Source organism: Streptomyces sp. NPDC013317 (assembly GCF_055563155.1).
The window spans coordinates 40,684-95,597 of sequence record NZ_JBVHDX010000019.1; the positions used below are offsets into that span (position 1 = coordinate 40,684).

Below are 54,914 nucleotides of genomic sequence, written 5' to 3' on the forward strand. Positions count from 1 at the left end.
CCAAAAACCCCCCGCAAAACGCTCCCCCATACCAAAACATTTTTAAAAAAAAACTATTCCACCCGTAATTACCGTGGGCGGGGCCCGTGGGGGGGCGGGGCCCCCCGCCCCCGGGGGGGCGCGGCGGACCCATTTCCACCAAAAACGGGAGTGATTACGTGGCCAAGACTTCTGGCCTGAACACCACGGGCATCGTGTCCCGTGTCACGGTCGCGGCGATAACCGCGGCTCTGGTCGCGACGACCACGTCGGCCTTCGCGGCCGACGCCCCGAAGGGCGCCGACCGCGCCCAGGCCGCGCCGTCCGCCTCCGCGTTCAACACGGAGGCCGCGGCCGACGCTCCGGTCAACGCCCTGTACGGCGTGACCAGCGGTGGCGACCTGTACGGCTACGTGCCCAACGGCTCGGGCGGCCTCGACAGCCGGATCTACACCGGCTTCGGCTGGAACTACGCCAAGCACATGACGCAGGCCGACCACGACGGCGACGGCAGCTCCGACGCCGTCTGGGCCGTCACCAACGGCAACCTGGAGCACCTGCCGTGGGGTGGGGACCCGGTCAAGATCGGCAGCGGCTGGGGCATCTACAACAAGGTCACCTCCGCGGGCAACCTCGGTGGCGCGGCCGCCGACGACCTGCTCGCGCGGGACACCTCCGGCAAGCTGTACCTGTACCTGGGTTACGGCAACGGCAAGCTGACCACCCGCAAGCTGGTCGGCAGCGGCTGGGGCCAGTACAACCAGATCACCGGCAAGGGCGACCTCACCGGTGACGGCAAGGCCGACATCGTCGCGCGCGACGGCTCGGGCAACCTGTACCTGTACAAGGGCACGGGCAGCTCCACGGCCCCCTTCGCCGGTCGCGTCAAGATCGGCAGCGGCTGGAACATGTTCAACTACCTCGTCTCGGTCGGCGACATCGACTTCGACGGCATCACGGACCTCATCGCCCGTGACAGCGCCGGCGCGCTGTACCTGTACAAGGGCACCGGCAACGCCTCGGGCGTGTTCAAGCCGCGCGTGAAGATCGGCACCAGCGGCTGGAACACCTACCGCCTGATGTTCTGATCGACGTCCTCGACGTCCCGCAGAACGGCGAACAGTCGAACGGGCCCCGCTCCTCTTCCGGGGAGCGGGGCCCTTCGCTTCTGACGACCCTTTCACCACCGACACTGGAGACTGACGTGGCCAACTCTGGCCTGAACACCACGGGCATCCTGTCCCGTGTCACGGTCGCGGCGATCACCGCGGCCCTGGTGGCGACGTCCACGTCGGCCGTGGCGGCCGACGCCCCGAAGGGTGCCGACAAGGCGGCCGCGGCGGCCACCAAGCCGGCGCAGGCGCCGAAGGCGGGCATCGCCTCCACGACCGAGGTGGCGGAGCTCCGCGACCTGGGTGCCGTCTCGGGCTCCACCCTGTACTGGTACATGCCGAACGGCTCGGGCGGCTACGACGCCCGCTTCGAGCAGACCGACCAGTGGCAGAACGTCAAGCACGCGCAGTCGGTCGACAACGACGGCGACTCCTACGCCGACGACATCTGGGTCTGGGACACCGCCGGCTACCTCGGCTACGCGGACAGCGAGGGCACCACCGAGATCACCGTCGGTGGCGGCTGGAACATCTACAACAAGGTCCTGTCCCCGGGCAACCTCGGTGGCGCCGCGTCGCCGGACCTGATCGCCCGCGACACGGCCGGCAACCTGTACATCTACCTCGGCTACGGCACCGGCAAGCTGACCGGCCGCACCCTGGTCGGCGGCGGCTGGGGGCAGTACACCCAGATCACCGGCGTCGGCGACCTGAGCGGTGACGGCAGGTCCGACATCGTCGCGCGCGACGGCTCGGGCACGCTGTGGCTGTACAAGGGCACCGGCGACCAGAAGGCTCCGTTCTCGGCCCGTACCAAGATCGGTACCGGCTGGAACATGTTCAACAACCTGACGGCCGTCGGCGACCTGGACTTCGACGGCGTCAGCGACCTTGTCGCCCGCGACACGACCGGCAAGCTGTACCGCTACTCGGGCACCGGCAACGCCGCCGCCCCGTTCAAGTCCCGCGTGCTGATCGGCAACGGCGGCTGGAACACGTACCGCCTGATGTTCTGACCGGCGCCCTCGGCGTCCGACGGACACCGGACGAACGGGCCCCGCTCCTCCTTCGAGGAGCGGGGCCCGCTTCGTTCTGTCACCCGATGCGTCAGCCGCGGATCAGGTTGCGCAGCACGTACTGCATGATGCCGCCGTTGCGGTAGTAGTCGGCCTCGCCGGGGGTGTCGATGCGGACGACCGCGTCGAACTCGACACCGGTGTCGGTGGTGACCTTGACCGTGCGCGGCGTGACGCCGTTGTTGAGCTCCTCGACGCCGGTGAAGGAGAAGGTCTCCTCGCCGGTCAGGCCGAGGGTCTCGGCCGACTGGCCCTCCGGGAACTGGAGCGGCAGGACGCCCATGCCGATGAGGTTCGAGCGGTGGATGCGCTCGTACGACTCGGCGATGACGGCCTTGACGCCGAGCAGCGCGGTGCCCTTGGCGGCCCAGTCGCGGGACGAGCCGGAGCCGTACTCCTTGCCCGCCAGGATCGCGAGCGGGGTGCCCTGCTCGATGTAGTTGCGGGAGGCGTCGTAGATGAAGGAGACGGGGGCGCCGTCCTTCGTGAAGTCGCGGGTGTAGCCGCCCTCGGTGCCCGGCGCGATCTGGTTGCGCAGGCGGATGTTGGCGAACGTGCCGCGGATCATGACCTCGTGGTTGCCACGGCGCGAGCCGTAGGAGTTGAAGTCACGACGCTCCACACCGTGCTCGGTGAGGTACTTGCCGGCCGGGGTGTCGGCCTTGATGGCGCCGGCCGGGGAGATGTGGTCGGTGGTGACCGAGTCGCCCAGCTTGGCCAGGACGCGCGCGCCGACGATGTCGGTGACCGGGGTGGTCTCCATCGTCATGCCCTCGAAGTACGGGGGCTTGCGGACGTAGGTGGACTCGGTGTCCCACTCGAAGGTGTTGCCGGTCGGGATCGGCAGCGCCTGCCACTGGGCGTCGCCCGCGAAGACGTCCTGGTAGGACTTGTTGAACATGTCCTCGCCGATCGCGTTGGCGACGACGTCGTTGACCTCGGCCTCCGACGGCCAGATGTCCGCGAGGTAGACCGGCTTGCCCTCGGTGTCGGTGCCGAGCGCGTCCTTGGTGATGTCCACCTTCATGGAGCCCGCGAGGGCGTACGCGACGACCAGCGGCGGGGAGGCCAGGTAGTTCATCTTGACGTCGGGGTTGATACGGCCCTCGAAGTTCCGGTTGCCGGAGAGGACCGAGGTGACCGCGAGGTCGTGCTCGTTGACGGCCTTGGAGACCTCCTCCGGCAGCGGGCCGGAGTTGCCGATGCAGGTGGTGCAGCCGTAGCCGACGAGGTTGAAGCCGACCTTGTCGAGGTACGGGGTGAGGCCCGCCTTGTCGAAGTAGTCGGTGACGACCTTCGAGCCCGGGGCGAGGGTGGTCTTGACCCACGGCTTGCGGGTCAGGCCCTTCTCCACGGCCTTCTTCGCGACGAGCGCGGCGGCGACCATGACGTACGGGTTCGAGGTGTTGGTGCAGGAGGTGATCGCGGCGACGGTGACGGCGCCGTGGTCCAGCTCGTAGGTGGTGCCGTCGGGGGCGGTCACCTGGACCGGGTTCGACGGGACGCCGTTGCTGACGGCCGGGGCGTCGGAGGCCGGGAAGGACTCCTGGCCCGCCTCGTCGACCATGTCGACGTAGTTGCGGACGTCCTGCTTGAACTGCTCCGCCGCGTTGGCGAGGATGATGCGGTCCTGCGGGCGCTTCGGTCCGGCGATGGAGGGGACGACCGTGGAGAGGTCGAGCTCCAGCTTCTCGGAGAAGTCGGGCTCGGCGGACGGGTCCAGCCAGAGGCCCTGCTCCTTGGCGTACGCCTCGACGAGCGCGACCTGCTGCTCGGAGCGGCCGGTGAGCTTGAGGTAGTTCAGGGTCTCGCCGTCGATCGGGAAGATCGCGGCGGTGGAGCCGAACTCGGGCGACATGTTGCCGATGGTGGCGCGGTTGGCGAGCGAGGTGGCGGCCACGCCCTCACCGTAGAACTCGACGAACTTGCCGACGACGCCGTGCTTGCGCAGCATCTCGGTGATCGTGAGGACGAGGTCGGTGGCGGTGGTGCCGGCCGGGAGCTCGCCGGTCAGCTTGAAGCCGACGACGCGCGGGATCAGCATGGAGACCGGCTGGCCGAGCATGGCGGCCTCGGCCTCGATGCCGCCGACGCCCCAGCCCAGCACACCGAGGCCGTTGACCATGGTGGTGTGCGAGTCGGTGCCGACGAGGGTGTCGGGGTACGCCTGGCCGTTACGGACCATGACCGTACGGGCCAGGTGCTCGATGTTCACCTGGTGGACGATGCCGGTGCCCGGGGGGACGACCTTGAAGTCGTCGAAGGCGGTCTGGCCCCAGCGCAGGAACTGGTAGCGCTCCTTGTTGCGGCCGTACTCCAGCTCGACGTTCTGGCCGAAGGCGTCCTTCGTGCCGAACTTGTCGGCGATGACCGAGTGGTCGATGACCAGCTCGGCCGGGGAGAGCGGGTTGACCTTCGCCGGGTCGCCGCCGAGCTCCTTGACGGCCTCGCGCATGGTGGCGAGGTCGACGACACAGGGAACGCCGGTGAAGTCCTGCATGATCACGCGAGCCGGCGTGAACTGGATCTCCTGGCTCGGCTGGGCCTGCGAGTCCCAGCCTCCGAGGGCCCGGATGTGGTCGGCGGTGATGTTCGCGCCGTCCTCGGTGCGGAGGAGGTTCTCCAGAAGGACCTTCAGGCTGTAGGGAAGGCGCGCGGAGCCCTCGACCTTGTCCAGCTTGAAGATCTCGTACGACTCGTCGCCCACGCGCAGCGTGCTGCGGGCGTCGAAGCTGTTCGCCGACACGACAGTCTCCTTCATCAAAGTGCGCGTATTACCGCCATGCTGCCGCCACGACTCCTCGCCGATCCGCTAAGGTAAGACTTAGTTAGGTAACCCTTACCGGGCGGGCGGCCGCGGTGCGCCGTAAGCAGTTATCTCGATGTCGAGATAACTCTAGTGCATCCCCGCCGCTCGGTCATGCCCGGCATGCCTGACCGCCCTCATCCAGTCGAGGCGTGTACTCACCGAACCCGGCCGTTCGGCCTTCCGTCTCAGTGAACCCAGTCGTGCGGGTGATCGCACGGGGGGTGCAGGGTGGCCGTACCGGCAGGGGTGGATCTTGCAGGGCCGTACGTCGAGCTGTCGCACGTGGACGCCGTACGACAGCGGCAGCGGCGTCCACTGCTGGTCGAGCGGGTCGGGGTGTCGGAGCCGGTGCTGCCGGCGAATGTCCGGTGACTGAAAGGCGGAAGCCCCCGATCCGCGCGATCGGGGACTTCGCCAAGGGCCGCCCGAGGATCCTGTTGCGGCCCCGAAGTGCCGGTGCCGGTTACGCGGCGGAGGCGAGTTCGGCGCGGCCGAACAACAGCGCGTGGCCGGTGGGGAGCTGGCGGAGGATGCGGGTGATGAGGTCAGGGCCGGCGTGGGCGGCGACGGCCGCGAAGACGGAGCCGGTGTCCCAGCGAGTGGTGGCCAGGGAGGCGCCGGAGCGGGCGGCGAGGTCCTTGACGAAGGCCCAGCCGGTCAGCGGCTGGGTGTCGGGGATCTGTGCGGTCAGGACACGTGCGGCTTCCAGGGGCAGGCAGCGTGCCAGGTCGACGCGTTCGTCACCGGTCAGCTGGCGTCCCAGCCCCGCGAGAACCAGGCGGACGGCTTCCTCGGCTCTCTCGCGGGTGGGATAGGCGCCTTCGTAGCGGACCTTCTCCAGCATCTGCTCATACGCCGTCGAGTACGGCTGCTGGTGCTCAGCCGGTACGCGCACGTCGGTGATCACTGCAGTGCATGCCTTTCGTAGAGCGGTGCGGGTGTGTGGCACCGAGGTAGGGGTCAGGTGGGCTGGGGGCGGCCGAAGAGGAGGTCGTAGCCCGCGGGGAGCTGGAGCAGGATCTGCCCCAGCAGGTCCTCGCCGGTGGTGTCGGCGACCGTGGACAGCACGGCGCTGACGTCCCAGGTCGCGGTCTGCTCGGTGGCACCCTCGATCCAGGCCGCGGTTGCCCGCACGAACCGCTCCGGGGGCAGCGGTTCGGCGCTCTGCAGCGGGTTGAGCAGGATCAGGGCGAATTCCTCCGGGAGACGTGCCGCGAGCTGGGCGCGAACCACGCCGACCAGATGCGCGCCGAGCAGGGCGAGCACCACACGGGCCGCGCGCTCGGCTTCCTCCACAGTGCCGTACTCGCCGCGCTCCCTCACGTGGTCGAGGAAGGCTTCGCGTCGCAGGGTCATCTCCGCCGCCACCCCTTCTTGTTCTTCGGCCTGCCCATGGGGTGCGGAGGACGGGGTGAGGGGGAGATCAGGTGCCCGTCCTCCGCACCTGTCCGGCGTCAGCCGGAGATCTCCTTGTGGCCGGCCCCGACGCCGATGGATATCTTGCGGGGCTTGGCACGCTCGGCGATCGGGATGCGCAGGGTCAGCACGCCCGCGTCGTAGTCGGCCCTGATGTGCTCGGTGTCGAGGGTGTCGGCGAGCACGATCTGGCGGGAGAAGACGCCCAGCGGCCGCTCGGACAGCTCCATCTGCACGTCATCGACCCTCGCCACCGGCCGGCGCTCCGCCTTGACCGTCAGCATGTTCCGCTCGACGTCGATGTCGATCGCGTCCGCGCTGACGCCGGGAAGGTCGAAGGCCACCACGTACTCGTCACCCTCGCGGTAGGCGTCCATCGGCATCGCCGACGGCTTGGACCAGGTGCCCGGGCCCATCAGCTGCTGCGCCAGCCGGTCCAGCTCACGGAAGGGGTCAGTGCGCATCAACATCGTGAAAACACCTCCAGCAGGTTCAGGCAGTTACTGCCAATGCGCCTCACTGACACCGTTGTAACATGTCATCCAATGGATGACAAACACGATGTCGTCTACACGATGACAACCCGAGGGAGGTGCCCGTGACCGCACCCGACCAGCCGGTCTCCACCGACACCGACGCCCACAGCCCGGCGTCGTTCCTCGCCGCCGCGGCGGCCCTGAAAGCCATAGACGACGCCCTGCGCGACGCCCAGCACGAGACCCCCGACACCCTCGGCGCCGGGCCGGCCCCTGAGCAGGCCCTCGCCTCGCTGATGCTGCTGCGGCAGGTACGTGAGCGGCTCGCCGGATGGGAGACCGGCCTGATCGAAACGGCCCGGGACGCAGGCGCCAGCTGGGCCGACCTCGCCTCTCCCCTGGGTGTCGCCAGCCGCCAGGCCGCCGAGCGCCGCTACCTGCGCGGCCGCCCCGGCCCGGCCGGGACCACCGGCGAACAGCGCGTGACGGCCACCCGTCAGGCCCGGGCCGCCGACCGCAACACCGCCACCTGGGCCCGCAACAATGCGGCCGACCTGCGCCGCCTCGCCGGCCAGATCACCGCCCTGACCGACCTTCCCCACGCGGCCCGCCGCCCGCTCGACGAGCTCCACGCGGCCCTCGCCCACAACGACCCCGCCGACCTCGTCGTCCCCCTGACCGCGACCCGCCCCCACCTGGCCGCCGCCCACCCCGACCTCGCCGCCCGGCTCGACACCCTCACTCCCCCCTGACCCCGGGGAGGCCCGGGCGCCGCGGAACGAGCGGCGGGCGTCACCCGGGATCCCGCGCGGCGGACGGCCGGATGCACCCGGACCCCCGCGCGGCGGACGGCCGGATGCACCCGGGATCCCGTGCCACGTGCGCGGTCAGACGTGCCACACCCCCGTCACCGCTGCCGTACGGACGTAGTCGGCGAGGTCGCGCGGCTCGCGGCCGAGAGCGCGCTGGACACCGTCGGCGAGCCTGGCGAAGCGCTCCTCCCTGATCCAGCCGTAGAGCATGTTCAGCAGGGCGATGTGCTCCCGCGACACGCCACGGCCCGCGGCGTGGGCCGCGAACTCCTCCGGCGAGACGGCGCGGTGGGTGATGTCCCGGCCGGTGGCACGGGCGATCTCGTCGGCCACGGCGTCCATCGCGAGCAGGCGCGGCCCGGACAGGGAGTACGTCTGCCCGGCGTGACCGGCTTCGGTGAGGGCTGCCACGGCAACGTCGGCGATGTCCTCGGCGTCGACCCACGGCTCGGCGCCCGCGCCTGTCGACGTGACCATCTCGCCGTCGAGGATCTGCCCCCGGAAGAGCGGGTCCTCGCTGAAGTTCTGCGCGAACCAGGCCGGCTTCAGGATCGTCCACGCCGTGCCCGACTCCCGCACCGCGCCCTCGCAGGGCAGCTTCTCCTCGCCTTCCGGGGCGACCCAGTCGCTGTGGGAGAGCAGGACGAGGCGCTCGGCCCCGGTGTCGGCGGCGAGCTCGGCGAAGGCGCGCATCCAGATCGCGGCGTCCTCGCGCTGCGAGTCGACCAGATAGACCGCGCCGACGCCCGCGAGGGCGGGCGCCCAGGTGCTCTCGTCGTTCCAGTCGAAGCGGGTCGGCCCCTTCCTGGAGGCCGCGCGGACGTCGAGGCCGCGCCGGCGGAGACGGGAGAGGACGCGGCGCCCGGTCTTGCCTGTGCCGCCGAGGACGAGGATCGGCCTGGTGGTCATGTGAGAAGTCGTCATGAGAGACATCGAACGCCGAGCGCGTGAGGCAGGGAATGGCATGAGCACTCAGGTCGATGTCTCAGCGTCTCAGAATGTCGAGGCATCGCCGTGGGCCGGCGTCTAGCCTTGCGCCATGGACGCGTTGGGAAGCCTGCTGTACGAGGTGAGATCCGACGGCGCGCTGTTCAGCCGGAACATCCTGGCGCCGCCGTGGTCGATCCGCTTTGCCGACCGTACCCAGCTCACCCTTGTCACGATGGTGCGCGGCGAGGGCTGGCTGCTCCCGGGCGGCGGCGAGCCGGCCGTGCCGCTCGGCCGGGGTGACGTGGCGGTCGTGGTCGGCCCGGAGCCGTTCTCCGTCACCGACGATCCCGACGCCGGGACGCCGCCGCTGTACGTGCTGGAAGGACCCGACCGGTGCACGTCGGCCGACGGCCGGGAGGTCTGCGAGGACGTCGTGCTGGGGCTGCGCACCTGCGGAAACGCGCTGGACGGCCCGACGGTGCTGCTCACCGGCAGCTACCACGTGGGCGGGCGCGTCTCGGAGCGGCTGCTGAGCGCCCTCCCCCGGGTGGTCACGGTCCGCCCGGAGGGAGGGCCGGGCCCGATCCTGGACCTCACCGTGGCGGAGATCGGCCGGGACGACCCGGGGCAGCAGGCGGTGCTGGACAGACTCCTGGACCTGTTGCTGCTGTCCACGCTGCGCGAGTGGTTCGCCCGCCCGGAGGCCGATCCGCCCGGCTGGTACCGCGCGCTCGGCGACCCGGTCGCGGGCCGGGCGCTGCGGTTGATGCACGACCGTCCGGCGCGGGCGTGGACCGTGGCGGCACTCGCCGAGGAGACGGGGGTGTCGAGGGCGACGCTCGCGCGCCGCTTCGCCGAGTTGGTCGGCGAGCCGCCCATGGCGTATCTGACCGGCTGGCGGCTGGCGCTGGCGGCCGACCTGCTGGCGCGGACCGACGCCACCGTGGAGTCGATCGCCCGACAGGTCGGCTACCGCAGCGCCTTCGGACTGAGCGTCGCGTTCCACCGCGTGTACGGAACCCGCCCGAGCCACCACCGCGCGGCGTCCGCGGCCACCGCCGCCTGAGACCGCTCCCCCTCCCCCGCACGGCCGCGGTGAAGTTGCCGCGGCCGTACGGCGGATCGAGGATCGGACCATGTTCAGCGGCGCCCATGTGATCCTCTACAGCTCCGACGCGGACGCCGACCGGGCGTTCCTGAAGGACGTGCTCGGGTTCGACCATGTGGACGCGGGTCGCGGCTGGCTCATCTTCAAGCTGCCGCCGGCGGAGGTCGCCGTCCACCCCACGCAGGGCGCGCCGAAGCACGAGTTCTATCTGATGTGCGACGACATCACCCGGACGCTCGCCACGCTGCGGGACCGCGGGGTCGAGACGTCGGAGCCCAGCGACCAGGGGTGGGGGCTGCTGGCCACCGTGCGCATGCCGAGCGGGTCCGAACTGTCCCTGTATGAACCACGACACCCGACTGCTCACGGTTCGTCACCCTGACGGCCCACCCCGGCGCAAGCTCCATCTCATATCTGAGATAACGTGACGCGCATGGCAGACGACTACCTCGTACGCATCGGCAAGCTCATCCGTGACGCCCGTCAGCACCGGGGCTGGACACAGACGCAGCTCGCCGAAGCCCTGGCCACCAGCCAGAGCGCCGTGAACCGGATCGAACGTGGCAACCAGAACATCAGCCTTGAGATGATCGCACGCATCGGCGAAGCGCTCGACAGCGAGATCGTGTCCCTGGGTTACGCCGGCCCCATGCATCTGCGGGTCGTCGGCCGCCGTCGGCTCTCCGGGTCCATCGACGTCAAGACGAGCAAGAACGCGTGTGTCGCGCTGCTCTGCGCCTCGCTCCTCAACAAGGGCCGCACGGTCCTGCGCCGCGTCGCGCGCATCGAGGAGGTCTTCCGACTCCTGGAGGTCCTCAACTCCATCGGGGTTCGCACCCGTTGGATCAACGACGGGGTCGACCTGGAGATCGTGCCGCCGGCCGAGCTGGACATGGACTCGATCGACGCCGAGGCGGCGATCCGCACGCGCTCGATCATCATGTTCCTCGGCCCGCTGCTGCACCGCCTCGACCGCTTCAAGCTGCCGTACGCGGGCGGCTGCGACCTCGGTACGCGGACGATCGAGCCGCACATGATCGCGCTGCGCCGCTTCGGCCTGGACATCACGGCCACCGAGGGCCTCTACCACGCGCAGGTCGAGTCGTCCGTCGTCCCGGACCGCCCGATCGTGCTGACCGAGCGCGGCGACACCGTGACGGAGAACGCGCTGCTGGCCGCGGCCCGCCACGACGGCGTGACCGTCATCCGCAACGCGTCGTCCAACTACATGGTCCAGGACCTCTGCTTCTTCCTGGAGGCGCTGGGCGTACGGGTGGAGGGCATCGGCACGACGACGCTCACCGTCCACGGCGTCCCGCAGATCGACGTGGACGTGGACTACTCCCCCTCGGAGGACCCGGTCGAGGCGATGAGCCTGCTGGCCGCGGCCGTCGTCACCGAGTCGGAGCTGACGATCCGCCGGGTCCCGATCGAGTTCATGGAGATCGAGCTCGCGGTCCTGGAGGAGATGGGCCTCGACCACGACCGCTCCCCGGAGTACGCGGCGGACAACGGCCGCACGCGCCTGGTCGACCTGACGGTCCGCCCCTCCAAGCTGGAGGCGCCGATCGACAAGATCCACCCGATGCCGTTCCCGGGCCTGAACATCGACAACGTCCCGTTCTTCGCGGCGATCGCGGCGACGGCACAGGGCAAGACGCTGATCCACGACTGGGTCTACGACAACCGCGCCATCTATCTCACGGACCTCAACCGCCTGGGCGGCCGCCTCCAGCTCCTGGACCCCCACCGCGTCCTGGTCGAGGGCCCGACCCGCTGGCGCGCGGCCGAGATGATGTGCCCCCCGGCCCTGCGCCCGGCGGTCGTGGTCCTCCTGGCGATGATGGCGGCGGAGGGCACGTCCGTCCTGCGGAACGTGTACGTCATCAACCGGGGCTACGAGGAACTGGCGGAACGCCTGAACTCGGTGGGCGCGCAGATCGAGATCTTCCGGGACATCTGAGCGTTAACGGAAACGGCCCACCACCCCCTCCCGCCTCTTTCACGCGCGCCGGGAGGGGTGTGGGGGCCGGCAGGCCTACCGCGGTCGCCGAACCGGAGGGGCCGGACAGCTACGGCCCGGAACCGTCGGCCGGGAACAGCGTCTCTGCGGTACATCTGGGATTCGGCGATCGCGGATCGCTCCAGTGGCCCGCTGGACACTCGTCAGGGTGGAACTCGGCGTAGAAGATCCGATGCGACCAGCGCCATCGGTCCCCGATGCGCTCCATGTAGCCGTAGGTCGGCTCCGTGTCGCCCGGCCGTACCTCGACGACCTCGGCCGAGCCGTCGAGCACGGTCACCTTCTCCAGGTGGCCGGATGCCGCTTCGTCGAGCGTCGAGGACTCCGAGCCGGCGAAGAACTCCGCCGCAGTCTCGACACACGTGTCTGGGACCGTGTCTTCCAGCTTCCTGCGGTACTCCATCGTCATGAGGCCGCAGAGGGTCTCCCCGTCTCCCTTCCGTACCGCCTCGGACGTTGCAGCCCACGTGTCGCGCACACCGGCCTCGCCCGGCCGGCCCCCGACACCGAGGACGGAGGCTCCGTCTCCCTGCGCGGCCCAGTAGACACCGCCGCCCGTTCCGACCAGGAGCAGGGCGGCGAGTGCGATCCACCAGCGCCCGCCCTTCTTGGTCGTGTTGTTGATGTCCCGGCCTACGACGGTGCCCGAGTTGTCGCGACCGATCGACGGGCCGGTCACCAGGTCCGTGATGTCCCGGCCGGCCAGCAGCGCGCCGTCGCCCGCGGTGAACATGGTGGAGGGAGGATGCGGCGGAGGGGGCGGCACCGGCGGCTTCCGTTCTACGCCGCGATTGAATTCCGTTTCTCCTGTCATGAGTTGATGGCCTCCTCTCCTGCTGTCACATCTCGAAGGTCACCACCGGAGAGAACGGACCCGTCTCCTCCCGCCATGTGCACGTCCTCACCGGCGTCGATCCGCGACGAGCCTCCACGAGGCACACGCGCGTGTGAACGCTCGATACTTCCCTGGGCGAGGAGAGAACCGTGCCCGGAGCGCATGGTGATCACCGGGGCCGGACTGCTCGGAGTCCTCAGGACGATCACCAGCGGCACCACAGCTGCGACGATGCCCGCAATCGCTCCGCAGACACTCGCGACCTGATCGACTCGGTCAAGCTCTCCGAAGAACGCCCAGGAGGCGAGCCCCAGTGCAACCACTGTTCCCAGACAAACCAGGACCCAACAAAGAACGCGTTTCCACATCTCTTCTCCCCGTGCACGCGACCAACCGTTCACGATTCGAGTCCCTGCCTACCGGCAGGGCGCGGTGGCGGACCCTCCAGTGGGCCCGACCGGTCAACCTTGAGCTTTGACGGCTGTCGGGATGTTCGCCATGTGTCACGGGCAGCCATAATCAACGAATCATCGAATGGAACGTCCTGAAGGGTGACGCGAGTTGGCAGCCAGGACGGGACGTCGGGAGCGGCCGCTCGACCCGCAGGCCGGCCCGCTCGAACGCTTCGCGCTGGGTTTGCGTGAACTACGAGAATCGGCCGGCCTGACCTACATGGAGATGGCCGACGTGGCGCACTTCGCGGCCAGCACCCTTTCTCAAGCCGCTGCCGGGCATCGGCTCCCGACCCGTGCGGTCCTCCTGGCGTACGTCCGTGCCTGTGGCGCAGACCCGGCCCCCTGGGTGGAGCGCTGGGAGCATGTGCGGCATGACGTGTTCGGTCCGGAGGAGGGTGAGCGGGGAGCCGCCACCATCACCCCACATGGCTCAGGCCCGGAGGACGTCACCAGTTTCGTGGGGCGAGAGGCCGAACTTGCCGCAGGCAGCAGACTGATCGAGCACTGTCGTCTGGTCACGCTGGCCGGAATCGGCGGTGTGGGGAAGACACGGCTGGCCAAGCGCCTCGTCCGCCAGGTGGCCGGTCGCTTCAAGGACGGTCACTACTGCGTGGAGCTGGCCGACGTCAACGGCGACGATGCCGTCGCGGCAGAAGTCGCCGCAGCGGTCGGAGTGCTGACCGCTGCCGAGCAGGACCCTCTGGACGAACTCGCCACAGCTTTGCAGGGCAGGCGCGTGCTCCTCCTGCTCGACAACTGCGAGCACGTCCTGGACGCGAGTGCTCGAACCGTCCGCGCCCTGCTCACACGGCTGCCCGAGCTCCACGTCATCACCACCAGCCGGCAACCGCTCGATCTCGGCGAGGAGCATGTGTTGCAGGTGGAGCCGTTGGGCCTGCCCGCTCCGGGGAGCGGGCACCCCGCCGTAGCCGGGGCGAGGGACGGGCTTCCCGTGGTGTCACCGGCTGTGACCCTCTTCGTCGACCGGGCCGTCGCCGCTTCTCCCGGATTCGGGGTGACCGAGGCGAATCGGGACACGGTCGCCCGCGTATGCCGGAAACTGGACGGCCTGCCCCTCGCCCTGGAAATCGCGGCACGGCGGCTGCGCACATTGACGCTCGACGAACTCCTGGAGCGGCTCGATCACCGGTTGCGGCTCCTCGGCCCCGGTGGCCGCGACCGCACGGCTCATCCTCGTCACCATGCCTTACGCGCGCTCTTCGACTGGAGCTACGAACTGTGCACCGATGCCGAGCGAACCGCCTGGCAGCAGCTGTCGCTCTGCTCCGCCGGAGTACTGCTCACCGATGCCGAGCACCTCTGCGAGCGCAGCACAGCAGACGGGGCACAGTGCGCTGTGTCTCCTGACGAGGTCTTCGAGTCCCTGGCGGGGCTCGTGGACAAGTCACTGCTCACAAGGGTGGAGACGGATGGTCGCAGCCGCCTGTACATGCTGGAGACCGTCCGCGCCTACGGGCAGGAGCGCCTCGCGGAGAACGACCGGGCACAGCGCGCGTTGCGCCGCCACCGCGCCTGGTACCTCGATCTCGCCGCGCAGGCGGGGGCCGCCTACGGCACAGCCGAACAGGCCGACTGGCTGCGGCGCCTGCGCTCCGAGCACGCGAATCTGCGGCAGATCGTGACGACGGCCCCGGCGCCCGGTGAGCCGGCGGAGACCGTGCTCCGCGCGTCTGTCGGCTTCTGGCTCCACTGCCTGGCCTCGGGCCATGTGGGAGAGGGCGCCCACTGGATGGGAAAGATCATCGAGCGGCACCCGCTCCCGCCTCGTTCCGAAACCACCCTCACCTGGTGTCGGGCGGTCTGGGTCGCGGGCTTCCTCCTGCTCCTCCACGCGGACCACAGAGGCACCGACGAGATGATCGGGCGGGGGGAACAGGCTCTCGCCGACATGCCCGCAGCAGACGTCACGGCGTACGAGGTGCCACGGGCCGAGCTCAGCGCAGCCTTCCTGCAGCTGCGCGGCCTCGCGGCACTGTTGAACGAGGACACCGAGAACGCCGCACGCTACGCGCTGTCCGCACTGGAGACGGGGCACTGGTCCGCGATGCTGCTGACGCGGGCGCAGTGCATCGCCCAACTCGGCTTCTCCGCCACCATCCAAGGAGACCACGCCCGCTCCGTCTCACTGCTCGAACAGGCCTTGGCCATGTCCGAGGCCCAAGGAGACACCTGGCACCGCTGCTATCTGCTGTGGGCGCTCGCCGTCGAGCGCGGGGAGACGGGGCGCGCCAAGGAGGCTCTCGTACTCCTCCGGCGTGCGCTGCGGCACGTCTGGGAGATCGATGAGCAGATGGGTGAGGCGGTGCTGAGCGAGACACTGGCCTGGGTGCTCGCCTCGTGCGGTGGCGCCCGCTCGGCGGCCCGTGTGCTGGGAGCCGCCGATCGCGTCTGGCGCCCGTCCGGCGTTCCTCAGCTCTTCGGTTTCGCCGCCATGGCCGCACACCGTCAGCGCGGCCTCGAACAGGCCCGCCAGGCACTCGGCGAGACGGAGTACGGACGCGCGTACCGAGAGGGCCGGAAGCTCGGCCTGCGCAGGACGCTGGAGAGCGTGCTGACGGACATGGATCGGCCCACCGAGCCTGACTGACGCCCCACGGAAGACCTAGGCCGGGGTGGCCGGGGGGTTGCGGAGTTTTTTGCGGAGCGTGCGGGTTTCCGGGTGTTTCGGGCCCAGGGCCGCGTCCAGGATGGCGAAGCTGTCGTCGTACCACTGGCGGGCGCCCTCGGGGCCCTCGGCGAGGAGGGCGACGTCGCCGAGGCGTTCGCAGAGGAGGCTGAGGGCCCGCTGGCTCGAGAGGTCGCGGGGGTCGTCGCCGAGGAGGGTGCGGCGGATCGTCAGCGCCTCGTCGTAGTGGGTGCGGGCGGCTTCCAGTTCGCGGCGGTGCAGGGCCAGGTCGCCGAGTCGCTCGTGCTGGACGCCCAGGTCGCGGCGGGCCTGGGGGTCGTCGGGGGTCTCCGCCGCCAGCTCACGGCGTACGGCCAGGGCGCGGGCGTACCACTCGGCGGCCTCGGCCGGCTCGCCACGGTCCTTCGCCAGCAGTCCGAGCCGTTCCTGGATCACGCCGCGTTCGCGCCGGTCCCCGCGGTGGTGCGGCTCGGTCCCGGTCAGGCGTTCCGCGTACGACAGTGCCGACGCGTACCGCTCCGCGGCGGTCGCGGCGGCGCCCGCGGCCACGGCGACCTCGCCCAGCTTGAACTCGCCGCGTCTCAGGTCCCGCAGCAGCCGGGGGTCGTCCGGGTTCTCGTCGTGCAGCCGCGCGACGATCTCCAGGCTCTCCTGGTACGCCTGCGCGGCCTGGTCGAGGTGGTGGGCGTCCATCCAGAAGTCGCCGTACTTGGTGAACGACACGGCCAGGTCCCTGCGGCCGGCGGTGTCGGGGAACTGTTCGGCGAGGCGGATGGCGTCCGCCAGCATGCGCTCGTAATGGCGCCGGGCCTCGCGGTGCCTGCCCCGCCGTACGGCCTGATCACCGGCCTGTTCCGCGGAGGTACAGCTCTCGACGATCCCCTGCCGAATCCGGACCGCGTCCCATCTCGTCATCGAACCCCCACACGTGCACGGCCCTGCCGTTCACGGCGGGAAACCAGCTGACCGGATCACTATCCCCGGCCGGACACCTCAGGAGGCGCCGGGCGACGAAGCTTCCGCCAGAGTTCACCCAACGGTCGGCGAGCGCGTCACGTGCGGGTCCGGACGGGCGCCCGGCGGGCCGCCCGTCCGGACCGGCCCGGTCACTTCAGGGCGGCGAGGGCGGCCTCGTAGTCGGGCTCGGTGGCGATCTCGCCCACGAGCTCCGAGTGGAGCACCTCGTCGTTCTCGTCCAGCACGACGACGGCGCGGGCGGTCAGACCGGCCAGCGGGCCGTCCGTGATCTCGACGCCGTAATCGGTGTGGAACTCCCGGCCGCGCAGGGTCGAGAGCGTCTTCACGTTCTCCAGCCCCTCGGCACCGCAGAAACGGGCCTGCGCGAAGGGCAGGTCCGCGGAGATGCACAGCACGACGGTGTTCTCCAGGTCGGCCGCCTTCTCGTTGAACGTACGGACGGAGGCGGCGCAGACGCCGGTGTCGACGCTCGGGAAGATGTTCAGCACCTTGCGCTGGCCGGCGAACTGCTCCAGGGAGCTGTCCGTCAGCTCCTTGGCGACGAGCGAGAAGGCCGGAGCGACGGTGCCGGGGGCGGGCAGCACGCCGTTGACCTGCACCGGGTTGCCCTTGAACGCGATCTGGGCCATGGGGTTTCTCCCTGGGTAGTGGTACCGACAACGTGATCGATCGTACGTTGCGCGGCCACTCACCCAGGGCCCGTGGAGCCGTCGGCCGGTGTCAGCCGGCGCCGGGCGGCGGCATACCGCCCTTGAGGCGGTCGATGTCCGACTGGCGGACCTGGATCACGAAGAGGGCGATGAAGAACGCCACGATGGCGAAGGCGGCCGCCGTGATGAAGCCGGACGAGACGCCGGACGTCAGGACCTGGTCGGCGTACGGCGGGGGCAGTTGCCCCGTCCTGGCGAACTCGGCCTTCTCCAGGGGGCCCGCCTGGGAGAGGAAGACGGGTATCTGTTCCCGCGCCTCGTTGCGGCTGGCCGTGCCGAAGACGGTCACCAGGATGGAGAGGCCGAGCGAACCGCCCACCTGCTGTGTCGCGTTGAGCAGCCCGGAGGCCGCGCCCGCCTCCCGCGGCTCGACGTTGGACAGCGCCATGATGGTCAGCGAGACGAACATCAGGCCCATGCCCAGGCCGAAGACCAGGATCGGCCCCAGGATGCTGCCCAGATAGGTCGAGTCGACGTCGGTCAGGGTCAGCCAGGACAGGCCTGCCGCCGACAGCAGCGAGCCGATGACCATGAAGGGTTTCGGCCCGTACCTGGGCAGCAGCTGGGAGGCGATCCCCGCGCCGACCGCGATGATCGCGCTGACGGGCAGGAAGGCGAGCCCGGTCTTCAACGGACTGAAGTGCAGCACGTCCTGCACCCAGAGCGTCAGGAAGAAGAACATCCCGAAGATCGCCGCGGCCAGGCAGAGCATGATCGCGTACGTGCCCGCCCGGTTGCGGTCGGCGAACATGTGCAGCGGGGTGATCGGCTGCCGGGAGCGCCGCTCCACCATGATGAACAGGATCAGCAGGACGACCGCCGCGCCGAACGAGGCCAGCGTCCACGGGTCGCGCCAGCCTTCCTGGGACGCCCGGATGAACCCGTACACCAGCGCCACCATGCCGAGGGTGGAGGTGAACGCACCGGTGAAGTCGAAGTGTCCGGGGTGCCGCTCGGACTCCTTGATGTGGCGGGGCGTGAGGAACACGATGAGCAGCGCGATGGGCACGTTGACGAAGAAGATCCAGCGCCAGTCGAGCCATTCGACGAGAAGCCCGCCGGCGACGAGGCCGATCGCGCCGCCGCCCGCCGACACGGCCGCGAACACGCCGAAGGCCCGGTTGCGTTCCGGACCCTCGTCGAAGTTCGTGGTGATCAGGGAGAGCGACGTCGGGGAGGCGATGGCACCGCCGACGCCCTGGAGGGCACGGGCGGCGAGGAGTTGCCAGTCGTTCTGGGCCAGTCCGCAGAGCAGGGAGGCGAATCCGAAGAGCAGGATGCCGAACATGAAGACGCGGCGGCGGCCGAGGATGTCACCGGCACGCCCGCCGAGGAGCAGCAGTCCACCGAAGGTCAGCGTGTAGGCGTTGACCACCCAGGACAGGCTGGTCGTCGAGAAGTCCAGCGAACTCTGGATGTGTGGCAGCGCGATGTTGACGATCGTGATGTCGAGAACGACCATCAGCTGACAGGAAGCGATGACGAAGAGGGCGATGCCCTTGCCGTCGCCCTTGTGATTCTCCGCCGTGGTCCCCGCTGGGGTTGTCGGCTTGGGTGTACTCATGGCGCGTCGCGTCCTCGCTCTCTGAGGAGGCGTGGGCCGGTCAGTCCACCTTTCGACATTAAGCCCGGGTTCGGCGACTCTCCAGTTGATCAAGCGGGTCCCGTCACTCCAGGACGGCGAGTCCGTCCAGTTCGACGCGTGCCTGCTCGTCCCACAGCCGTACGACTCCGATGACGGCCATCGCCGGGTAGTCGCGCCCGGCCAACCGCCGCCAGATGCGGCCCAGTTCGTGCGCGTGGTGGCGGTAGTCGGCGATGTCGGTGGCGTAGACGGTGACGCGCGCCAGGTCGGCGGGGGAACCGCCCGCGTGCCGGAGGGCGGTGAGGAGGTTGGCGAGGGCGGTCTCGAACTGCTCGGGCAGCGACTCCCCCACCACCTTGCCGTCACGGTCGAGGCTGGTCTGCCCGGCGAGGAGGACGAGTCGCGAGCCGGTGGCGGTCACGGCGTGGGAGAAGCCGGTGGGCGGCGAGAGTTCGGCGGGGTTGTGCCGGTGCAGGCTCATGACGTGGCCTCCTGTGACGGCGCGGAAGGCGTCTCGACAAGCTTCTCGTACGGGAGGGGCGACGGCTGCCCCGAAGGCCGGTCCGGGGGCCACGACGACGTCTGAGCCGGGTGCCGTCGCGCCTCCGCCCTGTACAGCTCCTTCGCGATGATCGTGCGCTGGACCTCGGTGGCGCCTTCGTAGATGCGGGGGGCACGCACCTCCCGGTACAGGTGCTCCAGGAGGTGTCCCCGCTGCAGCGCGCGGGCGCCGTGGAGCTGGACGGCGGCGTCGACGACGTACTGCGCGGTCTCGGTGGCGAGCAGCTTCGCCATCGCCGCGCGGCGCGGCACGTCCTCCGCTCCCGCGTCGTACGCGGCCGCCGCCGCGTAGACGAGGAGGCGCGCGGCCTCGGTCCGGGTGGCCATTTCGGCGACCTGGTGGGCGACGGCCTGGAGGTCGCCGAGTACGCCTCCGAAAGCCGGGCGGGCGGCGGTGTGCGTGAGCGTGGCGTCGAGGGCGGCCTGGGCCATGCCGACGGCGAAGGCGCCGACGCTGGGACGGAAGCGGTTGAGGGTGGTCATGGCGACCCGGAAGCCGCGGTCGGGCTCGCCGAGGACGTCCGCGGGGCCGACGGGGACCCCGTCGAAGACGAGGGTGCCGATGGCGTGCGGGGCGAGCATGTCGAGGGGGCTGCCGGTCAGGCCCGGCCGGTCGGCGGGGACGAGGAAGGCCGTGACGCCGCGGGCCCCGGCGCCGGGGGTCGTACGGGCGAAGACGGTGGCGAAGTCGGCCTCGGGGGCGTTGGAGATCCAGCGCTTCTCGCCGTGCAGGCGCCAGCCGCCCGCGCCGTCCGGGCGGGCTTCCAGGGCGAGCGCGGCGGCGTCGGAGCCGGCGTCCGGCTCGCTGAGCGCGAAGGCCGCCACGGCCCGCCCCGCGACGATCTCGGGGAGCCAGCGGTCGCGCTGCCCTGGGGTGCCGAAGGCGGCGACGGGGTGGCCGCCCAGGCCCTGGAGGGCGAGGGCCGTCTCGGCCTCCGTACAGGCGTGCGCGAGGGACTCGCGGAGCAGGCAGAGGTCGAGGGCGCCCGCGTCGAAGAGCCCGGCCAGCAGGCCGAGCTCGCCGAGCGCGGCGACCAGGGGGCGGTTGACGCGGCCCGGCTCCCCCTTCTCGGCGAGTGGCCGCAGCCGGTCGGCCGCGAGGGCGCGGAGCTCCGCGCAGCGGGCGGTCTGCTGTGGATCGAGTGAGAATACGGACATTCGGACCCCTGTCCCGTTCGCCGACATCACTTCTATCGCGCACCGTTGACTGTCGTCACCATCACGATACGCTCGATGGGCGACCCCACGACGACAAGGGGACGAACTCATGGAGCTGACCCCCTCGGCCCACCACGACACCTTCGCGCGCGAACAGCTGCCGCCGCCGGACCAGTGGCCGCTGCTCCTCTTCGATCTGCCGGGACTCGACTACCCGGAGCGGCTGAACTGCGGTGCGGAGCTGATCGACCGCACGGTGGAGCGGTTCGGAACGGAACGCCCGGCGTTCCTGGACGGCGACGGTCATGTCTGGACATATGGACAGCTGAGCGAACGGGTGAACCGGATCGCCCACGTCCTCACCTCCGACCTCGGCGTCCTGCCCGGCAACCGGGTGCTCCTGCGCGGCCCGACGACCCCCTGGCTGGCCGCCTGCTGGCTCGCGGTGATGAAGGCGGGCGCCGTCGCCGTCACCGTTCTGGCCCAGCAGCGCGCCCAGGAACTGGCGGTCATGTGCGAGATGGCCCGCTGCACCCACGCGCTCTGCGACATCCGGACGGTCGACGACCTCGCGAAGGCCGAGGTGCCCGGGCTGCGGATCACGGCCTTCGGGGGAGACGCTCCGGACGACCTGCTGACCCTCGCCGCCGGCCGGCCGCAGACGTACGAGGCCGTGCCGACCGCCGCCGACGACGTGGCGCTGATCGCCTTCACCTCGGGCACCACCGGGCGGCCCAAGGGGTGCATGCACTTCCACCGTGACGTGCTCGCCGTCGCCGACACGTTCTCGCAGCACGTCCTGCGGCCGGAACCGGACGACGTCTTCGCGGGTTCCCCTCCGCTCGGCTTCACCTTCGGGCTCGGCGGGCTCGTCCTCTTCCCCCTGCGCACCGGAGCCAGTGCCCTGCTGCTCGAACAGGCGGGCCCCCGGCAGCTTCTGGAGGCGATCCCGGAGCACCGGGTGTCGGTGCTCTTCACCGCGCCGACGGCGTACCGGGTGATGCTGGAGGAGCTGGACCGGCCCGACGGCCCCGACGTGGAAGCGCTGCGCTCCCTGCGCCGGTGTGTGTCCGCGGGCGAGAACCTGCCGGCCGCGACCTGGAACGCCTGGTACGAGCGCACCGGCCTGAAGCTCATCAACGGCATCGGCGCGACGGAGCTGCTCCACATCTTCATCTCGGCCGCGGACGGCGACATCCGCCCCGGCACGACCGGGCGGCCGGTCCCCGGATGGCAGGCGCGGGTGGTGGACCGGGCCGGAGCCGAGGTGGCGGACGGTGTGGAGGGGCTGCTCGCGGTGCGCGGGCCGGTGGGCTGCCGGTATCTCGCCGATCCGCGCCAGCGTGAGTACGTCCACCAGGGATGGAACGTCACGGGCGATACGTACGTCCGTGAGGCCGACGGCTACTTCCGCTATGTCGCCCGTGCCGACGACATGATCATCTCGGCGGGCTTCAACATCGCCGGACCCCAGGTCGAGGAGGCGCTCCTCGCCCACCCGGACGTGGTGGAGGCCGCGGTGGTGGGGCACGAGGACGCGATGCGCGGCCAGATCGTGGTGGCGTACGCGGTGGTACGGGACGGAGTGGCGCGGAACGCGGAGACGGCCGGGGCGCTGCGGGCGTTCGTACGGGCCCGGCTGGTGCCGTACAAGAGCCCCCGGAAGATCGTCTTCCTGGACGCGCTGCCCAGGACGGCCACCGGGAAGCTGCAGCGGTTCCGGCTGCGCGCCGACTCCGACGGCACGGCCGCCCCCTAGGGGGTGGCTCGCTAGAGTGATCACGTGGTCGAGCAGCACACCCCCCGTTCCCTGATCGTCTCGCTGTACGGCGCGTACGGCCGCGGCCTCGCGCCGGGCGAGGACCCGTTGCCGGTGGCCGAGCTCATCCGCCTCCTCGCGGTGCTGGGCGTGGACGCGCCGTCGGTGCGCTCGTCGGTGTCCCGGCTGAAGCGGCGGGGCCTGCTGCTGCCCCGCCGGACGGCGGACGGGGCGGCGGGGTACACCCTGTCGGACGACGCCCGCCAGCTCCTGGAGGACGGCGACCGGCGGATCTACGCCCGTACCCGTCCCGCGCTGTCCGACGGGTGGGTGCTCGCCGTCTTCACCGTGCCCGAGGCCGAGCGCCACAAGCGGCACCTGCTGCGCTCGCGGCTCGCCCGGCTGGGCTTCGGCACGGCGTCCCCGGGCGTCTGGATCGCCCCGGCGCGGCTGTACGAGGAGACCCGCCACACCCTGGAGCGCCTGGAGCTCTCCGCGTACGTGGACCTCTTCCGCGGCGAGCACCTGGGGTACGCGCCGACGGCGGAGGCGGTGGCCCGTTGGTGGGACCTGCCGTCGATCGCCAAGCTCCACGAGGAGTTCCTCGCCGCCCACGAGCCGGTCCTGCGGACCTGGAGGGCCTCCCCCGGCTCGGCGGAGGACGCCTACCGCGACTATCTGTTCGCCCTGGACTCCTGGCGCCGCCTCCCCTACGAGGACCCGGTCCTGCCGGCCGAACTGCTGCCGCAGGACTGGCCGGGCGCCCGCTCGGCGGCGGTCTTCGCGGAGCTCCACGAACGCCTGCGGGACCGGGGCGCGCAATTCGCGCGCCCGCCGGCCGGCGAACCGGCGTGACGCGTCCCGGGGGTTGCGGCCTCAGTTCAGGGTGAGGCGCGGTCTGGGCGCGTCCGTGCGGCCCGTGGGGGGTGTGCGGCTGCCCGCCTTGTACGGGTCCGGCCAGGGTGCCGCCGGCCCCCGGTAGCCCTGCTCCGCCGCCGCGTGCAGGGTCCAGTGCGGGTCGTAGAGGTGGGGGCGGGCCAGCGCGCAGAGGTCGGCTCGGCCCGCCAGGAGGAGGGAGTTGACGTCGTCCCAGGAGGAGATCGCGCCCACCGCGATCACGGGGACGCCGAGGGCGTTGCGGATCCGGTCGGCGTACGGGACCTGGTAGGAGCGGCCGTACTCGGGGCGTTCGTCGGGGACGACCTGGCCGGTCGAGACGTCGAGGGCGTCCGCGCCGTGGGCGACGAAGGCGCGGGCGATCGCGATCGCGTCCTCCACCGTGGTCCCGCCCTCCACCCAGTCGGTCGCCGAGAGCCGCACGGTCATCGGCCGGTCGTCGGGCCACACCTCCCGTACGGCGTCGAAGACTTCGAGCGGGAAGCGGAGCCGGTTCTCCAGCGGGCCTCCGTAGGCGTCGTCCCGGTGGTTGGTCAGCGGGGAGAGGAAGCCCGAGAGCAGGTAGCCGTGGGCGCAGTGCAGTTCGAGGAGGTCGAATGCGCAGCGGGCGGCGCGCCGGGCAGCGGCGGCGAACTCCTCCCGTACGGCCGTCATGCCCGTCCGGTCCAGGACACGCGGGACCTGGTTGACGCCCGGCCGGTAGGGCAGCGGTGAGGCGGCAGTCAGCGGCCAGTTGCCGTCGGGGAGCGGCTGGTCGATGCCTTCCCACATACGGCGGGTGGAGCCCTTGCGGCCGGAGTGGCCGAGCTGGACGCCGATGGCCGTGCCGGACGCCTGGGCGTGCGTGAAGGAGGTGATCCGGCTCCAGGCCTCGGCCTGCTCGTCCGTCCAGAGGCCGGTGCAGCCGGGGGTGATCCGGCCCTCGGGGCTGACGCAGACCATCTCGGTCATGACGAGGCCGGCGCCGCCGAGCGCCCGCGCGCCGAGGTGGACGAGGTGGAGGTCGCCGGGGAGGCCGTCCTCGGCGACGTACAGGTCCATCGGCGAGACCACGACCCGGTTGCGCAGGGTGAGTCCGCGCAGCCGGAAGGGCGTGAACATCGGCGGGGTCTCGGGCGGGCAGCCGAAGTCCCGTTCCACGGCGTCGGTGAACCGCGGATCGCGCAGCCGGAGGTTGTCGTGGGTGACGCGGCGGCTACGGGTGAGGAGATTGAACGCGAACTGCCGTGGCGGCTGGTGCAGATAGCCGCCCAGCTCCTCGAACCAGCGCAGGCTGGCCGCCGCCGCGCGCTGGGTGGACTCGACGACGGGCCTGCGCTCGGTCTCGTACGCGGCCAGCGCCTCCGCCAGTGTGGGCTGCTCCTCGACGCAGGCGGCGAGCGCGAGGGCGTCCTCGACGGCGAGCTTGGTGCCGGAGCCGATGGAGAAGTGCGCGGTGTGGGCGGCGTCGCCGAGGAGGACGGTGGCGCCGTGCGACCAGCGCTCATTGACCACCGTACGGAAGGCGGTCCAGGTGGAGCGGTTGGAGCGCAGGGTGCGTCCGCCGAGCACCTCGGCGAAGATCTTGGCGCAGCGGGCGGTGGACTCGTCCTCGTCCATCTCGTCGAATCCGGCGGCCCGCCAGACCTCTTCGCGCATCTCGACGATGACGGTGGAGGCGTCGGCGGAGAAGGGGTAGCCGTGGAGCTGCATCACGCCGTGCTCGGTCTCGGCGATCTCGAAGCGGAAGGCGTCGAGGGCGAAGTCGGCGGCGAGCCAGATGTAGCGGCAGCGGTGGGTGGTGACGCGGGGGCGGAAGACGTCGGCGTGCGCCTCCCGGGTGGCGCTGTGGACGCCGTCGGCGGCGATGACGAGGTCGTGGGTGGCGGCCAGCTCGGCGGCGGGCGGTGCCTCGGTACGGAAGCGGAGCCGTACGCCGAGTTCCGCGCATCGCGCGTGCAGGATCTCCAGGAGCCGGCGGCGGCCGAGCGCGGCGAACCCGTGGCCGGAGGAGGTGAGGAGCCGGCCCCGGTGGCCGATGTGGATGTCGTCCCACCGGACGAACTCGTCCTGGAGGGCCCGGTACACGGCGGGGTCGGCGTGCTCGATGCCGCCGAGGGTCTCGTCGGAGAGGACGACGCCGAAGCCGAAGGTGTCGTCGGGGGCGTTGCGCTCCCAGACGGTGACCTCGCGCAAGGGATCGAGCCGCTTGAGCAAAGCGGCGGCGTAGAGCCCGCCGGGCCCGCCGCCGACGACGGCGACACGGAGGCTTTCCGCCGGAGCGGAGCTCCGCCCCGGAGGGACCGGGCCCGGCGCCCGGGACGCCCCCGACCGCTCCGACGGCTCGGACCCCTGGGGCGCCTCGGACCCCTCGGACGCCGGCGGGGCCGGCCTCTGGTCGGGCATGGTCAGTGCCCCGTCCACTTCGGAGGGCGCTTCTCGGTGAACGCGGCGTGGAACTCCGCGTAGTCCTCGCCGTTCATGAGCAGCGCCTGGGTGGCGGCGTCCAGCTCGACGGAGGCCGCGAGCGGCATGTCGAGCTCGGCGGTGAGCAGAGCCTTGGTCTGGGCGTGGGCGAGGGCCGGTCCGTCGGCGAGGCGGCGGGCGAGCTCGGCGGCACGGGCGGGGGCGCCGCCCTCGTCGGTGAGTTCGCTGAGCAGGCCGATGCGTTCGGCCTCCGTGGCGCGTACGGGTTCGCCGAGCATGAGGAGCCGGGTCGCGTGGCCGAGGCCGACGACCCGGGGCAGCAGATAGGCCGCGCCCATGTCGCCGCCGGAGAGCCCGACGCGGGTGAAAAGGAAGGCGAACCGGGCGCTGGGGTCGGCGATCCGGAAGTCGGCGGCGAGGGCCAGGACCGCGCCCGCGCCGGCCGCGACGCCGTGGACGGCGGCGATCACGGGGAAGGGGCACTCGCGGATCGCCCGGACCACCTGTCCGGTCATCCGGTTGAAGTCGAGCAGCTGGGCGGTGTCCATGGCGAGGGTCGCGCCGATGATCTCGTCGACGTCGCCACCGGAGCAGAAGCCGCGCCCCTCGCCCCCGAGGACGAGGGCGCGGACGGCACGCTCGCGGGAGAGCTCGGCGAGCAGGTCGCGCAGGTCGGCGTAGGCGCCGAACGTGAGCGCGTTGAGTTTCTCGGGTCGGTCGAGGGTGACGGTGGCGACGCCGTCGTCGACGGTCAGTCGCAGATGCCGCCAGCGCTCGGTACGGGGTGCGGAGCCGGTAAAGGGGCTCATACGGGACGCCCTCCCTTCCTCCTCCCTGGAGCGTATCACCGTGTTGTGACTGTCGTCACGAGTACGCGATAGGACGACGGGGGCCCGTTCCTTCCGCCGCCGAAGGTCCCGGCGGGCTGGTGACCCTGGCCCCGTCGATGAGGGAGGGGGTGCCCATGGAGTTCGCGCGGGGGCTTCGTAGGGTGGAGAGCAGGACGCCTCGGGACACGCACTCCCCGTGCCCCTCCCCCAGCCCTCCGCGAACGGACCTCCGCCATGCTCGAAGCCACCGCCTCCACCTCGTGGCGCATCGAGCTTCCCCACAGCACGGCCGCCGTGCCGATGGCCCGTGCGCTGGTCCGTACGGCGCTCACGGACGTCGACGCGCCGGCCGACGGCGACACCGCCGAACTGCTGACGGCCGAGCTCGTCGCCAACGCGGTGGAGCACACGGCGGGCGAGGGCCCCATCGCTCTGGTCGTCGAGGTGCTGCCGGGCGGCTGCCAGGTCGAGGTGCACGACGGGCGGCCCGCGGGCCCCGGGGAGCTGATGGGCCCGGAGCGAGGTGAGGCGCCGGACCCCTGGCAGGAGCACGGCCGCGGCCTGTTCCTCATCCGCGCGCTCAGCAGCGACTGCGGCCACCGCCCCACCGCGCAGGGCAAGGCGGTCTGGTTCACCCTCCCGGCCCTCCCGGCGCAGCGCCGACCGAGGCCGTAGCAGGCCGGGTCGGGTCGGGCCGGGGCGGGCCGGGTCGGGGCCAGCGGGACGTGCTGGGGCGGGGCGGCGCCGCCGTGCCCCAGCCGGGCGGCGCGACCCCGGCCCCCTAGGGCGTGTTGCGAAATTAGCGCCGTCCGCCCGAAGGGCGGGCCCCGCGGCGTCTGGTGCGTGCGATCGCAAGGCGGAGGGTCGTCCTCGTACCGGGTGTACTCGGACGATCCCGACAACGCAGCGAGCGTGCGTGCCAGGCGTCGCGGGGCAGGCGGGACTTTCGCAACACGCCCTAGGCCGGGACCCTGTCGGCCGGGGCGTCGTCCGTTGCCGGCGTACCGGCTGCGGGGGCCGGGGCGAGGCGGGAGTTGCGGCGGCCGTAGAGCGTGTAGACCAGCGCGCCGACGGCCAGGAAGACCGCGAACTGCACCCACGTCTGCCAGCCCGTGCCCCAGATCAGGTACAGGCAGAAGCCGACGCCGAGTACCGGGCTCACGGGGTAGAGCGGCACCCGGAAGGAGCGGGACAGCTCCGGGTTCCGGCGCCGCAGCGCGATCACCGCGATGTTGACCACGGCCATGACGGCGAGCGTGCCGATGGTCGTCAGACCGACGACCACGTCGAGCGAGGAGAACGCGGCCGGGACCGCGAAGACGGCGGCCACGATCCAGGTGTTGGCGACGGGGGTCGCGCTCTTCGGGGAGACCCGCTCGAAGACCCGGGGGACGAGCCCGTCACGGGACATGGACATCAGGACGCGGGTCTGGCCGTACATCACCGCGAGCACGACGGACGCGATCGCGACGACCGCGCCGAAGGCGATGATCCCGCCGCCGACCGCCGAGCCGGTGACCTGGTCGACGACGAGCGAGAGCGCGGCAGGCCGGCCGGCGACGTCGTCGGCGCCCAGCGCACCGATCGCCGAGAGCGCCACCGCACCGTAGAGCACCGTGACGACGCCGAGGCAGACGAGGATCGCGATCGGGATGTTGCGACGGGGGTTCTTGACCTCCTCGCCGGCGGTGGTGATCGCGTCGAAGCCGATGTACGAGAAGAACGCCAGCGACGCCCCCGCGGTGATCCCGGCGGCGCCGTGCGCCGCGAACGGCGCGAGGTTGCCGTCCTTGAAGGCGGTGAAGCCGACCGCGAGGAAGACGATCAGGATCCCGATCTTGAGGACGGCCATGGCGGCAGTCGCCCGGGCGCTCTCCCGGACGCCGCGCACGAGCAGGACGGCGGCCAGCGCGATGACGATCACCGCGGGCAGGTTGATCACGCCGCCGTCGCCGGGGCCGGCGGAGACCACGTCCGGCAGCCGCAGGCCGACGAGGCTGTCGAGCAGCTCGTTCAGGTACTGGCTCCAGCCGACCGCGACCGCGGAGACCGACACGCCGTACTCCAGGAGCAGGCACCAGCCGACGAGGAAGGCCACTCGCTCGCCGAGGCTCGCGTACGCGAAGGAGTAGGAGGAGCCGGAGACCGGTATCGCGCCGCCCAGCTCGGCGAAGGAGAAGGCGGTGAACACACAGGTGATCGCGGCAAGGACGAAGGAGACGACGACGGCCGGACCCGCCTCCGCGACGCTGTCGGAGAGGCCGACGAAGATGCCGGTGCCGACGATGGCGCCGATGCCGAAACACACGAGCTGGAAGAGGCCCATGGTGCGCTTGAGGCCGTGGCCTTCGAGGTCCGCGCCGGATTCGGCGATGAGCTGCTGGGGGGATTTGATCCGCGGCGCGGACGGGGACATGCGGGGGTTCTCATCTCTGGTCGAGCAGGGCGCACCGGGCGCGGACGTGCGAGTGGGGCCCGAGCGTGCGAGCTCGAACCCCACCATTCGATCCGATGGTAACCACGGGAGCGCATATACCCCCAATCGGGCGTATCGCTATTCGACGCCGGCCATGGTGGCGACGAGGACCGCCTTGATGGTGTGCATGCGGTTCTCGGCCTCGTCGAAGACGACGGAGTGCTCGGACTCGAAGACCTCGTCGGAGACCTCCAGCTCGGTCAGACCGTGCCGGGCGTGGATGTCCCGGCCCACGGCCGTGCCGAGGTCGTGGAAGGCCGGCAGGCAGTGCAGGAACTTCACATTCGCGATACCCGTCGCGCGCAGGACGTCCATGGTCACGGAGTACGGCGCGAGGTCGGCGATCCGCTCGTCCCAGACCTCCTTGGGCTCACCCATGGAGACCCAGACGTCGGTGGCGACGAAGTCCGCGCCCCGGACGCCTCCGGCGACGTCCTCGGTGAGGGTGATCGTCGCTCCGCTCTTCTCCGCGAGCTCGCGGGCCGCGGCGACGACCCCCGCGCCCGGCCAGTACGCCTCGGGTGCCACGATCCGCACGTCCATGCCGAGGAGGGCGCCGGTGACCAGGTAGGAGTTGCCCATGTTGAAGCGGGCGTCGCCGAGGTAGGCGAAGGTGACCGCGTCGAGGGGCTTGTCCGTGTGCTCGGTCATGGTGAGGACGTCGGCGAGCATCTGGGTGGGGTGCCAGTCGTCCGTCAGACCGTTGAACACGGGCACGCCCGCGTGGGTCGCGAAGTCCTCGACCTTCGAGTGGCTGTCGCCGCGGTACTCGATGGCGTCGAACATCCGGCCGAGGACGCGGGCCGTGTCCTTGACCGACTCCTTGTGGCCGATCTGCGAGCCGGCGGGGTCGAGGTAGGTGGTGGAGGCGCCCTGGTCGGCCGCGGCGACCTCGAAGGCGCAGCGCGTCCGGGTCGACGTCTTCTCGAAGATCAGGGCGATGTTCCTGCCCCGGAGCCGCTGGACCTCGGCGCCCGCCTTCTTGGCCGCCTTCAGTTCGGCGGCCAGGTCGATCAGACCGCGGAACTCGTCGGCGGTGAAGTCCAGCTCCTTGAGGAAGTGGCGGCCGATGAGATCGGTGGCCATGGGGCGCTCCTGGATACGGTCGGGGACGGCGAACATGTCAGCGACTGGAAGTCTATACGTATATCAGTATGGCTATACAGTGACGCCGCACACTCGTCGCCCCGCCCCGGCCCCTGCCCGCTCCCCTTCTCCTCCCTCAGACGGCGTCGCGTTCCACCGGGCAGCTCATGCAGCGCGGGCCGCCCCTCCCCCGCCCCAGCTCGCTGCCCGGGATCTCGATCACCTCGATGCCCTGCTTGCGCAGATGGGTGTTGGTGGTCGCGTTCCGCTCGTACGCCACGACCACCCCCGGCTCGACGGCGAGGACGTTGCAGCCGTCGTCCCACTGCTCCCGCTCCGCCGCGTGGACGTCCTGCGTGGCGGTGAGGACGCGGATGTCCTGGAGGCCGAGCGCGGCGGCGATCGCGCTGTGCATGTGCTCGGGCGGATGGTCGGTGACCCGCAGCGACTGGCCCTCGTCGCCCGGTTCGATCGTGTACGAGCGGAGCATGCCGAGCCCCGCGTACTGGGTGAAGGTGTCGTGGTCGACCATCGTCATCACCGTGTCGAGGTGCATGAACGCACGCCGCTTCGGCATGTCGAGGGCGATGATCGTCCGGGCCGAGCCGGCCGCGAACATCCCCCGGGCCAGCATCTCGACCGCCTGCGGGGTGGTCCGCTCGCTCATCCCGATCAGGACGGCCCCGTTGCCGATGACCAGGACGTCCCCGCCCTCGATGGTGGACGGGTAGTCGGCCTGGCCCTCGGACCAGAGGTGGAAGTCGCCCGCTTCGGAGCCGGTGAAGAGCGGATGGTGCTTGTAGATCGCCTCGAAGTGGACCGTCTCGCGCTGCCGGGCGGGCCAGCGCATCGCGTTGATGGAGACGCCGTCGTAGATCCAGGCCGAGGTGTCCCGGGTGAAGATGTGGTTCGGCAGCGGCCTGAGCACGAAGTCGTCCAGGTCCATGACGTGGAACCGGACCGAGGTGGGCTCGCGGTGGGCCGCCAGGAACTCACGCTTCGTCATGCCGCCGACCAGTGCCTCGGCAAGCGCGGTGGCGTCCAGGGAGTCGAAGGCGGCGCGGAGGTGGTCGGCGGCGAGGGGACCGTACTCCTTCTCGTCGAAGACCCGGTCGAGGACGAGCTTGCGGGCGGCGGGCAGTTCGAGGGACTCGGCGAGCAGGTCCCCGAAGAGATGGACCTCGACGTCCCGGTCGCGCAGCACGTCGGCGAACCCGTCGTGCTCCTGGCGTGCGCGGCGCACCCAGAGGACGTCGTCGAAGAGCAGAGCGTCCTTGTTGGAGGGTGTCAGCCGCTTCAGCTCCAGATCGGGCCGGTGCAGTATGACGCGGCGGAGCCGCCCGGTCTCGGAATCGACATGGAATCCCATGCGCCCATCCTGACGGAGCCGGGCGGCTCGCGCGTGGTTCTCCCCTCACGTCACGTCAGGTCACGTCACGGAGTACGCGACGGTGGCGGCGAGGAGGGTGACGATCACGGCGACCGGGGTCAGGGCGACGTACACAGCAACCCAGCCCCCCGCGCCCCCGTGGCGCCACGGTCAGAGGCGCGGGTCCACCGGCTCGGACTCCAGTGCGAGCACGGCGAACACGGCTTCGTGCACCCGCCAGAGCGGCTCGCCCTCGGCCAGTCGGTCCAGCGCTTCCAGGCCGAGCGCGTACTCACGGAGAGCGAGCGACCGCTTGTGCCCGAGGAAGCGGTTCCGCAGGCGCTCCAGGTTCTCCGGACGGGTGTACTCGGGGCCGTAGATGATCCGCAGGTACTCACGGCCACGGACCTTCACGCCCGGCTGGACGAGCCGGCCGGCCGCACCGCGTACGAGCGCGGAGAGCGGCTTGACGACCATGCCCTCGCCGCCCGCCTCCGTCATCTCCAGCCACCAGTCGACACCGGCCCGCACCGACGCCTCGTCGCCCGTGTCCACCACGAGCCGTCGCGTGCGCTGCAGCAGACCGGTCGGGTCGGCGTCGGTCATCCGGTCGAGCCACCCGAGCTGCTCGTCGTGCGGCACGGCCGCGAGCGAACGCCCCCGCGCGGCGAGGATCTGGAACGGTGCGAAGCGCACGCCCTCGAGACCCTGCGTCGGCCAGCAGTAGCGGCGGTACGCCTCGGTGAACGCCTCGGCGTCGGCGGCCCGTTCGCGCTGCTCGGCGAGGAGCGTGTCCACCCCGCTCACACCCCGCGCGGCCGCCTGCTCCAGTGCGCCGAGCGCGCCGGGGAAGACGGCGCGGGAGGCCGCGCCGACCGCCGCGTACTGCGAGCGCAGCAGTCCGGCCGACTTCAGCGACCACGGCATCAGTTCGCCGTCGAGCAGCAGCCAGTCCCCCGCGGCGGAGGCACCGTTCGCGGCGGCGAGTTCGTCCCAGAGCCCGGCGGCGGTGATCGCCGTACGGAGCCGCTCCAGGACCTGCTCGGTGACCTCGGGGTCGTCGAAGAAGGGCCGTCCCGTGCGGGTGTGCAGGGCGCCGGTCACTCCCGTGACCCCGAACCGCTCGCGCGCCGCCTCCTCGTCCCGGCAGACCAGGGCGACGGCCCGCGAGCCCATGTGCTTCTCCTCGCACACGACCCGCTCGACACCGTCCGCCCGGTACTGGGCGAAGGCCTCCGCCGGGTGCTCCAGGTAGCCGTCCTCCTTCGAGGTCGCGGTCGGCGCCATGGTCGGCGGCAGGTAGGCGAGCAGTCGCGGGTCGACCGCGAAACGGCTCATGACCTCCAGGGCCGCCGCCGCGTTCTCCTCACGCACGGAGACGTTGCCCATCTGCCGGGTCTCCACGATCCGGCGGCCGTGCACGTCGGCGAGGTCGAGCGGGCGCCCCTCGTGACCGCCGGGGGCCTCGGTGACGAGCGGCCGGGCCGGCTCGTACCAGACCTTCTCCGCCGGTACGTCGACGAGTTCGCGCTCCGGCCAGCGCAGCGCGGTCATCTTCCCGCCGAAGACGGCACCGGTGTCCAGGCAGATCGTGTTGTTGACCCACGAGGTGTTCGGGACGGGCGTGTGACCGTAGACGACGGTCGCCCGGCCGCGGTACTCCTCCGCCCACGGGTAGCGCACCGGGAGGCCGAACTCGTCGGTCTCCCCGGTCGTGTCCCCGTACAGGGCGTGCGAGCGCACCCGGCCGGAGGTCCGGCCGTGGTACTTCTCCGGCAGACCGGCGTGACACACGACGAGCCTGCCCTCGTCGAGGACGTAGTGGCTGACGAGCCCGTCGATGAACGCGCCGACCTCGGCCCGGAACTCCTCGCTCTCCCGACCCAGCTGCTCGATGGTCTCGGCGAGCCCGTGGGTCTCCTGGACCTTGCGGCCCTTGAGCCAGCGGCCGAGCTTGTTCTCGTGGTTTCCGGGCACGCAGAGCGCGTCGCCGGCCGCGACCATCCCCATCACGCGGCGCAGGACGCCGGGGCTGTCGGGACCGCGGTCGACGAGGTCGCCGACGAAGACGGCCGTGCGTCCCTCGGGGTGACGCCCGTCGACGTAGCCGAGTCTGCCGAGCAGGGTCTCCAGCTCGGAGCGGCAGCCGTGGATGTCACCGATGATGTCGAAGGGGCCGGTGAGGTGACGCAGATCGTTGAACCGCTTCTCCAGAACGACCTCGGCCGCCTCCACCTCCTCGACGCTGCGCAGGACGTGCACCTTGCGGAAGCCCTCGCGCTCCAGTCCGCGCAGCGAGCGGCGCAGCTCACGGCGGTGGCGCTGGACGACGTGGCGCGGCATGTCCGAACGGTCGGGACGCGCCGCGTTCCGTGCCTGGCAGACCTCCTCGGGGAGGTCGAGGACGATCGCGATCGGCAGGACGTCGTACTGCCGGGCCAGCTGCACCAGCTGGCGCCGTGCCTCCTGCTGCACGTTGGTGGCGTCGACGACGGTCAGCCGGCCCGCCTCCAGACGCTTGCCCGCGATGTAGTGCAGGACGTCGAAGGCGTCCCTGCTGGCGCTCTGGTCGTTCTCGTCGTCGGCGACCAGACCACGGCAGAAGTCGGAGGAGATGACCTCGGTGGGCTTGAAGTGGCGGCGCGCGAAGGTGGACTTGCCGGAGCCGCTCGCACCGATCAGGACCACGAGGGAGAGGTCGGTGACGGGCAGTCGGCGGCCGCGGGCCGTGGCGGTCCCGGTGGCGGTGGTCTCGATGGTCATGCCTGCTCCTCCTTCGGGGTCGCGGTCTGCTGGGTGAAGACGGCCATCTGCGTGGGCGGCCCGAACTATGACCAAAGACATACCTGTTCAGGCACACTTGAGCCATGGCAACACACCTGCAGGCCGCGGGCGACGCCGCGCCGCGCGTCATCCGCTGCTACATCTATGCCCGCATCTCTCAGGACAGGACCGGCGCCCACCTGGGCACTCAGCGCCAGATCGAGGACTGCCACGCCCTAGCCAAGCGCCTGTCCACTCCGACGGTGGTCTACGAGGTCGTCCGCGTCTTCGAGGACAACGACATGTCGGCGTACTCCGGGAAGCCACGCAAGGACTACATCGAGATGTTCGCCGGCCTCGAGGACGGCGACGCCACCGTGGTTCTCGCCTGGCACACCGACCGACTGCACCGCTCCCCCACCGAGTTGGAGGCCTACATTGCACTGTCGGAGCGCCGGGCTGTAGCGACGCACACTGTGCAGGCAGGGCTCATCGACCTGAGCTCACCGTCAGGCAGGATGACCGCGCGCATCCTCGGCGCTGTCGCCCGCCAGGAGTCCGAGCACAAGGGTGTCCGTATCTCCAGGAAGCGGCAGCAGAAGGCGAAGGCCGGCGAGTGGGGCGGAGGGATTCGCCCGTTCGGATGGGGCGCACCCACGGGCGAGACTCGCAAGAAGGTTGAGAAGGAGACGGGCGAAGAGATCGCCGTTCCAGTCCTCGACATGAACAGGACGGTCCCCGAAGAAGCCGCGGCCCTGAAGTACGGCACGGAGCTGATCCTCAAGGGCGGCTCCGTCCTGAGCTGGACCCGCTGGATGGAGAGCGAAGGGATTCGGTCAACGCTGGGGAACGTCATGCGGCCGACCGATGCGCGGCTGCTTCTGATGCGCCCCAGGAACGCCGGGATCGCCGTGTACAAGGGGCAAGAGATCGGCCGCGGCGGATGGGACGCCATTGTCACCGAGGCCGAGTTCCGTGGTGTCGTCGCCATCCTGAGCGATCCGAACCGGCAGTCGGCCCGCGGCGCGAAGCCGAAGTGGCTGGGCTCCCTGATCTACAACTGCGGCGTGCCCGGGTGTGAGAGCAAGATGAAGTGCGGCCGGGCGGGCAACAGCTCCAAGCCGAGCTATCGCTGCGTCACCGGCCACGGGGGCAGTCGCCAAGCGCACAAAGTTGATGAGCATGTTGGCGACCTGATCGTGGAACGGCTGTCCTTGCCCGACGCGGTTGACCTCTTGCTGCCCGGCCCTGATGACACCGACGTGAGCGGGCTGCAGGTGGCAAGCGAGCAGATTCGCCGCCGGATCACGGACATGGCGGCCATGCTGGGCGCCGGCCAGATGGACATGCCTCAGTTCATCGAGGCATCAGACGTCGCGCGCAAGCAGCTGGAGGGTGTCACCCGGCAACTGGCGCGTGCCGGACGAACAGACCCTCTGGTAGGCCTGGTGGGTGCCCCGGACGTGCGCAAGGCATGGCTGGACCTTGGTCTGGACCGGCAGCGCGCGGTGCTGCGGTCTCTCATGGACGTCACGATCCTGCCGGTCGGGCGCGGCCGGCGGCCCGACGGAGAGTACTTCGACTACGACGCGATCGAAACGAGGTGGAAGCGGGCGAACACGAATGCGCGTTGAGGCGGTACCTACTGACATAGCAACCGGATGACACTTAGCTAGCCGGGCTGAGAATTTTCTTCGACGTCTCCCTGGCCCGCTTGGCTACGCCCCGCCTCTTTGCGCACGCCCATCTCCTTGCGCCAGGCGGCGAATGACTGCTTCACCAGTTGGGAGACCTGATCCTCGGTGAGCCCAACATCGAGAGCATCCATCACAGCAGCGCCAACGCGGGCAACGGTCTGCTGGAGATCGCTCTCCAACCCCAGAAAGGGGCGCGGAACGGGCAGTTGATTCTGTGATCGGAACTCTTCTTCCTCGCCCTCTGTGAAATTGACCTCGCCCTCGTCGACGAGTCGCCAGATCTCACCGAGCGGCATCTCACCCATTGCCCAAGTCCAGACGTCGTAGGGCTCCAAGGCCAACTCGGGAGCAAGGCGTAGGACCGGGATCGGGGAACGCTCATTCCCCTCGGCGTCCTTCCAGGGATTCCATTCCCAAGCCTCGTTTCGAACCGGCTCACCCTCCTCTACAGGAGGTGCCCCGAGAAGCAGACGGATGGGAGTCACCTTCAGCGCCACCGCCAGAGCAACAAGGTCGTCGACGTCCACACGACGTGCACCCTGCTCGATCTTGGTGATGCCTGACGGCAGGATCGGCCGGCCGATTTTGGCGAGCCGCGCCGACAGCTCGCGAACGGGCGTTCTCCCGCGGAGCCGCGCCACCTCCTTCGCCACCCGCTGACCCACGCTGCCGAGCTTTGTCGCTGTTTCCATGACACGAACACTAGGTGCCGTATCGACGCCTGCCAAGCGCCTGCGCGTTCCCAAAACACGAACACGCGTTGCCACTTGACGAACACGCCATACTTGCCGCAGTCTGTTCCCAACTTCCACTGGTTCGTTTCCAGAAGGGAAACAGCGTGACAGCTGTTGAGCAGCACAAGGAGCAGCGCCGACCGCTCGCCACCCCAGACGAACTGGCCACCTACCTGCAGGTTTCGAAGGCGACCATCTACCAGTGGTCCTCGCGGGGCGGCCCATTCCCGCTCTTCCGAGTGGGACGTCACCTCCGCGCACGGTGGTCTGACGTCGAGGCCTGCATGGCTGGCACGTCCCGCAACTCAGCGCATCAGGCACTGATCACCACGACGGCCGAAAACAGCGAAGCCGCAGCGGGTGCAACCGCAGCGGCTTCGAGCGACCGACCCACCCAGACCCCGTGAAGAGACGAGAGGAAACGATCGTGGCACCCACTATCGCAGACCCCGCCGCGCAGACCAAGCAGAGCCTCGGCCAGACGGGTCACGCCATTCCGGCCACTGTCCGGCCCACGCCAACCGCAGATCACCTGCTGCACGCCCCGCTTGACCAGCTGCTCCGTGAGCAGCGCGTCTCCCAGGTGATCGACTCCTCGATCACCGAGGAGTACTTCTGCGGGGCGGCCCTCCTCGACCGTGACGGAGCACTCGTCCTGCACCTGCCCGTCGGGCGCGACCCCGGAGAGCGGGACGAAGCGGTGCGCAAGCTCATCGCTGCCGTCCACCACCTGTCCGAGGACGCCTTCCCCGGGCCCATCGCCACCACCGATGTCACCAAGCACGTGGAGGGCGCCCTGTGATGCACGCCCAAGCTCGCGCCGCGGCGGCCGGGGACACTCCCGGCCGCCCGGCACGGCCGGCCGGGTACTGGGAACGCGTCGACCGGCTCGTCTCCGAGGCCCCGCCACTCACGGCAGCCCAGCGCGCCGAGATCCGCACGATCTTCCACGAGTCCAACGTCACCAAGGAGGCGGCGTGACCCCCCTGACGTACACCGAACACGCTCAGTTCTACGCCGCCGCCCACCGCCTCGGCGGGGGTGAGGCGATTCAGCACCAGGCGTTCATGCTCCTCGTCGAGGTGATGGCCCAGGAACCCTCCCCGTGGGCCACGGATGATCCCTTCGCGGCGGAGCGGTACCTCGTGATGCGCGGCGCCGCCCCCGTGGTCGCTTCCGAGAGGGCACCCGCCTTCGAGCTCAGCATGCGTGCGCTGTACGCCCTCGCCACGGGCGTTCTCGCGACCTCGTTCGACGAGGTCGCCGCCTGGATCGAGACCGACCTCGGCGGTGCAGCGTGAGCCGCACCCCGGGCCAGTGGCCCATCCCCGAACCGGCCGACCTCGACCAGGCCGACGAGCAGGGCGCCGCGCACCTCGCGCTCGTCGCCGCCCAGGCCCGCTTCAACGTGACCCTCGGTGCGATCCGCGCCGACCTCGAGGAACAACCGTCCCCGACGGCCGTCCTCAACGCGGCCCGGCACTGGAACTACACCATCACCGCCATGGCCGACGAGGTCGCCTCGACCCTGAAGAAGGCCGGCTAGTCGCACGGCGGGCGCCGCACCAGGCGGCGCCCGCCCGACACGGACACCAGTACCTGCTCGAAGAAGAGAGCCCCGTTCGTGAACGACACCATCGCCTTCAACCGGCTTGCCGACCTCCTCGGCAGCATGGGCGAGCGCACCCGTTACACCGGCGGCGTACTCCGCACCCGCGGCCTGTGCCACGGAGGCGACTCGCCTGACACTGTCGCTATCAAGCGCATCAACAACGGCGTCGGCGTGTACTGCCACAAGTGCCAGGGCAACGCCGACTTCCTCGCCGCCATCGGCTGGACCGCAGCGGACCTGTTCGACGAGCCGCTCCCCGAGCGGCCCCGCGACCGCCCCGAGAACGACACCTGGATTCCCTGCCAGGACCGCGGCCACAGACGCGTGGCCCAGTACCTCTACCGGGACGAGAACCGTCTCACCGTCCACGGAGTGACCCGGTGCGACCACAAGTGCTTCGCTCAGTGGCGGCCTGACAGCGACGCCAAGTCCGGTCGCCGCTGGTCCCTCAACGACAAGCAGGGGAACCGACTCGTCCGAACCGTCCCGTACCGACTACCGGAACTCCTCGCCGCGAAGATCGCCGACAGGGTCATCTGGATTGCCGAGGGAGAAAAGGACGTGCAAGCGCTCGTCGACCACGGCCTTGCCGCCACCTGCAACGCGGCAGGAGCAGGCCGCTGGACCGAAGAGCACGCTCAATTCCTCGAAGGCGCCGACGTGACCGTCGTCGCCGACCGCGACGAGCCCGGGCAGAAGCACGCGGTCCAGGTCGTCGACTCCCTGCGCGGCATCGCCCGCTCCCTTTACGTAGTGCAGGCCCGCACGGGCAAGGACGCGGCCGATCACTTCGACGCCGGCCATCGGGACGCCGAGTTCCTGCAGGTCTGGGCACCCATCCCGCATCCGAGCGACAAGGCGGTAGCGGGATGACAATCGGACCCCAGTGGGCCCCCAACGTCGACCAGGACCCGACTTCTGTCATTTCTGTCAGGCACCTGCAGGGGGGATGGGAAGAACCCATCTCCATCGATCGTCCCAAGCTCACCCCCTTCCCCGTCCACCTGCTCGGTGCCGAACTCGCAGCCGTTGTCAACGCCGTCACCGAGCAGGTGCAGGTCGCCCCCGACATCCCCGCCATGATCTCGCTTGCCGCGATTTCCACCGCGGTGGGCGGCAGAGCCAAGATCCGCATCCGGGCCGGCTGGTCCGAAGCATCCTCTGTGTGGACCGCCACGGTCGCAGGGGCCGGCGAGAGGAAGAGCGCTGCCGAAGGACCTTTCAGTGACGCGCTACGCCGCATCGAACGAAAGCTCCGCGACGACGCCCTTCCGGAGATCGAGGAAACCGAGCAAGCCCTCAAGGTGGCGCAAGCTCGCCTCGATGAGGCGGAGAAGGCAGCCGTAAAGGCCAAGCCGGAGATGTTCAAGTTGCGGATGGACGAGGCCAAGCTCGCGAAACGGGACCTTGCCGCCATCGGCCCGGTGCCCGCGCCACCGCGGCTGCTGTTCGGAGACATCACCCCGGCTGCCATGCCGCAGAAGGCGTCCCAGCAAGGCGGCCGAATGGCAGTCATCCACTCGGAAGGCACGCTCCTCAAGCAGATGGGAGGGCTCTACAACAGCGGAGCGTCCGACACCGGTTTCGCGCTCGACGCCTACGACGGCAAAGCCATGCCGGTCGACCGCATCGGCCGGGACTCGATCGAGATGGAGAGCGCCCACCTGGCAGTCGGACTGCTCATCCAGCCGGTCATCCTCGAACAGCTCGGGCGCAAGAAGGACGACGAGATGCTGCACAACGGATTCGTCCAGCGCTTCCTCTACAGCTTCCCGCCCTCGCGGCTCGGCTACCAGGACCCGCGCGGATCCATCGCCATCCCGGACGGCCTGCTCGAAGACCTCGAGCGTCGTCTCCAGGCCCTCGTCGACAGCCTCTGGAAGAATCCCATGGTCCGCGCGGTGACGTTCACCGAGCAGGCCAGCGAAGAGATGTACGTGTTCCAGGAGAGCCTGCAGGAGCGACTGCGTCGCGGCGGAGACCTGCACCAGATGGCCTCTTGGGCCAGCAAGCTCCCCGGGAAGATCGCCCGCATCGCAGGCCTGCTCTCCCTGTACGCGGACAGCGGGGCAAAGGAGATCACGGCCGAGCAGTTCCGTTCGGCCGTTGCCCTCGCCCCTTACTTCGTGCAGCACGCCCGGCTCTGCCTTGACCTGATGGGCGCGAACCGCGAGGCACACCTCACGCCGGCCCGCGACGTCCTGGACTGGCTGCGCCGCCGAAAGCCCGATCAGATCCAACTCCCCTTCAGCGTTCGCGACGCTCAGCGCGGCGTAGACGGGAACGCCTGGGGACCGGACGGGGTGACCTCCGAGACAGTGCATGACGCGATCAGGGTCCTGGTCGACCGGGGATGGGCCGCACCGGTTCCCGAGGAGCCCCGCGCAGAGGGCAGGAGGGGGCGGCAGCCGTCTCCCAAGTACTACCCACACCCGCTCATTTGGGACAAGTCATGGCGAAAAGAAGAAGAAGAAGTCTCTAATACACACCTAAGGAGTGCCTGACAGAAATGACAGAAACCCAGGCCCCTCCCGTGTACGCCGTCCCCTTCGACCTCTACTCCGACGAGCACGTCGGCGCTCTCGCCGGCATGTTCACCCACTACCTCCTCGAAGAGCTGGACCGCCTGGGCCACTTCGCCCCCGGCATCCCGCTCGCCAACTGGCTCAAGACGTTCATCGTCTACGCCGGACACACGCCCGTCGGGTTCTGCTCAGCAGACCTCACCCGCTACGCGATCGAGCTCGTGTACGTCAGGCCCTCTCACCGCGGCCACGGTGTCGCCCGTCAGCTGCTCCTCGACTTGCGCGACTCCTGCCCCCGAGAGATGCGCATCAAGGCGCCGCTAAGTCCCGGCGGCACCGCGCTGGCTCACAAGCTCGGCATCCCGGTCTCCACCCCCACCCCGGGTGAGCTGGCGGTAGGCCAGCAAGCGATCAAAGAGCTGGACGACGCCATCCGTAGCCACTGCAGCCACAAGCGCACTGGCGACCCACGACGCACCTGTCGCCGCTGCTACCGAACGGCCCTGAAGCGAACAGCTGTCGCCGCGATCGTCGCCCCCTGCATGCAGGCACGGCGAGCGTTCCCAGCAGGAAGCAGCACAGCAGCATGAACGTCGATGACCCCGCCCACCAGCAGGTCGACGACACCGTCATCGAGATGACCGAAGACGAGATCCACCAAGCGGCCGCTACGCGGCTTGCCCACCTCGGCATCACCTACGCCGAACTTCGCGACCAAGCCCGCCGCCGAGACTTCACCACCCCGCAGGCCCACAGCCTGTGGACCGCCATCGGCGGAACCCTCGACCCCCACCTCCTGGAATCCCAGGAGAACCTCACCAAGGAGAGCTGAGCAATGAGCTACCAGGCACTCGTCGCGGATCTGATCGCCCGCACCCACACAGCAGTGGAACAGGTCGCCGGCCTCTCTGCGCACACCGGTATCACCTTCAAGGTCAAGGACATCGTCGACGCCGTCGAACGCGACCTTCCCTCCGGCTACCCGGCTCCCACCGTAGAAGGATCCCGCACCCGTCGGGACGTCATCGCGTCCATGGCCCAGGACATCCTCAGCGGCGCGATGTACGAGGACCAGGACTGATCCGCACAACAGCGGCCGGGCCCGCGGATATCGGGCCCGGCCACCCACTCAGCACACCACAAAGGAGGAGCTGTGACACCTGCCGAACGTGAGCGGCTCGACAAGGCCTACCGCGCTCTGAACAGAGCGGACGCCCTCGCCGACCAGTGGGCCGGCGACATGCGCTCGTCACCCGCAGCGCCGCTGCCGACCTGTTTGCCACCGTCCTCGAGCTCAACGGCTGGGAGCAGGACGAGGCCCGCCCCCAACTCCACTCCGTACCCACCCAGAAGGAGCACCCCAATGGCCGGTGAAACCACGATCACGATCGTCGGCAACCTCGTCGACGAGGTCGAGCTCCGCTTCACCCCTGCCGGCGTCGCCGTCGCCAAGTTCCGCGTCGCCTCCACCCCGCGTGTCTTCAACAAGACCACCAACCAGTGGGAGGACGGCGAAGGCCTGTTCCTCACCTGCTCGGTATGGCGCCAGGCAGCCGAGAACACAGCCGAGACTCTCGCCCGCGGCATGCGCGTCATCGTCCAGGGCCGCCTGAAGCAGCGCAGCTACGAGGACCGCGAGGGCGTCAAGCGCACTGTGTACGAGCTCGACGTCGACGAGGTCGGTCCGTCCCTCCTCCGCGCCAGCGCCACCGTCACGAAGAAGCCGTCGGCCGGCTCCACCCAGCAGGGCGGCCAGCCGCCAGCCGACAACTGGGGCGGGGCACGGCCCGCGCAGCAGCAGGCGCCCGCGAACGGCGGGTGGGGTGGCCGGCAGCCCGTGGCGCAGGATGCCGGGCACGGATCGGAACCCCCGTTTTGATGCGCCCGCAACTCGAGGTGCAGGCACTGCAAGCCGAGGTCACACAGCTCCGGCGCGAGCTCAACGGCCTCACCGAGATGTACCTCGGCGTGTGCAAGGAACTGGGGCTGCGGATCGATGCCATCGACCGCGTGCGCGAGGAGCTGTCCGACTGCCCAGACGACCACTGGATGGTTCGAGCCGGCGACATCCGGGCGGCCCTGAACGGCCCGAGTGAGGAGTGACCGATGGACACCTGCGGCATGTGCGAGACCCAGCTCGAGCACGGCTACCTCTGCCCGGCGTGCACCCAGACCCTGGCCGAGCAGCTCCACCGCCTCCCGCAGTTGTACCGCGCGCTCGCCGCGTTTCTCCCGCCCGCCACCCGAGGAGCCGACGGCGGGCGTACACAGGCTGTGGATGCGCCGCTCCCCGTCGACGTGCATGTCCTCGACCTCCGCGGCCCCGGCGGCATGGTCACCACGCTGGAGTCCTGGCGCGAGGCCCTGCACGACGCCCGCCGCTGGCCGACTCCGGTCCTCCGCCACGCCATTCCCGACCGCGTGGCGGCGGCCGCGGCCGCGCTCCACCACTCGGTCGACTGGATCGCCCGGTACTGGCCCGGCGCGGGTGACCTCGCCCGCGAGATCCGCGACGCCCACCAGGCAGCGGCCAGCGTGGTGCACCCACGGCTGGCCGAGGAGCGTGGGACGAGGCTCGGTAAGTGCCCGGCCGTCGACCCGTCGGGCGCGATCTGCGGTGCAATCCTGCGGCACTTCCCCGGGGAGCCAGCGGTCACCTGCCGCTGGTGCGGGTGCGCGTTCGAGCCGCACGAGTGGGCTGGGCTGCGGGAGTGGATCGATCACGACGAGAACAACCCGCCGATTGGGTTGGCGAGTTGAGAGCCAAAGCGTTGCATAGGACACGCTGTCCTAGTAGGCTGGGCAACGTGCCAACACCCCATTGGCGCGAGCGCGTTGAGTCCGAGAACCGGCGGCAGCGCGAGTTGCAAGCGGAGATCGCAGCAAGCGCCCGAAGACGAGCGGCAGCGTTCGCAGACGGCGTCTTGGAACTCGGCAGCAAGTCGGCTGTCGCCCGGGAGATCGGGATCGACGTCCGCGCAGTACGAAGAGCGATCAACGAGTACGGACCGGCGACTGCACCGCCACCCGACTCGACAACCGAAGATCCAGGGAACAAGTAGGCCCCCCGGCGAAGGCGACTGCACCGCCGGCCGGAGGGCTACTACCCGGCACCCAGGAGGCGCTCGAACGCCGGCCTGGACACTTACCCACGAACGAGACAGGACTCGTCATGGATCAGCAGGACACTACCCGGGGCGCTGCCGCTGCAGCGACCGCCCCCCGCCGGCCATCACACGCCACGGAGCGTTTCGACGGCCCCACGACCCTCTACCGGATGTATGACCAGGCGGACCGCCTGCTCTACATCGGTGTCACCTGCAACACCTCACAGCGGTGGGACTCGCACCGCGTACTGAGCTCTTGGTGGCCGCTCGTCGCCCGCAGGGCGCTCACGGTCTACCCCGATCGGCGAGCCGCCCTCGAGGCCGAAGCAGCCGCGATCCACGCCGAAGCGCCCTTGCACAACGTCAGCGGCAACCCCCTGGCCGAACGCCGAGACGTCCACCTCGTCCTCAAGGGTGAGCGCGCCCAGGCGCTAGCCGACCTGGCGAGGGCCGAGCGGCTCAGCATCAGCCGGTTCGTCATGAAGCTGGTCGACGCAGCCCTGACCGCCGCAGCCGACGACAGCGACCCCGACATGGACGAGGCGCTCCGCCGTGTCCGCACCACCGCCCAGAAGGGCGGTCGGCGATGACACAGCCCGCGCCCGCCCTCAGTAGTGACACTCGCCTGTTACTGCTTCGGCTCGCCGACAAGCTCGATGCGCTCCGGCCGAATGCCGCGATGTCCGAGGGAATCCGCCTCGGCCAGGCCCTCGTCCTCGCCGAGCAGCTGCACGGCATCACCGAGGCCGCCTACGCCGCCGAGCAGGACTTCCTCGCCGCAGCCCCCCTGGTCCGCGACGAAGAGACGCGCGGGGAGTACGCCGCGCAGCTGCGCCTCATCGCGCAGGGGGTGACGCTGTGACCGCCCCCGACCCGCTCGAGGGTGTGCCGCCCGAGCTACGCGACTGGCACCAGGGCGCCCTCGAGGGCGACCCGGCCGTCTGCTCGCAGGAGCAGCCCGGCAAGCCCGGCTACCCATGCGTGTGGAACAAGAGCTCTCATCTGGATCACCGGGACGTCTTCGGCCGTATCTGGCGCGACTACCCCGAGGAGCAGCTGTTCGTGGCGCGCCGCGCACCGGTGGCCGACGGGATGGTGACTGTGCAGACCGTCGACCACGGTCCGGTCGCACTGCCCGAGCCTTCCTGGTGCACCGGACACCCAGCCGCCGAGGACTACCGAGCCGACATCACCCACACCGGACCCGAGCACCTCTTCGCCTTCGAGGACGAGGTCATGCTGCTCGCGGCGCTCAGGCAGCACCCGTTCTCCGAGACCGGCTCGAGCGCAGTCGGTCTCTACGTCGAACAGACCGGGTACGCCCGCACCCTCGACCCCACCCGGCTGCGGATGCTGGCCGCCGCACTCACCGTCCACGCCATGCACCTGCGGACCCTCGCCGGCGAGCTTGCCGCCGTCCACGGCAACGAAGGGCGGACCTCATGACCACCACGGTCCACGACCCTCTGCACGACCCGGACACCGACAGCACCGGCTGGGTCCCCCCGCTCGATCTCGCGCTCGACCTGGCCCGGCAGGCCCTCGCCGCGCAGCAGACCGCGAACATCCACGACCACGACGCGATGCTCACCGCCGCCGTGAGCCTGCACGGCCACCTGCGCGACCTCGTCGCCGCCCTCGACGCCGAGGAGCGACGATGACCACCCCCGCTGCCGTGGCGCAGCGACGTGGAAAGGTGCGCCGCCTCGCGGCGCAGGGTCTGAGCAACCGCGCCATCGGCGAACAGCTCGGCATCGGCAAGGACACCGTCCGCCGCGACCTCGAGTGGTTCGAGACCCCGCTCACCGAGCGCCTGGCGCAGCGCGCGGCTCAGACCGACACGGCCGTGCGCCAGGCATGCGCCGCAGCTCAGGAGGTCGCCGAGCTCCGCCCAGCGCAGGTCATGACCGATACCGAGACAGCACAGCGCTGGTACGAGACCCTGCGCGCCACGGCGGCGCAGCTCTCGGCGCAGGCCGACCAGTTCGCCAGCTACTACCCCTTCGCCCAGAGCGCCACGGCCGCCGAGGACGGCGCGTGCTGACCTACTACGGCCTCGGCTACTACGGCCTGCTCGCCATCCCCATCGCGCTGGCCGCCGCCCGGCTCATGCCCGCCGGCTCACCGGCCCGACGGATCCTCGCCCGCGCCACCCTCGGCGCGCTCCTCCTCATCGCCGCGATCGTCGCGCTCTCGTACTGAAGGACGCCACCGTGAAGACCAACCTGCTCGCCGCCATCGACACCGCGACCGCCCGCACCATGGCCGCACAGCCCACCGCTGTCACCGGCCAGGGCGGCTCCGTCCCCATCAGCGTCCTGCTGATCATCGCCCTCGGCGGAGTCGCCTGGTGGATGTTCAAGCACGGCGACAAGACCAAGAAGCTCCACCTCGCCCCCGGCTTCGTCTGCCTCGGCCTCGGCCTGTCCCTCTCCGGCACCCAGCTCGGAACCATGATCGGCATGTTCTTCGGCAGCCTCGCCCAGATGGTCGCCCAGTTCGCCGGCAACGTCTGACCGTGCCCACGGACACCGAGGCCGACACCCTCGAACTGCCGCCCGTGCCCACCTTCGGACACGGGCGGCCCCGATGGGCAGCCCAGCGCATCCACCCCCGCCGCATCAGCGTCGGCCACCTCAAGCTCTACGGCCGACTCCGCGGCTGGATCCGCGCCGAGCAGCACCCCGCCCGCGGCAAGACCATCGCCGCCCGGGCTACCGGCCTCGCCGTCGGCGCCCTCATGGCCTGGCGCACCGCGAACGAGCAGCCGCGGCTCCTGGCGCTCGCCGTCGGCGCCTACGCCATCGCGGCATGGCGAGCGGGCCGCCCGGTACCGCCCACCGTCGAGGAACTCCAACGGCGCTTCCTCCTCGGCGTCCAGGAGCTCATCGGCGACCGGCCCGGCATCCACCTACGCGAGCTGTACGACCAGCTGCAGGCCCGACCCGCAGCCGCGCACCTTGACGACGGACGCCTCCGCGCTCTCCTCGTCCACTGTCAGGTCCCCATCCACAAGAGCCTCCGCGTCGGAGAGACGACCGGCCGTAGCGGCATCAAGGCCGTCGACATCAAGGCCCTCCTCTCCCCCGCACCCGTAGACCCCACTCCCGAGCCTGTAGACGCAGGTCAGCAGCCCACAGAAGTGGCTGTAGACCACGCGTAGATCGGGCCGTAGACCCCCAGGAGACCACCATGGGCAAGTTCCAGACCAGCATGAGCATCGGCGAACTCCGCGACCGGAACGAGGCCAGCAAGGCCGCCGCTCAGAAGCAGCAGACCACCCCGCCGCCGCCGCCGCCGAAGAAGCCGTAGCCCGAATGTCAGTGCGGGCCCATACGGTGGACCCATCACCCGATTGGTTGCGGACTGGCTGCCCGCGCAACTCGGACCCTGCCCTCGACGGGAACAGCGCCCCGGACGAGGGCAGGGGCATGATGGGGATCATGGAGTACGTACAGCCACCCGCCGGCACCCTCACCACATCCCTCGCGGCCCTGTCCGCCGGAGTCGCTCCCGCCACCATCCGTGACTGGGTACGGCGCGGAATTCTCACCCGCTGCGGAGGTAGCCCGAAGCGTCCGGTGTACCGCGTCGAGGACGTCCAGGCCGCCCGCGCAACGGCCAAGCCGTACAGCGGGAGCCGCCGCAAGGTCAACGCCGCTTGACCAGCGGCAACGCATAGGCCACGATTTGCGAGTACAGCCATGCCTGAAAGCGGCTGGCCAAGACTCACAGAGGCCCCAACCACTCATCCGGTCGGGGCCTTCGCTGTTTCCACCTCGCCCCTGTCTCCCACGCCGCATGATGAGCACCTCTCATCACGCAACGTCCTGGGGGGACCATGCGAACCCGCACAACCGCCGTCGCCGTGAGCGCCGGCCTGCTCCTCACTGCCACCGCCTGCGGCACCGCCAGCGAATCACCCGAGGCCGCAACTACCACCGTCCTGCCACCCGCCACCACCACATCCACACCCGAGCCCACCACGCCGCCCACCCCCGAGGCGATGGCCATTGGATCTACGTTGAAGTGGGACGAAGGCGATATCAGCGGCACGAGCGCTGCTCTGAGCTACAAGCAGGGCATCAAGTCCGTAGGGTCAGCCGCCGAAGAGACGGGTGAACCCAGCTACGTCTGGGCCGCGCTCGAGCTCAAGGTCTGCAGTACGAAGGGAACCTTCTCGGCTACGACGTTCCCCTGGACCCTCGCCTACGCCGACGGCGCCCGCATCGAGCCGTCCAGCAGCACATGGGACGACTTCCCCAAGCCTGAATTCCCCATCGAGACAAAGCTGACCGCAGGCAAGTGCGTCCGCGGCAAGGTCGTGTACCCCGTGCCGGGCAACAGCCGCCCCGAGACCATCGTCTACGCCCCCGACGGTGTGGACCCTGTGGAATGGACCGTGCCCGCCAAGTAGTGGAGGTGGTGCCCGTGGCCGGAGACCCTCGCCAAGGGCGCCCGTACCGCCGCCTCGTAGCCGCACAGAAGGCCCGTGGACTCCCCTGCGCACGCTGCGGCGGCTACATCAACCCCAGCCTCGACCCGCGCAGCCGCTGGTCATTCACCCTCGACCACATCGTCCCGCTGTCCAAGGGCGGTGACCTCCTCGACCCCGCCAACGCCCGCAGCATGCACCGACGCTGTAACAGCGCACGCGGCAACAGGACGAGCACCACGGCATCGCTGGGCACCTCACGGAGGTGGTGACACACCGTGCTCTACGTCATCACCGGGCCGCCGGCCGGGGGCAAGTCCTCCTGGATCCAGGCACACGCCACCGCGAACGACATCGTCATCGACCTGGACCTCATCACCCAGGCCCTCACCGGGCCCGGTGCGCCCAGCTGGAACCAGGCCAAGGTGCCCATCAAGGTGGCGCTGCAAGCCAGGTACGCGGCCATCGAGGAAGCCTGTCGTCACCTCGACGAGGTTGATGTCTACTTGATCCACACGTTGCCGAACGCCAAGGCCATGGCGAAGTACAAGCGGTTGGACGCCAAGGTCATCGCGGTCGACCCCGGCCGTGACATCGTCATGGCCCGCATCGAAGCGATGCGCTCGCCGGAGATGACCCGCGTGGCCACCCGTTGGTACAACCAGCGCCGGACGATGCCACGCAGCGTCATGCCACAGGCGTCACGCCAGTGGTGACCGCTCGCCACCGGTGACAGATCGCGATGAGCGACGAGGCCCGAGGGTGCCTCTCGGTGACTGGCGAGGCCGATTCGGAGCGGCAGGGCAGGGGGCCGGCCTGTTCTTTAGTAGGCGAGCGGGCGACCCCAAAAGCTCTTCCCGCCCGGTTTTTTACACGGGGTTGATCACTCGCTAATCACCCGGTTTGTCAAACCGGGTAAATAGTGACTTTCCGTAACGTAACACTGTGTGACCGGCGGGGGTGATCATGAGCGCCGTCGTCGAAGCGATCACCGCCGAGCTCGAACAGCTCCGAGTGCGCGACCGGGCGCCGGGGCTCGCTCAACTCGCCATCAGCCTGGCCGAGTCGATCGACACACCAGGCAGTCCGACTGCCAAAGCGAATGCCGCGCGGGAGCTGCGCGCCGTCATGGGTGACCTGCGCAAACTCGCGCCTGTCCGCCAGGAGATGGATCCGGTGGACGAGCTGGCAAAGCGACGGGAGGACGGCCTTGTTCGTGCCCGCCGAGCCTGAGCCGAGGGGCGCTCAGACACCCCGCCTGTTCACCGCACCGCCTGCGTTCGTGTCCTCGGCAGCCCAGGAGGCCGTCGAGCTGGCCGCCATGGCGGGCCTGGACCTCTTCCCGTGGCAGCAGCACGTCCTGGACGTGGGCATGCGGGAGCGGCAGGACGGCAAGTGGGCGGCCTTCGAGTGCTGCGTCAACGTCCCCCGGCAGAACGGCAAGGGCGGGGTGATCGAGGCCAGGGAGTTGGCGGGCCTGTTCCTGTTGAAGGAACACTTGATCATTCACTCCGCGCACGAGTTCAAGACCAGCAGGGTGGCGTTCCAGCGGATCCAGTCTCTGATCCTTGGGACGCCTGACCTGCGGAAACGCGTGAAGCGGATCCTGAACAACACGACGGAGACGTCGATCACGCTGGTCACCGGCCAGAGCTTGCAGTTCATCGCCCGCTCTGGCGGCTCGGGCCGAGGCTGGACCGGGGACTGCAACATCCTCGACGAGGCCATGTCTCTGGGCGACGACGCCATGGGCGCCCTGATGCCGACCATGTCAGCGATCGAGAACCCTCAGCTCTGGTACCTCGGCAGCGCCGGCATCGGCGCACCGTCGGTTCAGCTGGCCCGTCTGCGGCGGCGAGCATTGGCCGCGCGGGAACGGGGGGTCGCGGATCCGTCCCTTGCGTATTTCGAGTGGTCCGTGGACCCCCACGCGGACGAGTGCCGGCCCGACTGCACCGAGCACGACGGGCCCGACGACCCCGCGTCCTGGGCGAAGGCGAACCCCTCTCTGGGGTACCTGATCAGCCACGAGTTCATCCGCAACGCGCGGTCATCCATGGGGAGCAGCGGCATCTTCGAGCGGGAGCACCTCGGTGTTGGTGACTACCCGAGCGACGAGGCCGACACGTGGCAGGTCATCGGCGAGGACGCGTGGCGGTCCCTGGCGGACCCCAAGGCCACAACAGATGGTCCCTACGCGTTCTCCATCGATGCGACCCCCGAGCGGACGCACGCGGCGATCGCCGTGGCGGGCCCCTGGCGGGGCGGAACGCACGTAGAGGTACCTGAGCACCGGCCCGGCATGGGCTGGGTCGTGGAGCGCGCGAAGGAACTGCACAGGAAGTGGCGGCCGCGGTGCTGGGTTGTCGACGGAGGCGGCCCAGCCGGCTCGCTCATCGCCGACCTGGAAGACGCCCTGTCCGAGGTAGAACGGGGGCTCACCGGAAATCCGGACGCCAAGGTCGAGGTCGTGCAGCCCAAGGTCAGGGAAGTCGCCCAGGCCACAGGCCAGTTCTACGACGCGGTCGTCGACCAGTCGCTCTCCCACCTCGACCAGCCACCCCTTGCTGTGGCCCTCGCGGGCGCGCAGAAACGCCCGCTCGGCGAGGCCTGGGCGTGGGCCCGGCGCGGCGAGGGGACTGACATCGCTCCACTGGTGGCGGCCACGTTCGCGAAGTGGGGCCTGACGGTCGAGGTCGAGGACACGGCCGATCCGCTCGACAACATCTGGTGAGGAGAGCCCGTGGTGAAGCTCAGTAAGGCCGTGGGCCATCTCGCGACGGCGGCGGGTTGGGTGGTCGCCCGGCTGCCCGGTGTGGCCGGAGCAGCTCTGGTATCGGCCGCAGGGTGGATGGTGTACGAGCCCGCCGGCCTGGCGCTCGCCGGTGGGTTCTGTCTCCTGGCGGACTGGAAGGGGACACGGTGAGCCTGTTCTTCCGCGAACGCCGGGCCCCCTTTGCCGAGCCGGAGATCCCCCGCCCGTCCTCGACCGCCTCGACGTTCGCCAGCATCAACCTGTCCCGTACCGAGTCGTCGCTGCAGAAGATCGCGGTCTGGTCGGCTGTGAACCTGATCGCCTCGCTGACCGCGACCCTGCCCGTGGACGTCTACGAGGGCGAGGGCGAGGCCCGCAGGAAAGTACCCCTGCCCAAGCTCCTCACCGACCCCGCCGGGGACGGGTACGGGCGGGTGGACTGGACGTACCAGTACATGCTGTCCCTGCTCCTGCGCGGCAATACGAACGGCAAGGTCGCCGACCGGGACCGGATGGCCAACCCCACGCAGATCGTGCTCTACCACCCCGACGAGGTGCAGGGCTGGCGCGACCAGAAGACCGGGCTGCCGCAGTGGCGCGTGAGCGGCGAGAGCGTCGACGCCGACGACATGTGGCACCAGCGGGCCTACTCAGTACCCGGCCGCCTGCAGGGCCTGTCCCCGGTGGCGTTCCACGCGCAGACGATCGGGCTCGGCATCGCCGCACTGCGGTTCGGGGTGCAGTGGTTCGAGGACGGAGCCCACCCCTCGGGGCTGCTCACCAACGACAACGCTCTGGACGCCAAGCAGGCCAAGACGGCGAAGGACCGGTTCATGGCCGCCCTGCGCGGCACCCGGGAGCCGATCGTGCTCGGGCAGGGCTGGAAGTACCAGCAGATCCAAGTGGCTCCCGAGGAGTCACAGTTCCTGGAGACGCAGAAGTACACCTCGGCGGAGTGCGCCCGCATCTACGGGCCAGGCATGCCGGAGATCCTCGGCTACGACACCGGCGGGTCGATGACCTACGCCAACGTCGAGCAGCGCTCGCTGGACCTGCTCACCTACACGCTCGACCCATGGCTCGTGCGCACCGAGGACATGTGGACGAGCCTGCTGCCCAACGGGCAGTACGTGAAGATCAACCGCGCCGCGCTCTCCCGTACCGACCTGCTGACCCGCTACCGCGCCCACTCCATCGCGCTGCGGAACAAGTTCAAGGTCACCAACGAGGTCCGCGACCTCGAAGAGCTGCAGCCCGTGCCGTGGGGCAACGAGCCGCTCGACCTGGACGGCTCCGACCCCGACGAGACCGACAAGTGAAAGGGGGCGCGATGAGCGCCAAGAGCGACCGGGCCAAGCCGGCCGGGATCGTGCGACGCGCGTACCCGGTGCAGCTGGAGGTCCGAGCGAAGGCCGGCACCTCGGGTGTCTCGACGATCGAGGGGTACGCCTCGGTGACGGAGTCGCCGTTCGAGATGTGGGACTGGCTCGGCCCGTACTCCGAGGTCGTCCGTACCGGGGCCTTCGGCAAGACCCTGGCCGAGAACCCTCAGGTGCAGTTGCTGCTGAACCACGGCGGCCTCGCGATGGCCTACACGAAGGCCGGCACGCTGCGGCTGTCGGAGGACTCCACCGGCCTGCACATGGCTGCCGACGTCAACGCCAAGCGCGGCGACGTCGGCGACATGCTGGCCGCCCTCGACGAGGGCAGCGTGGACGAGATGTCGTTCGCGTTCCGGGTGACCCGCCAGCAGTGGTCGCCGGACTACGACCAGCGCGACATCCTCGAGGTCGACCTGCACCGCGGCGACGTCAGCGTCGTGAACTTCGGCGCCAACCCCGCAACGACCGTCACCTCGATGCGCGCGGCCGACTTCGACCGCCTCGACGAGGCCGACGCACGGGCGCTGTACGAGCGCCTGCAGCGGCGCCTGGAGCCCGCTCCGGCGGCGCCCTCGCACCCGCTGTCCCTCTACCAGGCACAGGCCGCCGCACTGGACCTGTAGCCGCACCACCGCTTCACCCACCGCCTGCACCACCCGACGCGCCGGAGCCCACGCCGGAGCGCGCTTTCGCGCGCCACCACCTGGGCCACCACCCGGACGGAGCCGCGGGCGCGACCCACCACCACCCCACCCCTGAAGGGAGCGAGCCATGCTCGCCTACCTGCGCAAGCAGATGCAGAGCGCGCTCGAAGCCCGGGCCGCGCTGAAGACCGAGCTCGATGCCGTCCTCACCGCCCCGGCCGCCGAGAACCGCAGCCTGACCGACGCCGAGGCCAAGGCCTTCGATGACAAGCGCGAAGCGCTCAAGGCGAAGGACACCGAGATCGAGGAGTACCGCACCCGGATCGCGGACCTGGAGGAGGACGAGCAGCGGGAGCAGCGCGCCGCCCAGGTCCTCGCCGAGCACCGCCAGGCCGGCGAACGCCGCGAGCGCGTCACGGTGGTCTCCGAGCCGGAGACTTATCGCAAGGGCGGACAGGCCTCGTACTTCCGCGACCTGTTCCGCGCCCAGGTGAACGGCAACAGGGAGTCCCTGGAGCGCCTGGCCCGCAACGACCGCGAGGTCCAGGAGCAGCGCGCACTGACCACCACGGACGGCTCGGTCGGTGAGTTCGTCCCGCCCCTGTGGATGGTCAACGACTACGTGGCGCTCGCCCGCGCCGGCCGTGTCGCCGCCGACCGGGTCGCCCACCAGCCGCTCCCGGCCGGAACGGACTCCATCAACCTGCCGAAGATCGCCACCGGCACGGCCACCGCCGAACAGACTTCGCAGAACACTTCGGTGCAGAACACCGACGCCACGTCCACCAGCGTCACCGCGACGGTGGCGACGATCGCCGGCCAGCAGGTCATCTCCCAGCAGGCCCTGGACCAGTCGCCGATCAACCTCGACGCGATCCTCCTCGCCGACCTGGCCGCCGACTACGCGGTCAAGCTCGACACCTTCGTCCTGAACAACAACGCCGCCTCCAAGCGCGGCCTGCTCAACGTGTCCGGCCTGAACGCCATCACCTACACGGACGCGACGCCGACCACGGCCGAGCTGTACCCGAAGGTGGCCGACGGCATCCAGCAGATCCACACCGGCCGGTTCATGCCTCCGGACACGATCCTGATGCACCCGCGCCGCTGGGCGTGGTTCACCGCCGCGGTCGACACTGCCGGGCGGCCGCTGGTCACCCCGGTGGCGAACATGCCGCAGAACGTTCTCGCGCAGATGGGCGACGTCGTCTCCGAAGGATTCGTCGGCACCCTGCAGGGCCTGCCCGTCTACGTCGACCCGAACATCCCGATCAACCTCGGTGCGGGCACCAACGAGGACCGGATCATCATCCTGCGCGCCTCGGACGTGATCCTCTTCGAGGGCTCCCCCCGCGCGGAGTCGTTCCGGGAGACGAAGGCTGACCAGCTGTCCGTGCTGCTGCGGTTCTACAACTACGCCGCCCTGCACTCCGAGCGGCTCCCGAAGTCCATCTCTGTGGTCGCCGGTACCGGCCTGATCACCCCGACGTTCTGATCGCCCGGGCCGGGCAGCGTGCTGCGCTGCCCGGCCCTGCCTGAGGAGGCACCCATGGCAGCACGGAAGACCGCAGCGTCCTCGACGCCGCCCGAGCAGACCCCCACCCCCAAGGAGCCGGAAGCGCCGGAGCAGCAGACCGCGCCCGAGGAGCCCTCGGCTCCGGAGAAGCCGGAAGCACCGGAGGCGGAGACCGCGGCCAGCGTCCGTGCAGACGAAACGGCGGTCACCCCGCGCACGACCGTGGAGGCCGCCTACGTGGACGCGCTGCG

General features: G+C 70.1%; 62 protein-coding genes (1 of these 62 running past the window's edge). 44 read left to right on the plus strand and 18 right to left on the minus strand.

Annotation, left to right across the window (positions count from 1 at the left end; genetic code table 11):
• Positions 1-158: 158 nt before the first annotated feature.
• Both ACZ3IJ_RS33140 and ACZ3IJ_RS33145 read left to right on the plus strand, forming a co-directional pair.
• Complete coding sequence (locus tag ACZ3IJ_RS33140) at positions 159-1,067, plus strand: FG-GAP repeat domain-containing protein (protein WP_467474409.1); 909 nt, start codon at positions 159-161, stop codon at positions 1,065-1,067.
• A 116-nt stretch (positions 1,068-1,183) separates the two neighbouring features.
• Positions 1,184-2,107 (plus strand): FG-GAP-like repeat-containing protein, encoded by a 924-nt coding sequence (locus ACZ3IJ_RS33145; RefSeq protein WP_467474411.1) that lies wholly within the window; start codon positions 1,184-1,186, stop codon positions 2,105-2,107.
• A gap of 91 nt (positions 2,108-2,198) precedes the next feature.
• On the opposite strand, the gene acnA is transcribed toward ACZ3IJ_RS33145, so the two are convergent.
• From acnA to ACZ3IJ_RS33165, 4 genes are all read right to left on the minus strand, one after another.
• Entirely contained in the window at positions 2,199-4,913 is a 2,715-nt protein-coding gene (gene acnA, locus ACZ3IJ_RS33150; RefSeq protein ID WP_391801702.1) for an aconitate hydratase AcnA, read from the minus strand.
• Between the two features lie 526 nt (positions 4,914-5,439).
• Positions 5,440-5,883, minus strand: a complete 444-nt coding sequence (locus ACZ3IJ_RS33155; protein ID WP_467474416.1) for a DUF2267 domain-containing protein — start codon at positions 5,881-5,883, stop codon at positions 5,440-5,442.
• 53 nt (positions 5,884-5,936) lie between these two features.
• A complete protein-coding gene (locus ACZ3IJ_RS33160) occupies positions 5,937-6,332 on the minus strand; it encodes a DUF2267 domain-containing protein (protein ID WP_467474420.1) in 396 nt (131 codons plus the stop codon).
• A 98-nt stretch (positions 6,333-6,430) separates the two neighbouring features.
• Entirely contained in the window at positions 6,431-6,862 is a 432-nt protein-coding gene (locus tag ACZ3IJ_RS33165; protein ID WP_467474422.1) for an Hsp20/alpha crystallin family protein, read from the minus strand.
• Between the two features lie 128 nt (positions 6,863-6,990).
• Here ACZ3IJ_RS33165 and ACZ3IJ_RS33170 point away from each other — a divergent pair, with 128 nt between their 5' ends.
• Positions 6,991-7,620: a type III effector protein gene (locus ACZ3IJ_RS33170; RefSeq protein ID WP_467474424.1), complete on the plus strand. Its 630-nt coding sequence runs from the start codon at positions 6,991-6,993 to the stop codon at positions 7,618-7,620.
• Between the two features lie 135 nt (positions 7,621-7,755).
• Here ACZ3IJ_RS33170 and ACZ3IJ_RS33175 read toward each other — a convergent pair whose 3' ends face one another.
• The gene (locus ACZ3IJ_RS33175; protein ID WP_467474426.1) at positions 7,756-8,604 is read right to left on the minus strand and encodes an NAD(P)H-binding protein; all 849 of its coding nucleotides are present in this window, start codon (positions 8,602-8,604) and stop codon (positions 7,756-7,758) included.
• Positions 8,605-8,719: 115 nt separating this feature from the next.
• Here ACZ3IJ_RS33175 and ACZ3IJ_RS33180 point away from each other — a divergent pair, with 115 nt between their 5' ends.
• The 3 genes from ACZ3IJ_RS33180 (at position 8,720) to ACZ3IJ_RS33190 (ending at position 11,681) form a co-directional block, all read left to right on the plus strand.
• On the plus strand, positions 8,720-9,676 hold the full coding sequence (locus ACZ3IJ_RS33180) for an AraC family transcriptional regulator (protein ID WP_467474428.1): 957 nt from the start codon (positions 8,720-8,722) through the stop codon (positions 9,674-9,676).
• 70 nt (positions 9,677-9,746) lie between these two features.
• Entirely contained in the window at positions 9,747-10,100 is a 354-nt protein-coding gene (locus ACZ3IJ_RS33185) for a VOC family protein (protein ID WP_467474431.1), read from the plus strand.
• A 51-nt stretch (positions 10,101-10,151) separates the two neighbouring features.
• The gene (locus ACZ3IJ_RS33190) at positions 10,152-11,681 is read left to right on the plus strand and encodes a helix-turn-helix domain-containing protein (RefSeq protein ID WP_467474434.1); all 1,530 of its coding nucleotides are present in this window, start codon (positions 10,152-10,154) and stop codon (positions 11,679-11,681) included.
• A 109-nt stretch (positions 11,682-11,790) separates the two neighbouring features.
• On the opposite strand, the gene ACZ3IJ_RS33195 is transcribed toward ACZ3IJ_RS33190, so the two are convergent.
• Positions 11,791-12,474 (minus strand): hypothetical protein, encoded by a 684-nt coding sequence (locus ACZ3IJ_RS33195; protein ID WP_467474436.1) that lies wholly within the window; start codon positions 12,472-12,474, stop codon positions 11,791-11,793.
• A gap of 663 nt (positions 12,475-13,137) precedes the next feature.
• On the opposite strand from ACZ3IJ_RS33195, the gene ACZ3IJ_RS33200 reads away from it, so the two are divergent.
• Entirely contained in the window at positions 13,138-15,639 is a 2,502-nt protein-coding gene (locus ACZ3IJ_RS33200; protein ID WP_467474438.1) for an ATP-binding protein, read from the plus strand.
• A 15-nt stretch (positions 15,640-15,654) separates the two neighbouring features.
• Here ACZ3IJ_RS33200 and ACZ3IJ_RS33205 read toward each other — a convergent pair whose 3' ends face one another.
• The 5 genes from ACZ3IJ_RS33205 to ACZ3IJ_RS33225 form a co-directional block, all read right to left on the minus strand.
• A complete protein-coding gene (locus ACZ3IJ_RS33205; RefSeq protein ID WP_467474440.1) occupies positions 15,655-16,593 on the minus strand; it encodes a tetratricopeptide repeat protein in 939 nt (312 codons plus the stop codon).
• 191 nt (positions 16,594-16,784) lie between these two features.
• Positions 16,785-17,285, minus strand: a complete 501-nt coding sequence (gene tpx / locus ACZ3IJ_RS33210; RefSeq protein WP_391801691.1) for a thiol peroxidase — start codon at positions 17,283-17,285, stop codon at positions 16,785-16,787.
• A gap of 91 nt (positions 17,286-17,376) precedes the next feature.
• The gene (locus tag ACZ3IJ_RS33215) at positions 17,377-18,930 is read right to left on the minus strand and encodes an MFS transporter (protein ID WP_467474444.1); all 1,554 of its coding nucleotides are present in this window, start codon (positions 18,928-18,930) and stop codon (positions 17,377-17,379) included.
• A 103-nt stretch (positions 18,931-19,033) separates the two neighbouring features.
• Positions 19,034-19,432, minus strand: a complete 399-nt coding sequence (locus tag ACZ3IJ_RS33220; protein WP_467474446.1) for a RidA family protein — start codon at positions 19,430-19,432, stop codon at positions 19,034-19,036.
• Complete coding sequence (locus ACZ3IJ_RS33225) at positions 19,429-20,670, minus strand: acyl-CoA dehydrogenase family protein (protein WP_467474448.1); 1,242 nt, start codon at positions 20,668-20,670, stop codon at positions 19,429-19,431. Before ACZ3IJ_RS33225 ends, ACZ3IJ_RS33220 begins: the two co-directional genes overlap by 4 nt.
• Before the next feature lie 109 nt (positions 20,671-20,779).
• Here ACZ3IJ_RS33225 and ACZ3IJ_RS33230 point away from each other — a divergent pair, with 109 nt between their 5' ends.
• Positions 20,780-22,429 carry an AMP-binding protein gene (locus ACZ3IJ_RS33230; RefSeq protein ID WP_467474450.1) on the plus strand — a complete coding sequence of 550 codons (1,650 nt, stop codon included), beginning with the start codon at positions 20,780-20,782 and terminating at the stop codon, positions 22,427-22,429.
• Positions 22,430-22,453: 24 nt separating this feature from the next.
• The gene (locus ACZ3IJ_RS33235) at positions 22,454-23,284 is read left to right on the plus strand and encodes a PaaX family transcriptional regulator (protein WP_467474452.1); all 831 of its coding nucleotides are present in this window, start codon (positions 22,454-22,456) and stop codon (positions 23,282-23,284) included.
• A gap of 21 nt (positions 23,285-23,305) precedes the next feature.
• Here ACZ3IJ_RS33235 and ACZ3IJ_RS33240 read toward each other — a convergent pair whose 3' ends face one another.
• Both ACZ3IJ_RS33240 and ACZ3IJ_RS33245 read right to left on the minus strand, forming a co-directional pair.
• Positions 23,306-25,711, minus strand: a complete 2,406-nt coding sequence (locus ACZ3IJ_RS33240) for a bifunctional salicylyl-CoA 5-hydroxylase/oxidoreductase (RefSeq protein WP_467474454.1) — start codon at positions 25,709-25,711, stop codon at positions 23,306-23,308.
• 2 nt (positions 25,712-25,713) lie between these two features.
• A complete protein-coding gene (locus ACZ3IJ_RS33245) occupies positions 25,714-26,541 on the minus strand; it encodes an enoyl-CoA hydratase family protein (protein ID WP_391801683.1) in 828 nt (275 codons plus the stop codon).
• A gap of 255 nt (positions 26,542-26,796) precedes the next feature.
• Here ACZ3IJ_RS33245 and ACZ3IJ_RS33250 point away from each other — a divergent pair, with 255 nt between their 5' ends.
• Positions 26,797-27,237: an ATP-binding protein gene (locus ACZ3IJ_RS33250; protein WP_467474457.1), complete on the plus strand. Its 441-nt coding sequence runs from the start codon at positions 26,797-26,799 to the stop codon at positions 27,235-27,237.
• Between the two features lie 283 nt (positions 27,238-27,520).
• Here ACZ3IJ_RS33250 and ACZ3IJ_RS33255 read toward each other — a convergent pair whose 3' ends face one another.
• The 4 genes from ACZ3IJ_RS33255 to ACZ3IJ_RS33270 all read right to left on the minus strand — a co-directional run bounded on the left by ACZ3IJ_RS33255 (position 27,521) and on the right by ACZ3IJ_RS33270 (position 34,256).
• Positions 27,521-28,978: an amino acid permease gene (locus ACZ3IJ_RS33255; protein WP_467474459.1), complete on the minus strand. Its 1,458-nt coding sequence runs from the start codon at positions 28,976-28,978 to the stop codon at positions 27,521-27,523.
• A 138-nt stretch (positions 28,979-29,116) separates the two neighbouring features.
• Positions 29,117-30,124 carry an ornithine carbamoyltransferase gene (argF, locus tag ACZ3IJ_RS33260; protein ID WP_467474462.1) on the minus strand — a complete coding sequence of 336 codons (1,008 nt, stop codon included), beginning with the start codon at positions 30,122-30,124 and terminating at the stop codon, positions 29,117-29,119.
• A 136-nt stretch (positions 30,125-30,260) separates the two neighbouring features.
• Positions 30,261-31,493, minus strand: a complete 1,233-nt coding sequence (locus ACZ3IJ_RS33265; protein WP_391801679.1) for an arginine deiminase — start codon at positions 31,491-31,493, stop codon at positions 30,261-30,263.
• A 171-nt stretch (positions 31,494-31,664) separates the two neighbouring features.
• Positions 31,665-34,256, minus strand: a complete 2,592-nt coding sequence (locus ACZ3IJ_RS33270; protein WP_467474464.1) for a polynucleotide kinase-phosphatase — start codon at positions 34,254-34,256, stop codon at positions 31,665-31,667.
• Positions 34,257-34,360: 104 nt separating this feature from the next.
• On the opposite strand from ACZ3IJ_RS33270, the gene ACZ3IJ_RS33275 reads away from it, so the two are divergent.
• On the plus strand, positions 34,361-35,890 hold the full coding sequence (locus ACZ3IJ_RS33275) for a recombinase family protein (protein WP_467474466.1): 1,530 nt from the start codon (positions 34,361-34,363) through the stop codon (positions 35,888-35,890).
• Between the two features lie 38 nt (positions 35,891-35,928).
• Here ACZ3IJ_RS33275 and ACZ3IJ_RS33280 read toward each other — a convergent pair whose 3' ends face one another.
• Positions 35,929-36,645: a helix-turn-helix domain-containing protein gene (locus ACZ3IJ_RS33280; RefSeq protein ID WP_467474468.1), complete on the minus strand. Its 717-nt coding sequence runs from the start codon at positions 36,643-36,645 to the stop codon at positions 35,929-35,931.
• Between the two features lie 146 nt (positions 36,646-36,791).
• Here ACZ3IJ_RS33280 and ACZ3IJ_RS33285 point away from each other — a divergent pair, with 146 nt between their 5' ends.
• From ACZ3IJ_RS33285 to ACZ3IJ_RS33445, 33 genes are all read left to right on the plus strand, one after another.
• Positions 36,792-37,094: a helix-turn-helix domain-containing protein gene (locus ACZ3IJ_RS33285; protein ID WP_467474470.1), complete on the plus strand. Its 303-nt coding sequence runs from the start codon at positions 36,792-36,794 to the stop codon at positions 37,092-37,094.
• 20 nt (positions 37,095-37,114) lie between these two features.
• Positions 37,115-37,489 carry a hypothetical protein gene (locus ACZ3IJ_RS33290; RefSeq protein ID WP_467474472.1) on the plus strand — a complete coding sequence of 125 codons (375 nt, stop codon included), beginning with the start codon at positions 37,115-37,117 and terminating at the stop codon, positions 37,487-37,489.
• On the plus strand, positions 37,489-37,668 hold the full coding sequence (locus ACZ3IJ_RS33295) for a hypothetical protein (protein ID WP_467474474.1): 180 nt from the start codon (positions 37,489-37,491) through the stop codon (positions 37,666-37,668). Before ACZ3IJ_RS33290 ends, ACZ3IJ_RS33295 begins: the two co-directional genes overlap by 1 nt.
• On the plus strand, positions 37,665-37,988 hold the full coding sequence (locus ACZ3IJ_RS33300; protein ID WP_467474476.1) for a hypothetical protein: 324 nt from the start codon (positions 37,665-37,667) through the stop codon (positions 37,986-37,988). The genes ACZ3IJ_RS33295 and ACZ3IJ_RS33300 overlap by 4 nt, the downstream gene beginning before the upstream one ends.
• Entirely contained in the window at positions 37,985-38,233 is a 249-nt protein-coding gene (locus tag ACZ3IJ_RS33305; protein ID WP_467474478.1) for a hypothetical protein, read from the plus strand. Before ACZ3IJ_RS33300 ends, ACZ3IJ_RS33305 begins: the two co-directional genes overlap by 4 nt.
• Positions 38,234-38,311: 78 nt before the next feature.
• Positions 38,312-39,172 carry a toprim domain-containing protein gene (locus tag ACZ3IJ_RS33310; protein ID WP_467474480.1) on the plus strand — a complete coding sequence of 287 codons (861 nt, stop codon included), beginning with the start codon at positions 38,312-38,314 and terminating at the stop codon, positions 39,170-39,172.
• Positions 39,169-40,803, plus strand: coding sequence for a YfjI family protein (locus ACZ3IJ_RS33315; protein ID WP_467474482.1), 1,635 nt, complete (start codon positions 39,169-39,171; stop codon positions 40,801-40,803). Before ACZ3IJ_RS33310 ends, ACZ3IJ_RS33315 begins: the two co-directional genes overlap by 4 nt.
• Before the next feature lie 5 nt (positions 40,804-40,808).
• Positions 40,809-41,414 carry a GNAT family N-acetyltransferase gene (locus ACZ3IJ_RS33320; RefSeq protein WP_467474485.1) on the plus strand — a complete coding sequence of 202 codons (606 nt, stop codon included), beginning with the start codon at positions 40,809-40,811 and terminating at the stop codon, positions 41,412-41,414.
• Complete coding sequence (locus tag ACZ3IJ_RS33325; RefSeq protein ID WP_467474487.1) at positions 41,411-41,656, plus strand: hypothetical protein; 246 nt, start codon at positions 41,411-41,413, stop codon at positions 41,654-41,656. Before ACZ3IJ_RS33320 ends, ACZ3IJ_RS33325 begins: the two co-directional genes overlap by 4 nt.
• 3 nt (positions 41,657-41,659) lie before the next feature.
• Positions 41,660-41,905, plus strand: a complete 246-nt coding sequence (locus ACZ3IJ_RS33330; RefSeq protein ID WP_467474489.1) for a hypothetical protein — start codon at positions 41,660-41,662, stop codon at positions 41,903-41,905.
• Positions 41,906-42,051: 146 nt separating this feature from the next.
• The gene (locus ACZ3IJ_RS33335) at positions 42,052-42,198 is read left to right on the plus strand and encodes a hypothetical protein (RefSeq protein ID WP_467474491.1); all 147 of its coding nucleotides are present in this window, start codon (positions 42,052-42,054) and stop codon (positions 42,196-42,198) included.
• Entirely contained in the window at positions 42,188-42,703 is a 516-nt protein-coding gene (locus ACZ3IJ_RS33340) for a single-stranded DNA-binding protein (protein ID WP_467474493.1), read from the plus strand. The genes ACZ3IJ_RS33335 and ACZ3IJ_RS33340 overlap by 11 nt, the downstream gene beginning before the upstream one ends.
• Positions 42,703-42,927 carry a hypothetical protein gene (locus ACZ3IJ_RS33345; RefSeq protein ID WP_467474495.1) on the plus strand — a complete coding sequence of 75 codons (225 nt, stop codon included), beginning with the start codon at positions 42,703-42,705 and terminating at the stop codon, positions 42,925-42,927. Before ACZ3IJ_RS33340 ends, ACZ3IJ_RS33345 begins: the two co-directional genes overlap by 1 nt.
• 3 nt (positions 42,928-42,930) lie before the next feature.
• The gene (locus ACZ3IJ_RS33350) at positions 42,931-43,584 is read left to right on the plus strand and encodes a hypothetical protein (protein ID WP_467474497.1); all 654 of its coding nucleotides are present in this window, start codon (positions 42,931-42,933) and stop codon (positions 43,582-43,584) included.
• 517 nt (positions 43,585-44,101) lie between these two features.
• Entirely contained in the window at positions 44,102-44,521 is a 420-nt protein-coding gene (locus tag ACZ3IJ_RS33355) for a hypothetical protein (RefSeq protein ID WP_467474499.1), read from the plus strand.
• An 89-nt stretch (positions 44,522-44,610) separates the two neighbouring features.
• On the plus strand, positions 44,611-44,793 hold the full coding sequence (locus tag ACZ3IJ_RS33360; RefSeq protein ID WP_467474501.1) for a hypothetical protein: 183 nt from the start codon (positions 44,611-44,613) through the stop codon (positions 44,791-44,793).
• Entirely contained in the window at positions 44,790-45,377 is a 588-nt protein-coding gene (locus ACZ3IJ_RS33365) for a DUF6907 domain-containing protein (protein ID WP_467474503.1), read from the plus strand. The genes ACZ3IJ_RS33360 and ACZ3IJ_RS33365 overlap by 4 nt, the downstream gene beginning before the upstream one ends.
• Positions 45,374-45,592 (plus strand): hypothetical protein, encoded by a 219-nt coding sequence (locus tag ACZ3IJ_RS33370; RefSeq protein WP_467474505.1) that lies wholly within the window; start codon positions 45,374-45,376, stop codon positions 45,590-45,592. The genes ACZ3IJ_RS33365 and ACZ3IJ_RS33370 overlap by 4 nt, the downstream gene beginning before the upstream one ends.
• Positions 45,589-45,975 (plus strand): hypothetical protein, encoded by a 387-nt coding sequence (locus tag ACZ3IJ_RS33375; protein ID WP_467474507.1) that lies wholly within the window; start codon positions 45,589-45,591, stop codon positions 45,973-45,975. The genes ACZ3IJ_RS33370 and ACZ3IJ_RS33375 overlap by 4 nt, the downstream gene beginning before the upstream one ends.
• The gene (locus ACZ3IJ_RS33380; protein WP_467474509.1) at positions 45,969-46,133 is read left to right on the plus strand and encodes a hypothetical protein; all 165 of its coding nucleotides are present in this window, start codon (positions 45,969-45,971) and stop codon (positions 46,131-46,133) included. Before ACZ3IJ_RS33375 ends, ACZ3IJ_RS33380 begins: the two co-directional genes overlap by 7 nt.
• Before the next feature lie 11 nt (positions 46,134-46,144).
• The gene (locus ACZ3IJ_RS33385; protein WP_467474511.1) at positions 46,145-46,447 is read left to right on the plus strand and encodes a hypothetical protein; all 303 of its coding nucleotides are present in this window, start codon (positions 46,145-46,147) and stop codon (positions 46,445-46,447) included.
• Positions 46,448-46,449: 2 nt separating this feature from the next.
• Positions 46,450-47,094, plus strand: a complete 645-nt coding sequence (locus ACZ3IJ_RS33390) for a hypothetical protein (protein ID WP_467474513.1) — start codon at positions 46,450-46,452, stop codon at positions 47,092-47,094.
• Positions 47,095-47,374: 280 nt separating this feature from the next.
• Positions 47,375-47,596 carry a hypothetical protein gene (locus ACZ3IJ_RS33395; protein ID WP_467474516.1) on the plus strand — a complete coding sequence of 74 codons (222 nt, stop codon included), beginning with the start codon at positions 47,375-47,377 and terminating at the stop codon, positions 47,594-47,596.
• A gap of 203 nt (positions 47,597-47,799) precedes the next feature.
• Positions 47,800-48,348, plus strand: coding sequence for a hypothetical protein (locus ACZ3IJ_RS33400; protein ID WP_467474518.1), 549 nt, complete (start codon positions 47,800-47,802; stop codon positions 48,346-48,348).
• Positions 48,349-48,362: 14 nt separating this feature from the next.
• Positions 48,363-48,638 carry an HNH endonuclease signature motif containing protein gene (locus tag ACZ3IJ_RS33405; protein WP_467474520.1) on the plus strand — a complete coding sequence of 92 codons (276 nt, stop codon included), beginning with the start codon at positions 48,363-48,365 and terminating at the stop codon, positions 48,636-48,638.
• Between the two features lie 6 nt (positions 48,639-48,644).
• A complete protein-coding gene (locus ACZ3IJ_RS33410; protein WP_467474522.1) occupies positions 48,645-49,082 on the plus strand; it encodes a hypothetical protein in 438 nt (145 codons plus the stop codon).
• A gap of 250 nt (positions 49,083-49,332) precedes the next feature.
• Positions 49,333-49,599, plus strand: coding sequence for a hypothetical protein (locus ACZ3IJ_RS33415; RefSeq protein WP_467474524.1), 267 nt, complete (start codon positions 49,333-49,335; stop codon positions 49,597-49,599).
• A 49-nt stretch (positions 49,600-49,648) separates the two neighbouring features.
• Positions 49,649-51,100, plus strand: coding sequence for a terminase (locus ACZ3IJ_RS33420; RefSeq protein ID WP_467474526.1), 1,452 nt, complete (start codon positions 49,649-49,651; stop codon positions 51,098-51,100).
• A 9-nt stretch (positions 51,101-51,109) separates the two neighbouring features.
• Complete coding sequence (locus ACZ3IJ_RS33425) at positions 51,110-51,292, plus strand: hypothetical protein (RefSeq protein WP_467474528.1); 183 nt, start codon at positions 51,110-51,112, stop codon at positions 51,290-51,292.
• Positions 51,289-52,440, plus strand: a complete 1,152-nt coding sequence (locus ACZ3IJ_RS33430; protein ID WP_467474530.1) for a phage portal protein — start codon at positions 51,289-51,291, stop codon at positions 52,438-52,440. The genes ACZ3IJ_RS33425 and ACZ3IJ_RS33430 overlap by 4 nt, the downstream gene beginning before the upstream one ends.
• A gap of 11 nt (positions 52,441-52,451) precedes the next feature.
• The gene (locus ACZ3IJ_RS33435; protein WP_467474532.1) at positions 52,452-53,126 is read left to right on the plus strand and encodes an HK97 family phage prohead protease; all 675 of its coding nucleotides are present in this window, start codon (positions 52,452-52,454) and stop codon (positions 53,124-53,126) included.
• Positions 53,127-53,274: 148 nt separating this feature from the next.
• Entirely contained in the window at positions 53,275-54,642 is a 1,368-nt protein-coding gene (locus ACZ3IJ_RS33440; protein WP_467474535.1) for a phage major capsid protein, read from the plus strand.
• Between the two features lie 54 nt (positions 54,643-54,696).
• Positions 54,697-54,914, plus strand: partial view of a hypothetical protein gene (locus ACZ3IJ_RS33445; protein WP_467474537.1) — the 5' portion only. 100 nt of this gene lie beyond the right edge of the window; only the first 218 of its 318 coding nucleotides appear in the window; its start codon is at positions 54,697-54,699; its stop codon lies off the right edge, out of view.

Bases quoted from the DNA above. Each gene is read 5' to 3' on its own strand.
- ACZ3IJ_RS33165 (WP_467474422.1), bottom strand. From the start codon at position 6,862: ATGTTGATGCGCACTGACCCCTTCCGTGAGCTGGACCGGCTGGCGCAG.
- ACZ3IJ_RS33220 (WP_467474446.1), bottom strand. From the start codon at position 19,432: ATGAGCCTGCACCGGCACAACCCCGCCGAACTCTCGCCGCCCACCGGC.
- ACZ3IJ_RS33190 (WP_467474434.1), top strand. From the start codon at position 10,152: ATGGCAGACGACTACCTCGTACGCATCGGCAAGCTCATCCGTGACGCC.
- ACZ3IJ_RS33160 (WP_467474420.1), bottom strand. From the start codon at position 6,332: ATGACCCTGCGACGCGAAGCCTTCCTCGACCACGTGAGGGAGCGCGGC.
- ACZ3IJ_RS33375 (WP_467474507.1), top strand. From the start codon at position 45,589: ATGACCACCCCCGCTGCCGTGGCGCAGCGACGTGGAAAGGTGCGCCGC.
- ACZ3IJ_RS33370 (WP_467474505.1), top strand. From the start codon at position 45,374: ATGACCACCACGGTCCACGACCCTCTGCACGACCCGGACACCGACAGC.
- ACZ3IJ_RS33340 (WP_467474493.1), top strand. From the start codon at position 42,188: ATGGCCGGTGAAACCACGATCACGATCGTCGGCAACCTCGTCGACGAG.
- ACZ3IJ_RS33265 (WP_391801679.1), bottom strand. From the start codon at position 31,493: ATGGGATTCCATGTCGATTCCGAGACCGGGCGGCTCCGCCGCGTCATA.
- ACZ3IJ_RS33175 (WP_467474426.1), bottom strand. From the start codon at position 8,604: ATGACGACTTCTCACATGACCACCAGGCCGATCCTCGTCCTCGGCGGC.
- ACZ3IJ_RS33180 (WP_467474428.1), top strand. From the start codon at position 8,720: ATGGACGCGTTGGGAAGCCTGCTGTACGAGGTGAGATCCGACGGCGCG.
- ACZ3IJ_RS33320 (WP_467474485.1), top strand. From the start codon at position 40,809: ATGACAGAAACCCAGGCCCCTCCCGTGTACGCCGTCCCCTTCGACCTC.
- ACZ3IJ_RS33440 (WP_467474535.1), top strand. From the start codon at position 53,275: ATGCTCGCCTACCTGCGCAAGCAGATGCAGAGCGCGCTCGAAGCCCGG.
- ACZ3IJ_RS33315 (WP_467474482.1), top strand. From the start codon at position 39,169: ATGACAATCGGACCCCAGTGGGCCCCCAACGTCGACCAGGACCCGACT.
- ACZ3IJ_RS33435 (WP_467474532.1), top strand. From the start codon at position 52,452: ATGAGCGCCAAGAGCGACCGGGCCAAGCCGGCCGGGATCGTGCGACGC.
- ACZ3IJ_RS33415 (WP_467474524.1), top strand. From the start codon at position 49,333: ATGAGCGCCGTCGTCGAAGCGATCACCGCCGAGCTCGAACAGCTCCGA.
- ACZ3IJ_RS33240 (WP_467474454.1), bottom strand. From the start codon at position 25,711: ATGCCCGACCAGAGGCCGGCCCCGCCGGCGTCCGAGGGGTCCGAGGCG.
- ACZ3IJ_RS33205 (WP_467474440.1), bottom strand. From the start codon at position 16,593: ATGACGAGATGGGACGCGGTCCGGATTCGGCAGGGGATCGTCGAGAGC.
- tpx (WP_391801691.1), bottom strand. From the start codon at position 17,285: ATGGCCCAGATCGCGTTCAAGGGCAACCCGGTGCAGGTCAACGGCGTG.
- ACZ3IJ_RS33185 (WP_467474431.1), top strand. From the start codon at position 9,747: ATGTTCAGCGGCGCCCATGTGATCCTCTACAGCTCCGACGCGGACGCC.
- ACZ3IJ_RS33230 (WP_467474450.1), top strand. From the start codon at position 20,780: ATGGAGCTGACCCCCTCGGCCCACCACGACACCTTCGCGCGCGAACAG.
- ACZ3IJ_RS33350 (WP_467474497.1), top strand. From the start codon at position 42,931: ATGGACACCTGCGGCATGTGCGAGACCCAGCTCGAGCACGGCTACCTC.
- ACZ3IJ_RS33275 (WP_467474466.1), top strand. From the start codon at position 34,361: ATGGCAACACACCTGCAGGCCGCGGGCGACGCCGCGCCGCGCGTCATC.
- ACZ3IJ_RS33360 (WP_467474501.1), top strand. From the start codon at position 44,611: ATGTCCGAGGGAATCCGCCTCGGCCAGGCCCTCGTCCTCGCCGAGCAG.
- ACZ3IJ_RS33395 (WP_467474516.1), top strand. From the start codon at position 47,375: ATGGAGTACGTACAGCCACCCGCCGGCACCCTCACCACATCCCTCGCG.
- ACZ3IJ_RS33280 (WP_467474468.1), bottom strand. From the start codon at position 36,645: ATGGAAACAGCGACAAAGCTCGGCAGCGTGGGTCAGCGGGTGGCGAAG.
- ACZ3IJ_RS33270 (WP_467474464.1), bottom strand. From the start codon at position 34,256: ATGACCATCGAGACCACCGCCACCGGGACCGCCACGGCCCGCGGCCGC.
- ACZ3IJ_RS33225 (WP_467474448.1), bottom strand. From the start codon at position 20,670: ATGTCCGTATTCTCACTCGATCCACAGCAGACCGCCCGCTGCGCGGAG.
- ACZ3IJ_RS33355 (WP_467474499.1), top strand. From the start codon at position 44,102: ATGTATGACCAGGCGGACCGCCTGCTCTACATCGGTGTCACCTGCAAC.
- ACZ3IJ_RS33330 (WP_467474489.1), top strand. From the start codon at position 41,660: ATGAGCTACCAGGCACTCGTCGCGGATCTGATCGCCCGCACCCACACA.
- ACZ3IJ_RS33245 (WP_391801683.1), bottom strand. From the start codon at position 26,541: ATGAGCCCCTTTACCGGCTCCGCACCCCGTACCGAGCGCTGGCGGCAT.
- ACZ3IJ_RS33250 (WP_467474457.1), top strand. From the start codon at position 26,797: ATGCTCGAAGCCACCGCCTCCACCTCGTGGCGCATCGAGCTTCCCCAC.
- argF (WP_467474462.1), bottom strand. From the start codon at position 30,124: ATGGCCACCGATCTCATCGGCCGCCACTTCCTCAAGGAGCTGGACTTC.
- ACZ3IJ_RS33255 (WP_467474459.1), bottom strand. From the start codon at position 28,978: ATGTCCCCGTCCGCGCCGCGGATCAAATCCCCCCAGCAGCTCATCGCC.
- ACZ3IJ_RS33215 (WP_467474444.1), bottom strand. From the start codon at position 18,930: ATGAGTACACCCAAGCCGACAACCCCAGCGGGGACCACGGCGGAGAAT.
- ACZ3IJ_RS33295 (WP_467474474.1), top strand. From the start codon at position 37,489: ATGCACGCCCAAGCTCGCGCCGCGGCGGCCGGGGACACTCCCGGCCGC.
- ACZ3IJ_RS33345 (WP_467474495.1), top strand. From the start codon at position 42,703: ATGCGCCCGCAACTCGAGGTGCAGGCACTGCAAGCCGAGGTCACACAG.
- ACZ3IJ_RS33195 (WP_467474436.1), bottom strand. From the start codon at position 12,474: ATGTTCACCGCGGGCGACGGCGCGCTGCTGGCCGGCCGGGACATCACG.
- ACZ3IJ_RS33325 (WP_467474487.1), top strand. From the start codon at position 41,411: ATGAACGTCGATGACCCCGCCCACCAGCAGGTCGACGACACCGTCATC.